Source organism: Nitriliruptor sp. (assembly GCF_040882075.1).
Lineage (GTDB): Bacteria > Actinomycetota > Nitriliruptoria > Nitriliruptorales > Nitriliruptoraceae > Nitriliruptor.
This window is the reverse complement of sequence record NZ_JBBEBZ010000164.1, coordinates 1-57,364: the sequence shown is the minus strand read 5'-3', so window position 1 is coordinate 57,364 and position 57,364 is coordinate 1. Positions and strand designations below refer to the sequence as shown.

Annotated in this window: 52 protein-coding genes, 2 tRNA genes, 4 pseudogenes and 3 riboswitches (1 of these 61 cut by a window edge); of the genes and pseudogenes, 42 read left to right on the top strand and 16 right to left on the bottom strand. The window is 70.9% G+C overall.

Going from position 1 to position 57,364, the window contains the following annotated elements; all coding sequences use genetic code 11:
- From WEB03_RS10515 to WEB03_RS10485, 7 genes are all read left to right on the top strand, one after another.
- On the top strand, positions 1–509 hold the 3' portion of the coding sequence (locus tag WEB03_RS10515) for a hypothetical protein (RefSeq protein ID WP_368070898.1). Its footprint begins 25 nt before the window's first position; 509 of the gene's 534 nt are visible here — the last part of the coding sequence; its start codon lies off the left edge, out of view; the stop codon is at positions 507–509.
- A 1-nt stretch (position 510) separates the two neighbouring features.
- On the top strand, positions 511–1,221 hold the full coding sequence (locus tag WEB03_RS10510; protein ID WP_368070897.1) for a haloacid dehalogenase: 711 nt from the start codon (positions 511–513) through the stop codon (positions 1,219–1,221).
- 238 nt (positions 1,222–1,459) lie between these two features.
- A complete protein-coding gene (locus WEB03_RS10505; protein ID WP_368070896.1) occupies positions 1,460–2,713 on the top strand; it encodes an LCP family protein in 1,254 nt (417 codons plus the stop codon).
- A gap of 106 nt (positions 2,714–2,819) precedes the next feature.
- Positions 2,820–2,893, top strand: a tRNA-Ala gene (locus WEB03_RS10500).
- Between the two features lie 174 nt (positions 2,894–3,067).
- A complete protein-coding gene (locus tag WEB03_RS10495) occupies positions 3,068–3,562 on the top strand; it encodes a helix-turn-helix transcriptional regulator (protein WP_368070895.1) in 495 nt (164 codons plus the stop codon).
- Positions 3,563–3,997: 435 nt separating this feature from the next.
- Positions 3,998–4,216, top strand: a complete 219-nt coding sequence (locus tag WEB03_RS10490; protein ID WP_368070894.1) for a type II toxin-antitoxin system VapB family antitoxin — start codon at positions 3,998–4,000, stop codon at positions 4,214–4,216.
- The gene (locus WEB03_RS10485; RefSeq protein ID WP_368070916.1) at positions 4,216–4,620 is read left to right on the top strand and encodes a PIN domain nuclease; all 405 of its coding nucleotides are present in this window, start codon (positions 4,216–4,218) and stop codon (positions 4,618–4,620) included. Before WEB03_RS10490 ends, WEB03_RS10485 begins: the two co-directional genes overlap by 1 nt.
- A 67-nt stretch (positions 4,621–4,687) precedes the next feature.
- Here the strand turns inward: WEB03_RS10485 and WEB03_RS10480 are convergent, their stop codons facing one another.
- Entirely contained in the window at positions 4,688–5,230 is a 543-nt protein-coding gene (locus WEB03_RS10480; RefSeq protein ID WP_368070893.1) for a dihydrofolate reductase family protein, read from the bottom strand.
- A gap of 100 nt (positions 5,231–5,330) precedes the next feature.
- Here WEB03_RS10480 and WEB03_RS10475 point away from each other — a divergent pair, with 100 nt between their 5' ends.
- Positions 5,331–6,608 carry an IS30 family transposase gene (locus tag WEB03_RS10475; RefSeq protein ID WP_368070892.1) on the top strand — a complete coding sequence of 426 codons (1,278 nt, stop codon included), beginning with the start codon at positions 5,331–5,333 and terminating at the stop codon, positions 6,606–6,608.
- Between the two features lie 4 nt (positions 6,609–6,612).
- On the opposite strand, the gene WEB03_RS10470 is transcribed toward WEB03_RS10475, so the two are convergent.
- Together WEB03_RS10470 and WEB03_RS10465 are read right to left on the bottom strand one after the other, a co-directional pair.
- Positions 6,613–7,251: a tetratricopeptide repeat protein gene (locus WEB03_RS10470; protein ID WP_368070891.1), complete on the bottom strand. Its 639-nt coding sequence runs from the start codon at positions 7,249–7,251 to the stop codon at positions 6,613–6,615.
- Positions 7,252–7,372: 121 nt separating this feature from the next.
- A complete protein-coding gene (locus WEB03_RS10465; RefSeq protein WP_368070890.1) occupies positions 7,373–7,924 on the bottom strand; it encodes a hypothetical protein in 552 nt (183 codons plus the stop codon).
- Between the two features lie 465 nt (positions 7,925–8,389).
- On the opposite strand from WEB03_RS10465, the gene WEB03_RS10460 reads away from it, so the two are divergent.
- Complete coding sequence (locus WEB03_RS10460) at positions 8,390–8,644, top strand: hypothetical protein (protein ID WP_368070889.1); 255 nt, start codon at positions 8,390–8,392, stop codon at positions 8,642–8,644.
- 320 nt (positions 8,645–8,964) lie between these two features.
- Here WEB03_RS10460 and WEB03_RS10455 read toward each other — a convergent pair.
- From WEB03_RS10455 to WEB03_RS10445, 3 genes and pseudogenes are all read right to left on the bottom strand, one after another.
- A pseudogene (locus WEB03_RS10455) lies at positions 8,965–9,180 on the bottom strand (IS630 family transposase); the annotation flags it as partial.
- Positions 9,181–9,216: 36 nt separating this feature from the next.
- Positions 9,217–10,200, bottom strand: a complete 984-nt coding sequence (locus tag WEB03_RS10450) for a nucleotidyl transferase AbiEii/AbiGii toxin family protein (RefSeq protein WP_368070888.1) — start codon at positions 10,198–10,200, stop codon at positions 9,217–9,219.
- 1 nt (position 10,201) lies between these two features.
- The gene (locus WEB03_RS10445) at positions 10,202–10,804 is read right to left on the bottom strand and encodes a hypothetical protein (protein WP_368070887.1); all 603 of its coding nucleotides are present in this window, start codon (positions 10,802–10,804) and stop codon (positions 10,202–10,204) included.
- A 320-nt stretch (positions 10,805–11,124) separates the two neighbouring features.
- Here WEB03_RS10445 and WEB03_RS10440 point away from each other — a divergent pair.
- The 23 genes and pseudogenes from WEB03_RS10440 (at position 11,125) to WEB03_RS10330 (ending at position 37,879) form a co-directional block, all read left to right on the top strand.
- A tRNA-Ala gene (locus tag WEB03_RS10440) sits at positions 11,125–11,206 on the top strand.
- A gap of 260 nt (positions 11,207–11,466) precedes the next feature.
- Positions 11,467–12,963: a uroporphyrinogen-III C-methyltransferase gene (gene cobA, locus WEB03_RS10435; RefSeq protein ID WP_368070886.1), complete on the top strand. Its 1,497-nt coding sequence runs from the start codon at positions 11,467–11,469 to the stop codon at positions 12,961–12,963.
- Between the two features lie 44 nt (positions 12,964–13,007).
- A riboswitch (cobalamin riboswitch) is annotated at positions 13,008–13,226 on the top strand.
- Positions 13,227–13,254: 28 nt separating this feature from the next.
- Positions 13,255–13,449: a CbtB-domain containing protein gene (locus WEB03_RS10430; protein WP_368070885.1), complete on the top strand. Its 195-nt coding sequence runs from the start codon at positions 13,255–13,257 to the stop codon at positions 13,447–13,449.
- Between the two features lie 3 nt (positions 13,450–13,452).
- Complete coding sequence (locus WEB03_RS10425) at positions 13,453–14,214, top strand: CbtA family protein (RefSeq protein ID WP_368070884.1); 762 nt, start codon at positions 13,453–13,455, stop codon at positions 14,212–14,214.
- Positions 14,211–14,828, top strand: a complete 618-nt coding sequence (locus tag WEB03_RS10420; RefSeq protein WP_368070883.1) for a histidine phosphatase family protein — start codon at positions 14,211–14,213, stop codon at positions 14,826–14,828. The genes WEB03_RS10425 and WEB03_RS10420 overlap by 4 nt, the downstream gene beginning before the upstream one ends.
- On the top strand, positions 14,825–15,820 hold the full coding sequence (locus WEB03_RS10415) for a cobalamin biosynthesis protein (protein ID WP_368070882.1): 996 nt from the start codon (positions 14,825–14,827) through the stop codon (positions 15,818–15,820). The genes WEB03_RS10420 and WEB03_RS10415 overlap by 4 nt, the downstream gene beginning before the upstream one ends.
- Positions 15,817–17,424 (top strand): cobyric acid synthase, encoded by a 1,608-nt coding sequence (locus tag WEB03_RS10410; RefSeq protein ID WP_368070881.1) that lies wholly within the window; start codon positions 15,817–15,819, stop codon positions 17,422–17,424. The genes WEB03_RS10415 and WEB03_RS10410 overlap by 4 nt, the downstream gene beginning before the upstream one ends.
- Complete coding sequence (gene cobN, locus WEB03_RS10405; protein ID WP_368070880.1) at positions 17,421–21,242, top strand: cobaltochelatase subunit CobN; 3,822 nt, start codon at positions 17,421–17,423, stop codon at positions 21,240–21,242. The genes WEB03_RS10410 and cobN overlap by 4 nt, the downstream gene beginning before the upstream one ends.
- A complete protein-coding gene (locus WEB03_RS10400; RefSeq protein WP_368070879.1) occupies positions 21,239–23,380 on the top strand; it encodes a putative cobaltochelatase in 2,142 nt (713 codons plus the stop codon). Before cobN ends, WEB03_RS10400 begins: the two co-directional genes overlap by 4 nt.
- 18 nt (positions 23,381–23,398) lie before the next feature.
- Entirely contained in the window at positions 23,399–24,085 is a 687-nt protein-coding gene (gene cobO, locus WEB03_RS10395) for a cob(I)yrinic acid a,c-diamide adenosyltransferase (RefSeq protein WP_368070878.1), read from the top strand.
- A 134-nt stretch (positions 24,086–24,219) separates the two neighbouring features.
- Positions 24,220–25,095, top strand: coding sequence for a hypothetical protein (locus WEB03_RS10390; RefSeq protein WP_368070877.1), 876 nt, complete (start codon positions 24,220–24,222; stop codon positions 25,093–25,095).
- Positions 25,092–26,543, top strand: coding sequence for a cobyrinate a,c-diamide synthase (locus WEB03_RS10385; protein ID WP_368070876.1), 1,452 nt, complete (start codon positions 25,092–25,094; stop codon positions 26,541–26,543). The genes WEB03_RS10390 and WEB03_RS10385 overlap by 4 nt, the downstream gene beginning before the upstream one ends.
- Positions 26,540–27,253, top strand: a complete 714-nt coding sequence (gene cobI, locus WEB03_RS10380; RefSeq protein WP_368070875.1) for a precorrin-2 C(20)-methyltransferase — start codon at positions 26,540–26,542, stop codon at positions 27,251–27,253. Before WEB03_RS10385 ends, cobI begins: the two co-directional genes overlap by 4 nt.
- Positions 27,250–28,125 carry a precorrin-4 C(11)-methyltransferase gene (gene cobM, locus WEB03_RS10375; protein ID WP_368070874.1) on the top strand — a complete coding sequence of 292 codons (876 nt, stop codon included), beginning with the start codon at positions 27,250–27,252 and terminating at the stop codon, positions 28,123–28,125. The genes cobI and cobM overlap by 4 nt, the downstream gene beginning before the upstream one ends.
- Before the next feature lie 131 nt (positions 28,126–28,256).
- A pseudogene (locus tag WEB03_RS10370) lies at positions 28,257–29,351 on the top strand (cobalt-precorrin-5B (C(1))-methyltransferase); the annotation flags it as partial.
- Positions 29,352–29,508: 157 nt separating this feature from the next.
- The gene (gene cbiE / locus WEB03_RS10365) at positions 29,509–30,717 is read left to right on the top strand and encodes a precorrin-6y C5,15-methyltransferase (decarboxylating) subunit CbiE (RefSeq protein ID WP_368070873.1); all 1,209 of its coding nucleotides are present in this window, start codon (positions 29,509–29,511) and stop codon (positions 30,715–30,717) included.
- The gene (cobJ, locus tag WEB03_RS10360; protein WP_368070872.1) at positions 30,714–32,555 is read left to right on the top strand and encodes a precorrin-3B C(17)-methyltransferase; all 1,842 of its coding nucleotides are present in this window, start codon (positions 30,714–30,716) and stop codon (positions 32,553–32,555) included. Before cbiE ends, cobJ begins: the two co-directional genes overlap by 4 nt.
- Entirely contained in the window at positions 32,555–32,758 is a 204-nt protein-coding gene (locus WEB03_RS10355; RefSeq protein WP_368070915.1) for a 4Fe-4S binding protein, read from the top strand. Before cobJ ends, WEB03_RS10355 begins: the two co-directional genes overlap by 1 nt.
- Before the next feature lie 23 nt (positions 32,759–32,781).
- Positions 32,782–33,450 (top strand): precorrin-8X methylmutase, encoded by a 669-nt coding sequence (locus tag WEB03_RS10350; protein ID WP_368070914.1) that lies wholly within the window; start codon positions 32,782–32,784, stop codon positions 33,448–33,450.
- Between the two features lie 8 nt (positions 33,451–33,458).
- Positions 33,459–34,409 (top strand): sirohydrochlorin chelatase, encoded by a 951-nt coding sequence (locus tag WEB03_RS10345; RefSeq protein WP_368070913.1) that lies wholly within the window; start codon positions 33,459–33,461, stop codon positions 34,407–34,409.
- Entirely contained in the window at positions 34,406–36,091 is a 1,686-nt protein-coding gene (gene cobC, locus WEB03_RS10340) for an Rv2231c family pyridoxal phosphate-dependent protein CobC (protein ID WP_368070871.1), read from the top strand. Before WEB03_RS10345 ends, cobC begins: the two co-directional genes overlap by 4 nt.
- The gene (cobT, locus tag WEB03_RS10335; RefSeq protein WP_368070870.1) at positions 36,088–37,140 is read left to right on the top strand and encodes a nicotinate-nucleotide--dimethylbenzimidazole phosphoribosyltransferase; all 1,053 of its coding nucleotides are present in this window, start codon (positions 36,088–36,090) and stop codon (positions 37,138–37,140) included. The genes cobC and cobT overlap by 4 nt, the downstream gene beginning before the upstream one ends.
- A gap of 1 nt (position 37,141) precedes the next feature.
- Positions 37,142–37,879 carry an adenosylcobinamide-GDP ribazoletransferase gene (locus tag WEB03_RS10330; protein WP_368070869.1) on the top strand — a complete coding sequence of 246 codons (738 nt, stop codon included), beginning with the start codon at positions 37,142–37,144 and terminating at the stop codon, positions 37,877–37,879.
- Between the two features lie 94 nt (positions 37,880–37,973).
- Here the strand turns inward: WEB03_RS10330 and bluB are convergent.
- From bluB to WEB03_RS10315, 3 genes and pseudogenes are all read right to left on the bottom strand, one after another.
- Positions 37,974–38,585: pseudogene (gene bluB, locus WEB03_RS10325) on the bottom strand (5,6-dimethylbenzimidazole synthase); the annotation flags it as partial.
- A gap of 3 nt (positions 38,586–38,588) precedes the next feature.
- Positions 38,589–38,727, bottom strand: a riboswitch (cobalamin riboswitch).
- Between the two features lie 168 nt (positions 38,728–38,895).
- A complete protein-coding gene (gene thiC, locus WEB03_RS10320; RefSeq protein ID WP_368070868.1) occupies positions 38,896–40,653 on the bottom strand; it encodes a phosphomethylpyrimidine synthase ThiC in 1,758 nt (585 codons plus the stop codon).
- Positions 40,644–40,756: riboswitch (TPP riboswitch) on the bottom strand. Its footprint overlaps the gene before it by 10 nt.
- 1,331 nt (positions 40,757–42,087) lie before the next feature.
- Positions 42,088–42,567, bottom strand: coding sequence for a hypothetical protein (locus tag WEB03_RS10315; protein ID WP_368070867.1), 480 nt, complete (start codon positions 42,565–42,567; stop codon positions 42,088–42,090).
- Here WEB03_RS10315 and WEB03_RS10310 point away from each other — a divergent pair.
- A complete protein-coding gene (locus tag WEB03_RS10310; RefSeq protein ID WP_368070866.1) occupies positions 42,554–42,889 on the top strand; it encodes an antitoxin Xre/MbcA/ParS toxin-binding domain-containing protein in 336 nt (111 codons plus the stop codon). The genes WEB03_RS10315 and WEB03_RS10310 overlap by 14 nt on opposite strands.
- On the top strand, positions 42,889–43,416 hold the full coding sequence (locus WEB03_RS10305) for an RES domain-containing protein (RefSeq protein ID WP_368070865.1): 528 nt from the start codon (positions 42,889–42,891) through the stop codon (positions 43,414–43,416). Before WEB03_RS10310 ends, WEB03_RS10305 begins: the two co-directional genes overlap by 1 nt.
- Before the next feature lie 239 nt (positions 43,417–43,655).
- Here the strand turns inward: WEB03_RS10305 and WEB03_RS10300 are convergent, their stop codons facing one another.
- The 3 genes from WEB03_RS10300 to WEB03_RS10290 form a co-directional block, all read right to left on the bottom strand.
- Entirely contained in the window at positions 43,656–43,949 is a 294-nt protein-coding gene (locus WEB03_RS10300) for a hypothetical protein (RefSeq protein WP_368070864.1), read from the bottom strand.
- Positions 43,950–44,277: 328 nt separating this feature from the next.
- Entirely contained in the window at positions 44,278–44,550 is a 273-nt protein-coding gene (locus WEB03_RS10295; protein WP_368070863.1) for a DUF5615 family PIN-like protein, read from the bottom strand.
- Positions 44,547–44,777 carry a DUF433 domain-containing protein gene (locus WEB03_RS10290; protein ID WP_368070862.1) on the bottom strand — a complete coding sequence of 77 codons (231 nt, stop codon included), beginning with the start codon at positions 44,775–44,777 and terminating at the stop codon, positions 44,547–44,549. Before WEB03_RS10290 ends, WEB03_RS10295 begins: the two co-directional genes overlap by 4 nt.
- A gap of 289 nt (positions 44,778–45,066) precedes the next feature.
- Between WEB03_RS10290 and WEB03_RS10285 the strand changes: the two genes are divergently transcribed.
- Positions 45,067–48,483, top strand: coding sequence for an SEC-C metal-binding domain-containing protein (locus WEB03_RS10285; protein ID WP_368070861.1), 3,417 nt, complete (start codon positions 45,067–45,069; stop codon positions 48,481–48,483).
- A gap of 26 nt (positions 48,484–48,509) precedes the next feature.
- On the opposite strand, the gene WEB03_RS10280 is transcribed toward WEB03_RS10285, so the two are convergent.
- Positions 48,510–48,932, bottom strand: coding sequence for a PIN domain nuclease (locus WEB03_RS10280; RefSeq protein WP_368070912.1), 423 nt, complete (start codon positions 48,930–48,932; stop codon positions 48,510–48,512).
- The gene (locus WEB03_RS10275) at positions 48,929–49,132 is read right to left on the bottom strand and encodes a type II toxin-antitoxin system VapB family antitoxin (RefSeq protein ID WP_368070860.1); all 204 of its coding nucleotides are present in this window, start codon (positions 49,130–49,132) and stop codon (positions 48,929–48,931) included. Before WEB03_RS10275 ends, WEB03_RS10280 begins: the two co-directional genes overlap by 4 nt.
- A 307-nt stretch (positions 49,133–49,439) precedes the next feature.
- Between WEB03_RS10275 and WEB03_RS10270 the strand changes: the two genes are divergently transcribed.
- The 6 genes and pseudogenes from WEB03_RS10270 to WEB03_RS10245 all read left to right on the top strand — a co-directional run bounded on the left by WEB03_RS10270 (position 49,440) and on the right by WEB03_RS10245 (position 54,564).
- Entirely contained in the window at positions 49,440–49,748 is a 309-nt protein-coding gene (locus WEB03_RS10270; RefSeq protein ID WP_368070859.1) for a hypothetical protein, read from the top strand.
- 1,292 nt (positions 49,749–51,040) lie between these two features.
- Positions 51,041–51,622 carry a hypothetical protein gene (locus WEB03_RS10265; protein WP_368070858.1) on the top strand — a complete coding sequence of 194 codons (582 nt, stop codon included), beginning with the start codon at positions 51,041–51,043 and terminating at the stop codon, positions 51,620–51,622.
- Between the two features lie 53 nt (positions 51,623–51,675).
- Entirely contained in the window at positions 51,676–51,891 is a 216-nt protein-coding gene (locus tag WEB03_RS10260) for an SNF2 helicase-associated domain-containing protein (protein WP_368070857.1), read from the top strand.
- A pseudogene (locus WEB03_RS10255) lies at positions 51,828–51,986 on the top strand (SNF2 helicase-associated domain-containing protein); the annotation flags it as partial. The gene WEB03_RS10260 and the pseudogene WEB03_RS10255, both read left to right, overlap by 64 nt.
- 36 nt (positions 51,987–52,022) lie before the next feature.
- Positions 52,023–53,657, top strand: a complete 1,635-nt coding sequence (locus tag WEB03_RS10250) for a DEAD/DEAH box helicase (RefSeq protein ID WP_368070856.1) — start codon at positions 52,023–52,025, stop codon at positions 53,655–53,657.
- Positions 53,641–54,564, top strand: a complete 924-nt coding sequence (locus WEB03_RS10245) for an SWIM zinc finger family protein (RefSeq protein WP_368070855.1) — start codon at positions 53,641–53,643, stop codon at positions 54,562–54,564. The genes WEB03_RS10250 and WEB03_RS10245 overlap by 17 nt, the downstream gene beginning before the upstream one ends.
- Before the next feature lie 113 nt (positions 54,565–54,677).
- On the opposite strand, the gene WEB03_RS10240 is transcribed toward WEB03_RS10245, so the two are convergent.
- Both WEB03_RS10240 and WEB03_RS10235 read right to left on the bottom strand, forming a co-directional pair.
- On the bottom strand, positions 54,678–55,829 hold the full coding sequence (locus tag WEB03_RS10240) for an acyl-CoA dehydrogenase family protein (RefSeq protein WP_368070854.1): 1,152 nt from the start codon (positions 55,827–55,829) through the stop codon (positions 54,678–54,680).
- Between the two features lie 26 nt (positions 55,830–55,855).
- Positions 55,856–56,620 (bottom strand): 3-hydroxyacyl-CoA dehydrogenase, encoded by a 765-nt coding sequence (locus tag WEB03_RS10235; protein ID WP_368070853.1) that lies wholly within the window; start codon positions 56,618–56,620, stop codon positions 55,856–55,858.
- A gap of 137 nt (positions 56,621–56,757) precedes the next feature.
- Between WEB03_RS10235 and WEB03_RS10230 the strand changes: the two genes are divergently transcribed.
- The coding region (locus tag WEB03_RS10230; protein ID WP_368070852.1) for an SDR family oxidoreductase at positions 56,758–57,364 on the top strand (607 nt) is incomplete at its 3' end.

Here is a 57,364-nt window from a genome sequence, read left to right as displayed (position 1 = left end):
TCCTGCTCTGGGCCGCTCTGCTGGTCCCCTCGGCGCTCCGGTCCCGGACCGGTTCACCGCACGCCACCGTCGGAGGGTTCGAGCGCGCCATGGACGTCCTGAAGACCTCGCCGCAGCGCAGCAACGGGCGCCAGCTCATGGTCCCCGGTGACGCTGGTCGGATCGTCGACCACCACGGCATCGTGGCCGCCGAGCAGCCCAAGCCCTACCGCCGCGAGGACCCCCGGGTCGAGGCGCGCCGGGTGTGGTTCCTGCGGCTCGTCGCAGGCACCGTGGTCTCGCTGGTGCTCGCCGTCATCTTCGGTGGTGTGCTCTGGGGCGTCGCGCTGCTGGCGGTCGCCGCCACCGGTGCGTACGTCGCGCTGCTGCGCCGCTGGAAGCTGCAGGCGGATCAGGTGCGGTCGGTGGTCCGCGAGCTCGAGGCTGACGTCGACCAGCAGAAGGTGCTCGTCGGTGCGGCCGTCGGCGAGAACGCCGGCACGGTGCGTCTGCGGCGCTGGGACGGCTGAGGTGCCGACGGCCGACCCCGGGGATCCGGACGGCTCGGACGGCTCGGGCGATCCGCGGGAGGGCGATCTGCTCGCACTGAGCGAGCCGGTGCGTGTCCGTTTCGTCGCGCGCCACGAGGCTCGGGAGACCGGCCTGGCCGCGTCTCGTGACGCCATCCGCGCCGCTGCCAACGCCATCCGAGCGGTCCACCGAGGTGAGCACGACCGGGCCGACGCGCTCATCGCCGACGCCCGATCCGCGCTCGCCGACGCGGTGTCGGCCAGCGCGCCGTTCCCCGAGGTGCTGCACGCGGGGTTCGTGCCCGACGCGGCCAAGGAGGTCGCGGAGGCGGTCCTCACGAGGGCGGCCTGCACCGGCGCCGGGCTGCCCGGACCGGATGAGGTCGGCGTCGACGATGCGTCGTGGCTCCACGGTCTCGCCGAGACCGTCGGTGAGCTGCGACGGTCCTGTCTCGACCGGGTCCGTGACGGGGATCTCATCGGGGCCGAGCAGCGGCTCGACACGATGCAGGAGATCCTGTCCGCGCTCGTCACCATCGACGCGCCGGACGGTCTGACCCGCGGGTTGCGTCGGGCGACCGACGCTGCTCGGGCCATCACCGAACGCACCCGCGGGGACCTGACGACCGCGGTCGGCCAGCGCGATCTGCGGGCCGCGCTCGATGCGCACCGGTCCGCGGTGGAGCGGCTCCTCGACGACGACCGGGGCTGACCGACGCCGCGGACGTCGCGGACGTCGCGAGATGGGGAGGCCGGGTGGGGCCGACGTTCCGGCGGCCGGTCGGACGCGCAGGTGCGCTCACGGGACCGACGTCCACCGCTCTCCGGCCGGTTCGACCCTCCCGAACGGGCTACCGGCGGCGGATCGGACCGACATCCCGCCCCATCGCCGCTGGTGCGACGGGCCGCGACCCGTCACGCTCTGCGTCCGACCTCGGAGCACGCGGTTCTTGAGGCGACACGATGGGGCACCCGAGGTGGCAGAAGAGGCTGGCGCGCGACGGACGTGGACCAGCGGCGCGCGCGCCGGCTGGGGCCGCCGCGTCGCGACCATCGTCGGGGTGCTGGTGGTCGCCGTCGCGCTCGTGGTCGGTGCCTCGGTGTGGTCGATCGACCGGAGCATCGACCGGGTGGACGTCCAGGGTCTCGGTCAGGACGACGCCGATGGTGACGGAGGGGGTGCGGGGGATGGCGCTGCCGCCGAGGAGCTCGATGCCCGCGCCTTGACCGTCCTCGTCCTCGGTTCGGATTCACGGGAGGACCTGACACCCCGCGAGCGGCGGGAGCTGCGGACCGGGTACGTGCCGGGCGCACGCGCCGAGGTGGTCGCGCTGACCCGGCTCGATCCCGACGCCGACGAGGTCCGGGTCCTGAGCGTCCCCCGGGACTCCCGGGTCGAGCTCTGCGACGGCTCCACCGGACGCGTCAACGAGTCCTTCCAGATCGGTGAGGACCTCGGCATCGGCGGCGAGAGCTGCACGGTGCAGACCCTCACGCGGCTGACGGGCCTGCGCATCGACCACGTCGTGGGCGTCGACTTCGGCGGGTTCGTCGAGGTCGTGGACGCGCTCGGTGGCGTCACCATGAGGCTCGACGAGCCGCTGAAGGATCGCGACGCCAACCTCGACCTCCCCGCTGGCTGCGTCGACCTCGACGGCACGGACGCCCTGGCGTTCGCGCGGGCTCGCCACCTCGACGACGACTTCGGCCGCATCGCCCGCCAGCAGCGGCTCGTGGCCGAGATGCTCGACGGCATCGGCGAGCTCGGGATCCTCGACGACCTGCCGAGGCTGCTGCGCGTGGCGGAACGCGTCGCCGCTGCGGTGGAGCTCGACAGCACCCTCGACCTGCGCCGGATCCAGCAGCTGGTCCGCGAGCACCGGGCCACGGTGGCGGGCGACCTCGAGGGTCGCTTCGTGCCCGGGGTCATCACGATGATCGGCGCGGCCAGCATGGTCGAGCTCGACGAGGAAGCCCTCGAGGAGCTGGTCCGCTGGCTCATCTCGGGGCAGGACGAGCGGGACGGCACCGTCCGCGACACGGGGCGGGACGACGCCAGCGGCGAGGGCCGTTCCGAGGTGCTCGAGCGCCGTGGCGGCGGCGAGGAGCAGGACGGGGGCGACGAGGTCCTCGGGGGGCCGACGACGTTGGACGGCAGCCGCCCCGTCGGCCTCGCCGACGAGGACGAGATCGGTCGGTGCTGACCCACCCGGTGCGGGGCCGCGTGGCACGCCCGTGCGTTCGACCGAAGGTGAGGGCGCGGCTACCATCCCGCCTCGCTCCGGCCTGCGCCGGGGCGCCCGCAGTCCCGGGGGTGTAGCTCAGTTCGGCAGAGCACTTCGTTCGCAACGAAGGGGCCGTCGGTTCAAATCCGATCACCTCCACCCGATATCCCGGCGGAAACGCCGGGATATCGCCGTTTCGCGCAGCTTCTCGATCATGAGGTGCGCACGGTGCACCACCGTGGCACCACAGAACGCGGTGCCGGAGACGCCGAATGGCGGTAGCGTATTCGAACAGATACGGGGCCGGGAGGTCGATCCTTCAGCGGTGAGCTGTTGACGCAGGCCCGGCAGCGCGCCGGGCTGTCGAAGGCTGAGCTTGCGCGCCGATCGGCCACGTCTCGGCCGACCGTGTCGGCCTATGAGCATGGGGCGAAGTCGCCGACCTTGGATACGGCACAGCGTCTGCTCGATGCGGCCGGGTTCGAGCTGACCATCGCTGCGCGCCCGAGCTTCACCGAGGCCGGTACCTACCGAGGGGCCCCGGTGGTCGTGCCGGACCAGCTGCCGAGCCTCGCGCCGCACCTGGCGCTTGCGCTGATCGAGCTGCCCCGCCATCTGGCGTGGTACGTGATCCGTAGCGTCAGGGATCTGTCGGTGCGTGCGGACCGCATCCGGGTTTACGAACTGGTATTGCGGGAGGGCACCCCCGACGACATCCGGCGCTACATCGACCCGATCCTGCTCGTCGAGGTGTTCGACGAGCTCAACCTCCCAAGAGCGGTCCGCGAGGCATGGGAACCTGCGGTCGCCCGCTGGCATGGCCGGTGATCACCCGATGCCCACCGCGCGGCTGACAGCCGACAGAAGACCTCAACCGCTTCGCATGCCGCAGGCGCACGCAAGTGCGGCCGATCGACCCCGGCCGCGGCCACGGCTTGTGGCTGGGAGGTCGCGTGGATCCGGCAGCCGACAACGACGCATGCAAGATGATCGCCCCCGATTACCGCTCGCCTGACGGCCGGCCTCGCGCGAACGGCTTCACTTCGTTCACGCAGACGACATCGTGTACGACATGCCGCGTGACAGCCTGCGCAACCCGAGCGAGGGCGTGGCGGTCACCCATCCCCGTGATGAGGGTCGGCACACCGATGCGGGGACCACGCACGAGACCAGAGGATCTGCACGTTCTGGGGACACGTTGACGTCGCCTACCTCTACGTACACCTCAGAATGTACGATGGTGTCGCGGCTGAGGAGGGCGGCATGTCAAGGACGCGAACGAACATCGAACTCGATGACGACATCATCGAGGCAGCGATGCGCCTGTATGGAACCCGGAGCAAGAAGGAAGCGGTCGATCTTGCGTTGCGCCGGCTCGTAGGATCACGGCTGGGCGCGGAGGAGGCCCTCGCCATGGAGGGTTCTGGTTGGGAGGGTGACCTCGACCGGATGAGGGATGACGCGCCTGCGGACACCGCGTGATGGTGCTGATCGACACCTCTGCCTGGATCGAGTACCTCCGCGGGACGGGCAGCCCATACAACACCTGGATCCGCGACGCCATCGTCGCCGACCAGCCGCTGGGATGGACCGAACCCATCCTCTACGAGCTCACCGCCGGTGCCCGCAGCCCACGACGGGCCGCCGACCTGCGCGCCCTGCTCCTGCGCGGGCCGATCCTCTCCGTCGAAGGTCTGCAGGACTGGGAGGACGCCGCGCAGCTGTACCGCGCGGCGCGATCGAAGGGACTCACGGTTCGTTCCAGCATCGACTGCCTCATCGCTGCAGTGGCGCTTCGGACGAGCAGCCCCGTGCTCGCGCTGGACCGAGACTTCGACGCTCTCGCCAAGGTGTCCGACCTCGTTCTCGAGCACCCGCAGCCGTGATTCTGGACGCCGGGTTGATCGTCCGGGGGCGCGCACAACGATGACCGCTCATTTGGTATCGCGCCGGCTACGGGCGGGGGACGTACCGGGACGCCACGACGCCGGGTGTCACCGTGAACCGGTCTACGAGCTCGAGTTCGAGCGGCCGGGTGAGGCCGGCGAGGAGTGTGGGTCCGCGTCCGGCGACGTGGGTGTGGACGACGAACTGGTACTCGTCGATGAGTCCGAGCTCGGCCAGCGCCGTCGGGAGCGTCACGCCGCCGGTGGCCAGAGCTTCACCGGGCTCGTTTTTGAGGCGGCGGACCGCGCTGGCGAGGTCGCCGCGAACCAGTTCCGCGTTCCAGTCCACGTCCGGCAGCGAGCTCGACACCACGTACTTGCGCGCGGCGTCCATGGTCGCAGCGAACGGCGTCATCCAGGGTGGCAGGCCAGCGGCCGCTTCCGGGCCGCGCCAGCCAGCCTCCATCAGCTCGTACGTGGCGCGGCCGAACAGCAGAGCGTCAGCACGGGCGATGTACTCCATCGCGTGGCGGTGGACGGCCTCGTCGGGCTCGAATGCGGCGTGGTCGACGCAGCCGTCGAGGGTCACGTTGATGCTGGGCGAGTTCAAGGGGTGACGGCTGCAGTTGAGGTCTGAGGTTCCGCCGGTCGGAGCGTGATGCCGGGCAGGATGCCTGGTGTCTACACAACCCGACCGGTGGGGAGCCATCATGCCAGCACAGCCGTTGACGTTGCACGAACGCGAGGAGATCCGCGCGGGGATCGAGCGGGCCGAGCCGCTGACCACGATCGCCGAACGGTTGGGGCGGCACCGGTGCACGATCTCGACCGAGGTCAACCGCAACGGTGGCCGCACCGGCTATGCGGCGGTCGCAGCGCAGGACCGGGCCGACCGGCAGCGGTCCCGCCCGAAGGTCCCGAAGCTGGCCGCGGATCCGGGTCTGGCCGCTCACGTGACCGCACGGCTGGAGGCCCGCGACTCGCCGATGACGATCTCGATCGAGCTCGCACGCGGGGTCCACGGGATCACCGGCACGGTCTCGCACGAGTGCATCTACCAGGCGGTGTACGCCCACGGCCGCCGGGGCCTGCGGCGTGGGCTCCACCAGGGGCTGCACCGCCGTCACCGGTGCCGCAGACGCCGCCACCCGGGCGGCCAGCCCGCCAAGCGCAGCCCGTTGGGCAGCTTCAACCTGATCGGCGCCCGGCCGGCGGTGGCCGACGACCGTGTCGAGGTCGGCCATCTGGAAGGCGACCTGATCGTCGGGGCCTACAACCGTTTGGCGATCGCGACCGTGTTCGACCGGGCCAGCCGGCACCTGTGGCTGGCCGACTTCCCCGCCGACCACGGTGCCGAGGCCACCCTGGGTGCGCTGGTCGAGATCCTCGAACGCATCCCCGAGGCGCTGCGTCGCACGCTGACCTGGGACCAGGGCCGCGAGATGGCCCGCCACTGCCAGCTGGCCGACCTGTGCGGCATCGACATCTACTTCGCCGAGCCGCACTCGCCCTGGCAGCGGCTCGCGGACGACGGTCACGTGCTGCTGGTCGCCACCGACCGCTACATCGGCGAAGGCTTCGACTGTCCACGTCTCGACACGCTGTTCCTCACCTTCCCCATCTCAGCACCGCAGCGGATCGTCCAGTACGTCGGCCGCATCCTGCGTGCACACCCGGACAAGCACGACGTCGAGGTCCACGACTACCTCGATGCCCACGTCCCGATGTTCGCCGCCATGCACCGACGGCGCTTGCCCGGCTACAAGCAGCTCGGTTTCTCAGCGGATCGGCCGACCACTCCCGGTGCGCCGAAGCTGCCCCTGCAACGGGCTGGGACCCACACGAGATCGTCGTCGCCCTCGTCGAAGACCACGGAGCCGACGACCGCCGCCGTACGCGCTTGGGCACGTGCGACTGGTCTGGACGTCGCGGACCGCGGTCGCCTCGGTGCAGAGGTGTGGCAGCGCTACCGTGAGGCGCACGGCTGAGTGCTCAGCCCGCGTCAGCTTCTCGGGAGGAACCTCGGCGGGTCTCACGGCAGAACCGTAGGTTCTCGGTGGCCAGCGCATCCTCGGGGTCCATGGCGACCGCCAGCTCGAGGTGGACCAGTGCCTCGTCGAGCCTGCCAGCCTCGAACAGGGACCAGCCCAGATCGTTGACGAGTTCCTGGTCGTCCGGTGCGAGTTCCAGCGCTCGTTCGGATGCGGCGATCGCGAGCTCGTGGTGACCCTCGTGACCGGCGCAACAGGACATCCCCTGGTGCAACGCGGGGATGTCCGGGTAGCGGGCAGTCGCTCGTTGGTAGAGCTCGAGCCCGTCCTCGTAGCGTCCGAGGCTGATGAGGAAGTCGCCGGCCTTGTCCACGATCTCGGCGAGGTCGCCATCGTCGTCGGGCAGGTCCAGCAAAGACATGAACCGACGCCAGCCCGTGACCTCGTCATCCACCTGGTAGTCGATCGAGCCGAGCGTCGCGATCGCCGGGGCGTAGGTGGGCAGAGCCTCCAGCGCTTCCTCGAGGCACGCGATGGACGCTTCGACGTCGCCGATCGCGGAGCGAACGATGCTGTCCGCGTACGCTGCCTCGGCAGCGAACCGCGCCCAGCCAGCATCGATGTCCGTGTCGGTGGTCATGTCCGGTCAGCCTCCCTCTGCGGTCGCGACCGACCCTACGCCCTCGCGGACATCGCGCGTCGCACCTGCGGTAACGGCCTCCCCGACGTGCGGATGGTCGTGCGGTGTGTGGCGTCGCCCGTCAGTCGATGAGCGCTCCCCCGTCCGGCCACGCCGCCTCCAGCTCGTGCGGTGTCAGATCCAGCCCTGCCTCCCTGGCCTTCGACACGACCCAGTCGGCGAGCTCAGCGGGAGTGTCGGGGCCGGCGTAGGCCAACACCGAACCGTCCACAGCGTCCTGGCACCGGTCCAGCCCAGCCAGGACGCCGAGGGCGATCCGGCTGGCAGCCCCGCGCATCCCGAGACCGGCCCGACGGCGTAGGTCGTCGACGAACGGCTCGACCGCTTCCTCCACGAGCCATGTGGCGGCTTCGGTCTCGTGGACGTAGCCGTAGCCCGGTTGCCGACCGGCCCGAGCCGCGAGATCCTCGAGCGGTATGCCCTGGAGCGCATCGGCGACCTCATCGGCGACCGTCTCCGCGGAGGCGTCCTCCAGGAGCGTTCGTGCGTGGCGTTCAGCTTCGGGGAGCAACGCCGCCTGCTCCTCGATCAGTGCCATCAGTACCTCGGCCCGCTCGACGGGATCCAGGTGGTCGTAGGCGGACGGTGTGTGCATGGCATCGTGACGCGACATCTCCGTGTTCCCTCCTCGGTCGGTGGTCGGTGGTCGGATCCCGCCGGATGGCTGCCCGACTGGCCCGCGATCACGCTACGGGCGAGGTGCGACAGCCGTGCACGGTGACGGACCTCTGTGTCTATTGCAGCGCAGGTCCGTGGCGCGGTCGCCGGTGTTGAGCGCCGGTCGTTTCTGCGTGCCCGCGCTCTGCGCGGCTCTCGTGCGGCAGTCGAGTCCGAGCTGTCGCGTCTGGCCGGGCAGGGCGAGCTCGTTCGTGTCCGCAAGAGTTCGTACTACCGGCCGCCCGCACGAGGTCGTCGCAGCCCGCCACCGCTCGAGGCTGGTCTCGCGATCGCTGGTCGTGGGGCCGGCCCGGCCGGGGTCAGCGCCGCCCGCCTGTTCGGACTGACCACCCAGGTTCCTGGGGTGGAGACGGTCGCCGTGCCCGGGCGTGCACCGGCGGGTCGGGATGCGGTTCGGTTCGTGGCGCGGTCCTACACCCGTCGCGAACTGGGTCTCACCCCGTACGAGGTCGGGTTGCTGGAGGTGCTACGGGACTTCGACCGCGTGTCGGAGAAACCATTCGAGCGGCTCGTCGAGGTGGTGCGGCAGGCCGTGGTTACCGATCGGATCCGCCTGGAGCGAGTCGAGGAGGTGGCTGAACAGGAGTGGGATCTCACCACTCGTCACCGGTGGCGCCGGCTGCGTGATCGTCTCGGCGTGCCGATGGCGGTGTGAGCATCCGTCTGCGCGACGATACCGACACGCTCGCGGAGCATCTCGAGCAGCTCGAGGTAGTGACGGGTCTGCCCTACGAGCAGCTCGAGAAGGACTTCTGGCTCACCGAGGCGCTGCGTGGTGTCGCTGCTGCCGCCGAGGAGGCCTGTTGTGCCTGCAGGTCTACTTCAAGGGCGGGACAGCCTGTCCAAGGTGTACCGGCTCATCGAGCGGTTCTCCGAGGACGTGGACGTCCTGGTGGCGCTGCCCAAGACCGACGAGCTGATGAGCGCCAACCAGCGTGGCCGGGCGCTCGAACGCTGGGCGAGGGAGCGCAACTGGTGGTCCGCTTCTGAAGCGGCTTTCCGATTGGTGCTGGTGAGGATGTCGTCGGCGGTCTTGGTCCAGACGAAAGGGACGCAGCGGTCGTTCCAGGCGTTGATGAAGTGTCGTATGGCGTCGGCGTCGGCGACGTCGCGGACGGAGGTGAACGAGGCGCGGCGGATAGCTCATCCGGTGATGATCGCGAAGAAGGAGTCGACCAGGTTCAGCCACGATGAATGGGTCGAGAGTGGACGAGCAGCGACTGTCGGCTATAGGAGCGCGGCGTGCTCCTTGACGGATGCGATGCATTCATCGAGTGGTGGCTTGGCGCCCCAGACCCAGTCCAGTGCGAGGTGGTAGCTGGTCTCGATGATGCCCATGAGTGCGTCGTTGTTGAAGGCTGGACTGGACGCGAACCCGTTCGCGGGCCGGGGCGTGAACGGGAACCCGCCTTGTGCCGACCATGCATCGGCATCCTCAGCGATCCCGGCGACCCAGCCCGCGTTGATCCTGCTGCGGAGGTCGTCGTTGTTGAGGAGCATGTCGATGTCGTAGTAGTGACGTCCGGCCTTGATGAGCCGGCCGGGCTTCTCGGGGGTGGCTGTCGACGCGGCGTCGTGGAGCATGGCGAGTTTCTCGACGAGGGTCCGTTCCGGCGCGAGCGTCTCGATCGCAACGGGTGAGAGGTCGTCGTACTGCGGGAAGTCTGGGATGGTCTCAGCGTGCTCGGTGACCATGGCCTTGACCGACGCGGCCGTGTTCGGGTGCGTGCCGCCCATCACGGTGAGCTCGATGCGGATGTCTGCGGTGGCGTCGAAGGCGGCCGGTCCACCGGTGACGGGTTCGTATGGGTACCGCCAATGCAGGTCGACGCCTCTGCGGCCGCCTTGTCGCTCGCCGTCGAGACCGAGCGCGTCGGTCACGGCTTCCGTGGCCGCCTTCATGACCTTTGAACGTTCGGCTTGCGAGTACTCCTTCGGGTTGTGCGCGGGGACGGGGACGAGAAGGTCGACATCTTCGGAGAACCGCTCGATGAGTCCGAACGCCTTCGACAGGCTCGTGCCACCTTTGAAGATCGGCCGGATCTGCACGAGTTGGCCGCCGACCTCGACCTCGAAGCCTGCGTGGACTGCTCGTAGCGCCTCGACGGCCCAGTAGTCCTTCTCGACCAGTGACGGGTCGAGGTTGCGTTCCTCGGCGGTGGCGCCGATCAGGGCAGCGAAGCGGTCTGGGTCGTGTCGTACGAGCGTCACGTCAGGCCGCCAAGTCGGCGAGCAGCCGCTGGAGGTTCTCACGCAGCGCCGGCTTGCGGCGCTCGGCGGCGACCGCGTTGCTGATCCGTTCCAGGCGGATCTTGCGGCGGGCGCGAAGCTCCGCGATGCGGGCGACGACCTCGTCCCACTCGGCCTCGACCCCGTAGGGGTACAGCGACAGCAGTTCGATGACTGCAATCTCCGCGAAGCTCAGCTGGGCACGGACTGGGTTGTTGCGAACCTGCCAGGCGACGCCGTCCACCCCTGTCGGCGGTGAGCCCACGACGGTCAGGGTCGGACGAGGCGCTACCTGGGTGGTCAGGCGGAGGTAGGCGGCCGCTGACGCTCCCGCCGGACCCACACCCCGCCCCTTTGCAACCTCGCAGGCGGTCTGCAATGGCGAGGGGCGACGCTTGCCGAGGAACGGGTCCGCCGGGCCGGACTTGAAGTACAACCCCTTGGCGGCACGCACCAGCGGACCGTCAGGTTCACGGGCGAGCCGTGACAACACCTGCTCCACGGCGTTGCCCCCACCAAGCTCCGACGGCCGGAACCAAGCGCCGACCGGCGCCTGATCTATCCGCTCCCGCACGATGCTACGCATGACAGCACCTCCAACTCCGCACAGGGACATCGTACCTCAAACCTGACAGTGGAGCGCCCGGCAGGTTCGAGCCCCTGCCCCCGCATAGTCGGGGCCGACCCGCGTGGCGCCATCACCCGCGCTCATCCGTTGAGAAGCGATCGGTGCGGCATGAGGCTGCTTTCGGGGCCGATCGGTGCTCCACAGTGGCTCCACAATCGGGTGAGGGAAGATGAGGGAACCTGCCGTAGATGGCCGCATTCTGCTGTGGAGCATCTGTGGAACACGCCTGGACGTCGAAACGCTGATTCGCTGTTAACGACGTCGGACAGCCGATCTACGGGCATGTGCTGGGCCGGCGATCCCGCGCGAGGAACTTCGTTCGCAACGAAGGGGCCGTCGGTTCAAATCCGATCACCTCCACGAAAACGGCCCGGAAACGCTGTTTCCGGGCCGTTTTGCGTCCTGGTGAGGCCTTCGTCTGCGTGTGTACTTCGCGTGTACTTCTTGCGGAGCGTGTCCGCCGTGGTGGAAGTCGAGCTTGAATGTCGACGGAGAGTGACTGCCGCGTTCGAGGTGAGGCCTTCGTTTCCGGGGAAGTAGTCGGCCTGCGGTGTCACGGGTCTGAAGGGACGGTGCTCACGAACTAGCGTGAACGCTCGTCCGGCGCCGGAGTGTGATGCGTGTTGAGTCCCGAACCCCCGTTCCATGGTCTGGGGGGCCCTCCCGCCACGGGCGGCACGATCCACATTCTGGGTGGGGGTCCGGGTGATCCTGGTTACCTGACGTTGCGCGCAGCCACGATCCTGTCGACCTGTGACGTTGTCGCCTACGACCATCTTTCACCTGCCGAGGCACTGAATCTGGTCCCGGCTCGAGCGGATCGGATCCTGGTGGGTCGGCGGTCCGGCTCTCCCGGCTACAGCCGGGAAGAAGTGGATGAGCTTCTCTTCGCCCGAGCGGCGGCGGGACATGCGGTCGTTCGCCTGAAAGGGGGAGATCCGTTCGTCTTCGGCCGAGGGGGCGAGGAGGGCAGCGCATGCCGCGAGGCGGGCATCCCCTTCGAGATCGTCCCGGGTGTCAGCTCGCCGATCGCGGTGCCTGGAGCAGCCGGGATCCCCGTGACCCACCGGACGGTGTCGCCCGGTTTCGCGGTGGTGACCGGGCACGAAGCAACGGATGACGCGAGCCTCGTCGACCATGCGGCCTTGGCCGCCTTTCCCGGCACCGTGGTGCTGCTGATGGGGTTGGCCCGGGTGCGGGCCCTCGCTGACGAGTTGATGGCCCATGGACGGGATCCGGAGACCGCCGCAGCGGTGGTCTCGGCCGGGACGCTTCCGACGCAGCGGTCGGTCGTGGGCACGCTCGCCACCATCGCCGACGTGGTCGAGGGGGCCGACCTGCCGGCACCGGCGATCATCGTGGTGGGTGACGTGGTCGCGATGCGTGAACAGCTGTCGTGGCGCGAGCGCCGGCCGTTGCACGGCACACGGGTCCTCCTTCCGCGGCTCTCGCAGCGGACCAGCACCGTCGCCGGTGAGCTTCGGCACGCGGGCGCGGCGGTGATCGAGCTGCACGTCGCGCGGGAGGAGGCCGGCGATCCCGCTGCGCTGGCGCGTCTGGCGGTCGAGGTCCGTGACGGCAAGGTGGGCACGCTGGTCGCGCTGGGCGCCGACGGCATGCAGCACCTCGTGTCATCGCTGACACAGGTGGAGGCCGATGTCCGAGCATTGGCCGGGACCGACGTGTGGGCGGTCGGGGGGCGGACCACCGCCCGCATCCGGGACGGGTTCGGCTTGCAGGCCGACCGCACGTTCGCCTCGCCGACGACGCTGTTGGCGGCGGCACCGGAGGCCCGAGGACCGGTGGTCGTGCTGGCTCCCGACGGCGCGGATCATGGTGTCGCCGCCTTGCTGTCCGCGCGGGTCGTGGTCAGTGCCCGAACGGTGTTCGCCGGATGTCCCGACGTACCGGCATTCGACGCCGTCGTGGTGCCGACGGCCCGATTGGCCGGACCGGTCCTCGCCGCCGTCGGCGACCGGCTGGCTCCGATCGTCTCGATGGGGCCCACCACCTCCGCCGCGCTGCTCGACGCGGGTGGCCGCGTCGATGTCGAGGCGACGCGGCCGACGGGGGAGGCGCTCGTAACCGCTTTGGTCACGGCGCTCGCGAGGCCTTGACGGACACCGGTGGTCAGCGGTCGAACGCACCGCTCGCGATCCTGCTCACTGCGGCTAGGGTGAGTACGGCATACCCGACGGGTTGGATCCAGGAACGCGGTGTGATTCCGCGGCGGTCCCGCCACTGTGAACGGGGAGCACGACACCCCGGACGTCTTGACGTCCGGCTACCGAGGCGGTCACGGGTCGAATGGGACCTGGAAGGCCGGGTGTGGTGTGACGATCCGTGAGCCAGGACACTGACCTCCGTCACGAGCCGCAGGGGACGTGGTATCCCCGAAGGACCGAGACATGAGCAATCTGTTCGCATCCACCGCCGCACGGCCCACCATGCAAGAGGGGTTCGCTGCCCTGGGCTGGGCCCTGACGCTGTCCAGCGTCATCTTCCTCGCCTCGTTCGAGCAGGGGATGCTGACCGCTGGCGCCCCGGTCGCCCACGAACTCTTCCACGACGCCCGGCACCTGCTCGGGTTCCCCTGCCACTGATCGGTGCTGGCACCAAGTATCCGTCGCGGCCTCGCGGCGGGGCTGCTCGCGGGTGTACTCGCCGGTCTGTTCGCGTTCGTCATCGGGGAGATCCCGGTGCGCGAAGCGATCCGGATCGAAGAGGCGCTCGAGGGAGCTTCCGCTGACGACCCTGCGGCGAGTGGACACGACGACCCCGCGGACTTCTCCGTCTCGCGTACGACCCAACAGGCGCTGCTGCCGGTCGCGACCGCGGTCGTCGGTGCGGCATTCGGCGGCCTGTTCGGCGTGCTGTTCGCCTTCGTTCGTGGCTTCATCCGGGACCCTGACGACTGGCGCGCCTCACTGAAACTGGGCGCGGTCGCCTGGGTGGCGATGGCACTCGTGCCGCTGCTTGCCGCACCACCCAACCCGCCGGGGGTGGGCGATCCCGGCGCGGTCGGGACCCGTTCGGCCTGGTACCTCGCAGCGATCGGCCTGTCGATCGCGCTGGCTGCGGCGCTCTGGACGTTCGCGCACCGCTTGCACGCCACCGGGTTCCGCGATGCGCCGCGTCAGGTCGTTGTCGCAGCGGTCGCTCTGGTCGCTTTCGGGGGGCTGGTGCTAGCGCTGCCGAGCAGCACGGAGGCGGGGGGACCGGGGTTCCCCGGCGAGCTGCTGTGGCAGTTCCGGTTGGCGTCGCTTGCCACCCAGACGTTGCTGTGGGCGGGGATCGCGGCCGTGTTCGGGCTGCTGTGGGATCGCGACACCGCCAAGAACGGGGCGCGACCGCGGTGGCCGGCGTGAGTCGGCGTCCAAGCCTGCTGCTGATCCGTCACGCGCCGTCCACCGCGACGCGGCAGTTCCTGTTCCCGTCCGACGAACCGCTCGACGACGCCGGGCGTCGCGCGGCCAAGACCCTGGCCGGCCACCTCCACTCCGATGCCGCATCCACGAGTCCCGCGCTTCGCTGCCGTCAGACCGCAACCCTGGCCGGGTTCCCCGACGCCGAGGTGGACCCAGACCTCGCCGAACTCGACTTCGGCAGGTGGGCCGGACGCGACCCCCACGAGATCGGCCGCGAATTCCCCGCCGAGCTGGAGGGCTGGTACGCCGACCCCAACACGGCGCCTCACGGGGGCGAGACCCTGGACGCGCTCGGCGAACGACTGGCGCGAGCACTCGAACGACTGCGCGATCGGGAGGGGACCACGGCGGTGTTCACCCACGGCGGCCCGATCAAGCTGGCCATCCTGCAGGCACTCCAGGCGCCGATGTCGTCGATGTGGCGCGTCGACGTCGCCCCGTGCAGCCTCACCGAGCTGCACGCCAGGCCCCACGGCGGGTGGACGCTCGTCCGGACCAACGTCCGGCTGCCCACGCACGCCGTGGTCAGCTCCACATCACGAGCAGCGCCATGAGCCGCACCATGGATGGCGTAACGGCGGGTGCGGTTGGGCTCCTGCTCGGGGTGTGGCTGGACCGGACCGTCGCCGATCCGCCACGTTTCCATCCCGTCGCCGGCTTCGGTCAGCTCGCCGAACGGTACGAGCGCCGCTGGTACGCCGATCACGAGGCGGCCGGAGCGCTTTACGCGCTGGTGCTCGTCGGTGGTGCCGCGGCGGTGACCCGTTCGGCCGAGCGCGCCCTGCCACCGGCGGGACGGTTGGCACTGAGGGCACTGGTGACCGCCGTGGCACTCGGCGGCACGAGCCTGCGTCGGGCGGCGCGCACGATGGCCGAGTTGCTCCGTGCCGGGGACCTCGACGCTGCCCGTGATCAGCTCGGATGGTTGTGCGGCCGTGACCCGTCGAGGTTGGACGCGGACGGGCTCGCCCGTGCGACCGTCGAGTCGGTTGCGGAGAACACCTCCGACGCCGTCGTCGGCACGCTCGCGTGGGGCGCGGTGTTCGGTGCGACCGGCGTGGTCGTGCACCGGACCGTGAACACGTTGGACGCGATGGTCGGGTACCGAACCTCACGTCATCTGCGGTTCGGTCGGGTGGCTGCGCGGACCGATGACCTGATCAACCTCGCCCCGGCCCGGCTGACCGCGTTGCTGACGGTCGTGCTGGCCCCGACCGTCGGTGGGCGCCCGACGGATGCGTGGCGGGTCTGGCGGCGTGACGCCGCCGGCCACCCGAGTCCGAACGCGGGCCCGGTCGAGGCCGCGGCAGCCGGCGCGCTCGGTCTCACCCTCGGGGGTGACGTCAACCACTACGGCGACCACCAGGACCGCCGGCCCGCCATGGGCGAGGGGCCGTCACCGCGCATCGATGACATCGACCGCGCGGCTGCGCTCTCGTCCGCGCTCGAACTCGCAGCAGTGACCGTCGCGTTCGCTGCCGCGATCGGCGTGGCGGTGGCGCGCGGGCGCCACGTCGAGGTCCGCGCGGAAGGGGCCCGGTCATGAGCGGGGCCCTGCTGGTCGCGGGCACCACCTCGGATGCGGGCAAGAGCGTGCTCGTCGCGGCGATCTGCCGGTGGTTGGCACGCGAAGGCGTGAAGGTGGCGCCGTTCAAGGCCCAGAACATGGCGTTGAACTCCGCGGTCACCGCCGACGGCGCCGAGATCGGCCGGGCCCAGGCCGCCCAGGCCGCCGCAGCGATGGTCCCCCCCGAAGCCGCCATGAACCCGATCCTCATCAAACCGACCGGGGACCGACACAGCCAGGTCGTGGTCATGGGACAGCCGGCATTCGAAGCCGGCGCCCGCGACTACCACAACCGCCGCCTCTACCTCAAGCCGATCGTGATGGACGCGCTCGCGGACCTACGCAGCCGGTTCGACGCCGTGATCTGCGAGGGCGCGGGCAGCCCGGCGGAGATCAACCTCCGTGCGCACGATCTGACCAACATGGGTCTCGCCCGCGCTGCCGACCTCCCCGTGATCGTGATCGGGGACATCGATCGCGGTGGGGTGTTCGCGGCGCTCTACGGCACCGTCGGGCTGCTCGAACCGGCGGACCAGGCCCTGATCGCCGGGACCGTCATCAACCGCTTCCGTGGCGATCCGGGGGTACTCGCACCGGGTCTCGTGCAGTTGGAGCAGCTCATCGGCCGTCCCAACCTGGGGGTGCTGCCCCACGTTGATGGTCTGTGGCTCGATGCCGAGGACTCGCTCGCCATGGATCGCGGGCTTCCCTCGACCCCGCCCATCGGGGCGGATGTGATCGACGTCGCGGTGGTCCGCCTACCCCGCAGCTCGAACGTCACCGACGCCGACGCGCTGGCCGCCGAGCCGGGTGTCCGGGTCCGCTACACGACCGATCCGACCGACGTGCTCCGAGCGGACCTGGTGGTCCTGCCCGGCACCAAGAACACGGTCCTCGACCTGGCGTGGCTCCACCGCCAGGGCCTGGCGGACGCCATCGCCGCCCGGGCAGCGCAGGGACGGCCGGTCCTGGGGATCTGCGGCGGCTACCAGATGCTCGGCACGACCCTGCACGACGACGTCGAGTCCCGCGCCGGGACCGTCGCCGGGCTCGACCTGCTGCCGGTCGTCACGACCTTCCGTCCCGACAAGCTGCTCGCCCAGCGGGTGGGGACGAGCCCGCGGTTCGCCACCGCGGCGTCCGGGTACGAGATCCGCCACGGCCGAGTCGTCCGCCACGGCGGCGACGCATGGCTGGTCGACGCGCTGGCCGATGCCGATGACGATGAAGGGTGTGTCGTCGGTGCGGTACTCGGCACCTCCTGGCACGGTGTCCTCGAGCACGACGCACTGCGACGGGCGATCCTGGCGGACGTCGCCGCCCGTACCAACCGGGACTGGCTCCCCGGCGCCGAACCGTTCGCGCAGGTGCGTGCCCGGCGGCTGGACGTGCTGGGTGATCTCGTCGCCGCCCACCTCGACACCTCGGCGCTGTACCGGCTGCTCGACGAGGGCGTTCCTCGTGGCCTCCCCGTCGTCGCACCCGGCGGTGCGCCCGCCGCGGGGCCGCTCCCGGAGCCCAGCCCGTCCGGCCTTGACCTGTCCGGCCCCGACCCGCTCGATCCGACCGCGGAGTCCACGTGACCACCATCTTGCTGTTGACCACGGCCGACACGGAGATCCTCGCCGCGGCGGGCGCCGTCGAGGCGCTCCCCGATGACGCCCCGCGCGTTCGAGCGCTGAATCCGGCCCGTGCGCCGCGTGACGACGCCGAGGCGCTGGCCGGCTGGCTCGACGAGGTCACCGCGGACGTCGAGGTCGTGGTCGTCCGGCTGCTCGGCGGGCGCGCTGCGTTCCCCGAACTGCTCGACGCGCTGCGCGAGCGCTGTGTCGCCGGCGGGATACCGCTGCTCGCACTGTCGGGGGAGGGCTCCCCGGATGCGGAGCTCACGGCGCTGTCGACCGCCCCGACCGCCGTGGTCGCGCAGGCCTTCGAGTACCTGCGCCTCGGCGGCACGGCCAACACCGAACAGCTGCTGCGGTTCGTGGCCGACACGCTGCTGGTGACCGGCCTCGGCTTCGAGCCCCCGCAGCAGCTGCCCGACCACGGTGCCTACCACCCGCGTCGGGCGGACGCGCTTGCCGGTCTGGATCCCGCCAAACCGCTGATCGGCGTCGTCTTCTACCGTTCGCACCTGGTGTCGGGCAACACCGGGTTCGTGGATGCGTTGCTCGACGCGATCGAGGCGAAGGGAGCGCAAGCCGTCGGGTTGCACTGCTATTCGCTGCGGCCGGAAGCGGACGGCGAGGTCCCGCTGCTCACGATGCTGAGCGACCACGACGTGCACCCCGACGCGCTGGTGGTCACGGTGCTGGCGATGGGCGGCGCCAACGCGGCCGACGCGGACGCCTGGCACGCGGATGCGCTGGAGCGGTTGGGTGTGCCCGTCATCCAGGCGTTGACCTCGACCGCCAGCCGCGAGCGGTGGCAGGAGGCCAACGTCGGCCTGTCACCGATGGACACCGCGATGCAGATCGCGCTGCCGGAGTTCGACGGACGCATCATCGGGGTGCCGTTCTCGTTCAAGGAGCTGACCGCCGCCGACGACCGCGTCGACGGTCCGCTGGTGCGCTACGTCGCCGACCCTGAGCGCACCGCCCGGGTCGCGGGGCTGGCGGTCAACCACGCCCGGCTGCGCCATGTACCCAATGCGGACAAGCGCGTCGGGCTGGTCCTCTCGAACTATCCGACCAAGCACAGCCGCATCGGCAATGGTGTCGGGCTCGACACCCCGGCATCCACGGTCGCGATCCTGCGCGACATGCGCGACGCCGGCTACTGGCTCGGCGACGACGTCGATGAGCACCTGCTCGAGGACTCGGATGCGCTGATCCACGCGCTGATCGCCCGGGGCGGGTTCGATGCGGAGGACCTCACCGAGGATCAGCTCGCACACGCCGATGCGCGGCTGGCTGTGGACGACTACGTCACCTGGTTCCGACAGCTGCCCACCGACCTGCAGGCGAGCGTGGAAGCGCAGTGGGGCCCGCCGCCGGGTGAGGTCCTGCTGCACCCCGACGGCCAGCATCTGGTGACCGCGACGATGACCTTCGGCAACGTCGTGCTCGCGATCCAGCCGCCGCGCGGGTTCGGCGACGACCCGATCGCGATCTACCACTCGCCGGACCTGGCGCCGACCCACCACTACCTCGCCGCCTACTGGTGGCTGACCCGCACCTTCGGGGCACACGCCATCGTGCACGTGGGCAAGCACGGCACGCTTGAGTGGCTGCCCGGCAAAGGGGTCGGGATGTCGGCCTCCTGCGCCACCGACGCGGCGCTGACCGACGTCCCGCTGTTCTACCCGTTCGTCGTCAACGACCCGGGTGAGGGCACCCAGGCCAAGCGCCGCGCCCATGCCACCGTGGTCGACCATCTGGTCCCGCCGATGATGCGCGCGGAGACCTACGACGACCTGACCCGGCTCGAGCACCTGCTCGACGAGTACGCCGAACTCGAACTGCTCGACCCCTCCAAGCTGCCGGCACTGCGCGATCAGGTGTGGGCGCTGCTGGTCGACTCCCACATCGCCCCGGCGGTCGGCGTGGACGAGATGCCCGACGACCCGGCCGATTTCGGGGAGCTGGTCACCCACGTCGACGGTTACCTGTGCGAGATCAAAGACCTGCAGGTCCGTGACGGCCTACACGTGTTGGGTGCCCCACCGCTGGACGAACAGCTGCGTGGGCTGGTCAAGGCCATCCTGCGGCTGCCGCAGGGCGAGGTCCCCGGTCTGCGGTCGGTGGTCGCGACGGCGTTCGGGCTCGACGAGTCGGTGCTGCTCGACGACGGCGGCACGCGGATCGGTGACGGTCGTGCGGTCGCGAGCTCGTGGCCGGAACCGGATCTCGACGGGCTGCGCACGCTCACACCCGGACCGATCGTGACCCGCGGAGATGTGCTTGACCGCATCGATGACCTCGCCGATCGGTTGATCGTCGAGGTGGCGGCCAAGGCGTGGTCCATGGACGATGTGGCCGCGGCGGTGATGGACGTGCTCGGTCAGCGCGAGCCGGACGTCGAGCACGTGCTCGCGTTCGCGTGCGACGAGGTCGTTCCGCGCATCCGGGCATGTGCCGGCGAGATCGACGCGCTGCTCGACGGCCTCGCCGGACGTTTCATCCCGTCCGGTCCGTCGGGCTCACCGACCCGCGGACGCATCGACGTGCTGCCGACCGGGCGCAACTTCCACTCCGTCGACCCGAAGGGACTGCCCAGCCGGCTGTCGTGGGGCGTCGGCCAGCAGCTCGCCGATGCCTTGTTGCAACGCTCGCTCGACGACACCGGCGAGCTGCCAGAGACGATCGGCATCGTGGTGTGGGGCACCGCCAACATGCGCACCCACGGTGATGACATCGCAGAGATCCTCGCGCTGCTGGGTGTCCGCCCGGTCTGGCACGAGGAGACCCGCCGCGTGGTCGATCTCCAGGTGATCGACCTCGATGAACTGAAACGGCCGCGGATCGACGTGACCGTGCGGATCAGTGGCTTCTTCCGCGACGCGTTCCCGCACCTGGTCGGGCTGATGGACCGGGCGGTCGAGACCGTGGCGGAGCTCGACGAGCCGGTGGAGCGCAACTTCGTGCGCAAGCACGCGCTGGCCGACCGCGGCCGGCTGCTGGCCGACGGTGTCGATGAGGCCGAGGCGACCCGCCGGTCGACGACCCGCATCTTCGGCGCGAAGCCCGGGGCCTACGGTGCCGGACTGCTGCCGTTGATCGACGCGCGCAACTGGCAGGACACCGCCGACATCGCCGAGGTCTACACCGTGTGGTCCGGACACGCCTACGGCCGCGGGCTCGACGGTGTCGAGGCCCGCGAGGACTTCCACACCAACCTGCGCCGCGTCCAGGTGGCGGTGAAGAACACCGACACCCGCGAGCACGACATCCTCGACTCGGATGATTACTTCCAGGAACACGGCGGGATGGTCGCCACCATCCGGGCGTTGACCGGCAACGACCCGCAGGCTGTGATCGGCGATTCCAGCGATCCGTCCCGACCGCGGGCGCGCACCCTGGCGCAGGAGACCGACCGGATCTTCCGTGCCCGGGTCGTCAACCCGAAGTGGATCGCCAGCATGCAGCGTCACGGCTACAAGGGCGCGTTCGAGCTCGCCGCGACCGTCGACTACCTGTTCGGCTACGACGCCACCACCGGGGTCGTGCAGGACTGGCAGTACGACACCTTGGTGGAGAAGTACGTGCTGGATCCGGAGGTGCGCGACTTCCTCGAGCGTTCGAATCCGTGGGCGTTGCGGGGGATCGCCGAACGGTTGCTGGAGGCGGCGCAACGCGGGTTGTGGGCCGAACCTGCGCCCGAGCGCCTGGAGCAGCTCCGTGCGGCGTATCTGGAGACCGAAGGGCTGGTCGAGGAGCGCGGCGAGGAGGTGTCGCCATGACCTATCCCTTCAGCGCCATCGTCGGCCAGGAACGGCTCGTCACGGCCCTGCTGGTCGATGCCGTCGATCCGCGCATCGGTGGGGTGCTCGTCCGCGGTCACAAGGGCACCGCGAAGTCGACCGCTGTCCGCGGACTCGCCTCGCTGCTGCCCGACATCGAGGTCGTCGCTGGCTGCGCGTTCGGGTGCCCGCCGGATGCTCCGGCCGAGCTCTGCGGCGTCTGTGACCAGCCCGACCGCACCGGCACCCGGGTCCGTACCCCGCTGGTGGAGCTGCCGATCGGCGCCAGCGAGGACCGACTGCTCGGCTCGATCGATCTGGAACGGGCGCTCGCGGACGGGGTCCGCAGCTTCGAGCCGGGACTGCTCGCCCGGGCGCACCGCGGGGTGCTGTACGTCGATGAGGTCAACCTGCTCGACGATCACCTCGTCGACGTGTTGCTCGACGCCGCGGCGATGGGCGTCAACCACGTCGAGCGGGAGGGCGTCTCCGTGCGTCACCCCGCCCGGTTCCAGCTGATCGGGACGATGAACCCGGAGGAAGGCGAGCTGCGCCCGCAGCTGCTCGACCGCTTCGGACTGACCGTCGAGGTGGTCGCCCCGCACGACCCGGCACAACGCGCCGAGGTGGTGCGTCGCCGGCTCGCCTACGAGTCCGACCAGGAGACGTTCGCGGCCCGGTTCGCGACCGACGAACGCGAACTCGCTGAGCGGATCGTCGCAGCGCGCGCTCAGCTGCCCTCGGTCGAACTCTCGGAAGAGTGGCTCATCCGCATCGTCGAGGTGTGCGCAGCGCTCGAGGTGGACGGCCTCCGCGCCGACATCGTCACGGCCCGAGCGTCAGTTGCCCTGGCCGCCTGGCGTGGGGCCACCCACGTTGCCCGTGAGGACGTGCGGACCGCTTGCCTGCTCGCGCTCCCGCACCGCCGTCGACGGGGACCTTTCGACGATCCGGGGATCGACGAGAACGAGCTCGACCGCCTGCTCGGTGACGACGACCCCCGACCCCCCGACGACGACCCCCCACCCCCCGACGACGACCCCGACGGTGCGGACGACGATGTGGCTCGGCGCGACCACGAGGACACCACCGGGGCCGACACGGACGGACCGCCCCCGACCGGCCCACGTGTACCGCAGCGCGCGGACGCGACGCCGAGCGGTGCATCCGACCCCGCCGAGGAGGGTTCTGCGGAACCGGCGGATGGCGTCCCCGACGCCGCCGCCGAGGACGCCGATGCGGATCAGCGGGACCGCGATGGCCGCGAGCCGCCAAACGATCAGGGCGCCGCGCCTGATGGCCGGGTGGCGGACGCCCAGGTCACGGGGCGGCCGGCGCTGCTGACCGTGCCCAACCCGGAGATGGGTGCCGACGGCCGTCGGAGCCCGGGACCGAGCCGGCGCGGCGCGAGCGCTGGTGCTCGTCCCCTGCGGGCGGGCGAACGGCCTCGTGGTCAGGAGATCGCCGTCGCGGCCACACTGCGGGCCGCTGCGCCTGAACAACATCATCGTCGGCGCGAGGGTGCCGGACTGGCGCTTCGGCGCCAGGACCTCCGCCAGCACGTACGTCGTGGCCGTCAGGGTTCGCTGATCGTGCTGTGCGTCGACGCATCCGGGTCGATGGGGGCCCGTCAGCGGATGTCGGCCGTCAAGGGGGCGGTGCGGGCGCTGCTGTTCGACGCCTACCAGCGGCGCGACCTGGTCGCGATGGTCACGTTCCGGGCCGGAGGGGCGCAGCTGGTGCTGCCGCCCACCGCCGGCGTCGAACTCGCCGACCGGCAGCTCGCCGCGCTGCCGACCGGCGGCCGCACCCCGTTGGCCGCCGGGTTGCTCCGTGCTGGCGAGGTGATCGCGACCCACGCCCGCCGCGACCCCGCCCGCCACCCGTTGCTGGTCGCCGTGACCGACGGGCGCGCCAACGGCGGTCCCGATGCGCTCGCCGATGCTCAACGGGCCGCGATGCGTCTGGCGAGCAGCGCAGTACCGGCTGTGGTCATCGACACCGAGCAGGGGTTCGTCCGACTCGGACTCGCCAGCGAGCTGGCCGCGATGCTGCGCGCACCCTGCCTGCAGCTGGACGAACTCGCGGCAGGATCGCTGACCCGAACCATCCGCGTTGCCACCGGCCGCGCCGCCTAGCCACCAGAGGAGACCACCATGTCGGAGCCCACCCAACCGGATACCGCCGCCGTCGAACAGGGCGAGCAGGACCGTGACCCGGCCGCGCAGGCGCAGCAGCAGGAGGTGGCGTCGGAGGGCAAGAGCGCCTACGAGGGCGCGACCCCGGAGGCGACCGCCGACACCCAGCCGCGCCGCCGCAAGCGTGAGGTCCCGCTGCTGATGGTCCACACCGGGACCGGCAAGGGGAAGTCGACCGCAGCGTTCGGGATGATGATGCGCGCGTGGCAGCAGCAGTGGCCCATCGCGGTGTTCCAGTTCGTGAAGTCGGGCAAGTGGAAGGTCGGGGAACAGGCCGCGGCCACCAAGCTGGGCGGGATCGACTGGTTCAAGATGGGCGATGGCTGGAGCTGGACGTCCCGCGACCTCGACGAGTCCGCCGACCTGGCGCGGGAGGGGTGGGAGGAGGTCAAGCGGTGCCTCGAGCAGGAGCGGTACCGCTTCTACCTCCTCGACGAGTTCACCTACCCGATGAAGTGGGGCTGGGTCGATACCGAGGAGGTCGTCGAGGTGTTCCGCTCGCGTCCCGGTTGGCAGTACGTGATGGTCACCGGCCGTGACGCTCCGGCACCGCTGATCGAAGCCGCGGACCTGGTCACGGAGATGACCAAGGTCAAGCACCCCTTCGATGCCGGGTGGCGCGGCCAGAAGGGCATCGAGTGGTGACCGGGACGGCTCCAAGACGCGCCGCCCGGCCGTTGGTGGTCCTGGTACCCGATGGTGCCAGCGAACCGGGCATCCAGACCACGCTCGCACGAGCGAACACGCCCCATCTCGATGCGTTGTGTGCGCGCCAGGGGGTGGGACGCCTGCGGACGATCCCCGTCGGGTCGAACCCCGGCACCGAGGTCGGCCTGGCCCGACTGGTCGGCATCACCGCCGACGCACCCGCCCGAGGATGGCTGGAGGCCGCCGCCGCGGGCCTCGACGTCGGGATCGGCCGAGCGGCCTGGCGGCTCGACCTGGTCGCCGGAACCGCCACGGCCACGCAGCTGACCGACGCGCTCGGGGCCCTGGGCGCATCTCGTCCCGACCCGGATCCGGAGGTTTATGCGCTGAACGGTGGGCGTCACGTGCTGATCGGGCCGGCCGGTTGGGGCGACGCTGCGCCCGGCCACGACCGACCGATACCGATCGCCTGGCAGCACCGCATCGCCTCGGTCGAGGACGCGCTTGGGGTGCGGCTGCGCGTCTGGGGCCGCGTAGCGCATCCGACGCTGCCGGTCCGAGCGGACCTGGCGGTGCTCCCCGACTCGCCGGCGGCCCTCGGTCTGACCCGCAGCGTCTGTGCCACCAGCCTCCCGGACCTCCGGGCTGCGCTTCGTGCCATCGAGGAGGCCCGGCACTCCACGGTGCTCATCCACGACGCCGGGCCGGACGAAGCTGCCCACCAACACGACCCGGAAGCCAAACGTGCCGCCATCGAACGCTTCGACGCGACCGTGGTCGGTCCGGTCGTGGCCGTCGCGAACGCGCACGGTGCCGCGGTGCTGGTCGCCCCCGATCACGGGTGCGATCCGGGGACGGGCAGCCACACCGCCGATCCGGTCCCCGCGACCTGGCCGGGCGCACCGGGCATCGGTCGCCTGACGGAATCGCAGACGACGGGCGCGCCGGTCGCCGATGCCGCCACCACCGTGCACGAGCTCGCCCCTGCATGTCAGGACGCCGCATGATCGCCCTTCCCCGGATCGTCGTGGCCGGTACCCGCTCGGGAGTCGGCAAGACCACCGTGGCCACCGGGCTGATGGCCGCGTTGAGCGCCCGGGGCCTGGCGGTCTCCGGCCACAAGGTCGGGCCCGACTTCATCGACCCCGGCTACCACGCGGTCGCGACCGGGCGGCCACCCCGTAACCTGGACGCCTTCCTCCACCGCCCGGAACGGATCGCACCGCTGCTCGCGCACGGTGCACGGGGCACCGATGTGTCGATCATCGAGGGCGTCATGGGCATGTACGACGGCCGTGGCGCCGACGACGAGGCCTCGACCGCCCACATTGCCCGGCTGCTGCGGGCGCCGGTCCTGTTGGTCGTCGACACGACCGCCGCATCCCGCTCCGTGGCCGCCGAGGTGCACGGGTTCGCGACGTTCGACCCGACCGTGCGGATCGCGGGGGTGGTGCTCAACGGGTTGGGTTCGGACGGTCACGAGGAGCTGGTCCGTGAGTCGCTGCGGCCGCTCGGGATCCCCGTGGTCGGCGCGTTGCACCGCGACGACAGACTCGTCACCCCGTCACGGCATCTCGGCCTGATCCCCGCAGCGGAGCGGTCCGACGATGCCCGGCGGACCGTCGCCGACCTCGGTGCTGCGGTGGCCGCCCGCGTCGACCTCGATGCGGTGCTCGAACTCGCCCGCAACGCCCCGCCGCTGGCCACGTCCGCATGGGCGCCGGCGTCGGAGGTCGGGACCGCCGTCGCCGGTCGCCCCCGGATCGCGATCGCGGGCGGGCGCGCCTTCACCTTCGTCTACGAGGAGCACCGGGAGCTGCTCGCCGCCGCGGGCGCGGAGGTCGTGACCTTCGATCCGTTGACCGACGAGGGGCTGCCGGAGGGAACCACCGGCGTCTACCTCGGAGGAGGGTTCCCCGAGGTCCACGCCTCCGAGTTGGCGGCCAACACCCGGCTCGCCGCGGACCTACGGTCGCTGGCTGCGGCGGGTGGACCGATCGTCGCGGAATGCGGTGGCCTGCTGTATCTCTGCCGCGAACTCGACGGCCAACCGATGGTCGGGCTGATCGACGCGACCGCCTCCTTCGGGGAGCGGTTGACGCTCGGCTATCGGCAGGCGCGCTCCTCGAGCGCGGGGGCGCTTGGCCCTGCGGGGACCGGTGTGCACGGTCACGAGTTCCATCGCACCGTCGTCGAACCCCGTGCCGGCCGCCGGCCCGCCTGGGAGCTGACCTCGCGCGGCGCCAGCGGCCCGGAGGGCTTCGTCACCGACAGCGTCCATGCCAGCTACCTGCACGCGGCATGGGTCGGTGCCCCTCACGTGGCCCGCTGCTTCGCCGCGACCGCGGCGCGCGTGGCCGCCGACACCGTCGGACGTGCTACCGCCGACCGCGCCGGAGCGGCCGACCGTCAGGCCGGAGCGGCCGACCGCCGACGCTCCGAGGTGTCGAGATGAGTGGTGTCCTGATCGGGATCGGGGTCGGCCCCGGCGACCCGCAGCTGATCACCGTCAAGGGTCGCGACGCGCTGTTGGGTGCCGATGCGGTCTTCGTCCCGGTGTCGGTGACCTCGACGCCCGACGAACCTGGGTACGCCGAGCGGGTCGTGCTCGCCCACGTCCCGCACGCGACCCCGATCACCCGGCTCGAGTTCGAACTGGACGAGGCGGCACGGGAGGCCAGTTGGCGGACCGCTGCGCTCGCCGTGGCCGAGGTGGTCGCCGCGGGGAGGACCGCAGCGTTCGCGACCATCGGCGACCCGAACGTCTACAGCACGTTCACCTACCTGGCTGCCGAGGTGCGGGCACTGGTCCCCGACGTCGAGGTACAGACCGTCCCTGGGATCACCGCGATGCAGGACCTCGCCTCCCGCAGCGGCACCGTGCTGGTCGAGCACGAGGAGGCCCTGACGCTGCTGCCGATGACCGCCGGTCTCGAGGTCGTCCGTGACGTGCTGCGTGGTGGCAACACCCTGGTGCTCTACAAGGGCGGCCGCCAGCTACCCGAGATCCACGCGGCACTCGCCGCGGCCGGCGCATCGGACCGCGCCGTGTTCGGCGCCCGCCTCGGGCTGGCGGACCAGGACGTGCGCGACCACCTGCCCTCCGAGCCCGCCCCCTACCTGTCCACCATCATCGTCACCCCCGAGCGGAAGCCGACATCGTGAGCGCCAAGATCCTGTTCGTCGGAGCCGGCCCCGGGGCCGCCGACCTGCTGACCATCCGCGCCGCCAACGCCATCGCGGTCGCCGACATCGTCATCTGGGCGTCGAGCCTGGTGCACGAGGACGTGCTCGACCACGCTCGCGATGACGCCGAGGTGCTGGACTCCAAGGTGCTCACTCTCGAGGACGTCCTGGGGGTCTACCGCCGTGCGCAGGCCGACGGACTGACGGTCGCGCGCATCCACTCCGGCGACCCTTCCGTCTACGGCGCGATGCAGGAGCAGCTGGACGCGATCGACGAACTGGGCGTCGACTGGGAGATCATCCCCGGTGTGACCTCCGTCGCCGCGGTCGCCGCCGCGGTCGGCCGGGAACTGACCATCCCGGAGATCGCCCAGTCCGTGGTGTTCACCCGGATGGCGACCCGTACGCCGATGCCGGCGGGGGAGGAGCTGCGGGATCTGGCCCGTCACGGGACCACCATGGCGCTGTTCCTCTCCGCCGCCCGGCCGAAGAAGCTGCAGGCCGAGCTGCTGGTGGGGGGCTACCCGCCCGAGACCCCGTGTGTGGTCGGCTACCGGGTGTCGTGGCCCGACGAGCGGATCGTGACCTGCCGCCTCGACGAGCTGGGGGCCACCATCCGCGACATGCAGGTCACGATGCACACCCTGGTGCTGGTGGGCCCGGCACTCCACGCGCGAGGCACCCGCAGCAACCTGTACTCGCCGACGTTCGCCCACACCTACCGGCCTGCGCGCGGCGACGGAGCGGACGCCTCGGATGCTGTGGAGGCCTGGTCCGGCAGCTCGGCCGCACCGACCACGGAACCGACGTCATCGGCCGTCGACCTCCACCCGGAGCCTGCCACCTCGTGACCGACGTACCGGATCCTTCGACGCACGGGCGCACCGAGCGACCAGCTCGCGCCCGCGCCGGGCCGGTGCATGCCGATCGCGCATCCGCCCCGCCGGCCTCGGTCGAGCCGCCCGGCCAGCCGGTACGCGAGCTGCACGAGCCGGACCTACCGCGCACGGCCAAGGTGCGTGACGGCAAGGAGCTCCGCACCGGATTCACCACCGGGGCGTGTGCCACGGCCGCAGCGAAGGCGGCCGTGCTGCTGCTGGTGACCGGCCGGGCCGTCGAACGTGTGGACGTGTGGTTACCGGTCGGCCGCCGTGTCGAGTTCGACGTCGAGCGCTGCGAACACGTTGGTGGCGGCGCCACCGAGGCATCGGTGATCAAGGACGCGGGCGACGACCCGGACGTGACCCACGGCGCCCACCTCACCGCGACCGTCGCCTGGACCGACGAGCCGGGCGTGCACCTCTACGGGGGTGACGGGGTCGGTGTGGTGACCCGCCCGGGTCTCGGGCTGGAGATCGGCGGTCCCGCCATCAACGGCACGCCGCGCCAGACCATCCGCATCGCCGTCGAGGAGGTCGTCGATCCGTACGCCGACCGCGGGATCGATGTGGTCATCTCCGTGCCCGGGGGCGAGGACATGGCCAAGCGCACCACCAACAAGCGGCTCGGCATCCTGGGCGGCATCTCCATCCTGGGCACGACCGGGATCGTCCGGCCGTTCTCGACCGCGTCGTGGCGGGCTTCGGTGCTCCAGGCGATCGACGTGATGGCGGCGCAGCATCTCTCCACCTGCGTGCTGTCGACCGGCGGTCGGACCGAACGCGCCGCGATCCGGTTGCTGCCCGACCTCGACGAGGTCTGCTTCGTCGAGGTCGGCGACTTCACCGGCGCCGCCATCGAGCGCTGCGTCGAGCAGGGTCTGTCGTCGCTGGTGTTCGTCGGCATGGCCGGCAAGCTCGCCAAACTGGGAGCCGGTGTGATGATGACCCACTACACCCGTTCACGGGTCGACACCGGCTACCTCGCCGAGGTGACCGAGCGCGCCGGCGGCAGCGGCGAACTGGTTGCGGCGGTCCGCACGGCCAACACGGGTCGGCACGCCTTCGAGTTGTGGACCGCGGCCGGCATCGCCGATCTCGCCGGTGACACTCTGTGCGAGGACGTCGCGACCAACCTCGCCGCCTGGGCACAAGGATGCGGCGGGCACCTCGACGTGGACGCCGTGCTGGTCGACTTCGACACGTTGGAGCCGGTCGGCTGGAACCGCCGCGCGCCGGAGCGGCTGGCCCGCGCGGGCGCATCCGCTGACGCCCTGACCCACGACGACGACCACGGGCATGTCCGTAGCGGTCAAGGCGGCGTCGACGATGCCGCAGCCAGGGAGAGGCGCGATCGTGGCTGATCGCATCGTGGTGCTGGGAGTCGGCCCGGACGGCGCGCTGGCGGGCGCCATCCCGGACGACGTCGCCCTGGTGGTCGCCGGTGGGAGGCACCTCGACGTCCACGCCCCTGCCGGGGCCCCGACCATGCGCATCCCCGGTGACCTCGATGCTGCCTTCGATGCGATCCGCACCACCGATGGCACCGTCTGCGTGATCGGATCGGGCGACCCGGGTTGGTTCGGGATCGTGCGGTTGCTCGCATCGAGGTTCGGTGACATCCCGCTGGAGGTGTACCCCGCAACCTCCGCGGTGGCCGGTGCGTTCGCGGCGATCGGACTGCCGTGGGACGACGCCGTGGTCGTCTCCGCCCACGGCCGCGATCCCCGGGCCGCGATCGCTGCGGCGCTCACCCACGCCAAGGTGGCGGTGATGACCGCGCCGTCCTCCACCCCCGCGACGATCGCCGGGGCACTTCTGGACGCGGGGTGCGGGCCGCGTCGGGTCGTGATGGCGGTACGGCTCGGCCACCCCGACGCGGCGATCCACGACACCGACCTGGCGGGCGCGGCCGACCTCGAGGTCGCCGAGCCCAACGTCTTGCTGCTCCTCGACCCCGAACGCGTCCGGACCGCACCACGCTCGGTCGTGGGTCACACCCGCGCCCCGATGCCGTGGGCACGCCCGATCGGCGCTTACGCGCACCGCGACGGTCAGATCAGCAAGCCGGCCGTGCGCGCGCTGGTGCTGGCCCACCTCGGCCCCGGACCAGGACGCCTGCTGTGGGACGTCGGCTGCGGCTCGGGCAGCGTGGCCGTCGAGGCCGCAGGACTCGGCGCCGGCGTGGTCGCGATCGACCGCGACGCCGAGCAGCTGGAGCGCGCTCGCGTCAACGCCGCCACCCATGGGGTCGGTCTGGGGCTCGTGCTGGGGGAGGCGCCAGCGGCCTTCGCGCCGTTACCCGACCCTGACGCCGTGTTCGTCGGGGGAGGCGGTACCTCGTTGCCGGCGATGCTGGAGCTGCTGACCGTGCGCTGCCGCGATCGGCTGGCCGTCGCGCTCGCCACGATCGAACGCGTCGCGCCGACGCTCGCGCAGCTGCGCGACGCCGGGTGGGAGGCGACCGCCCAGCTCGTCGAGGTCCACGACCTCGTGACGCTCGGTGACGGTCACCGACTCGCCCCGCAGAACCCCATCGTCCTCGTCCTGGCGGAGCGCCCATGACCCCCGGAACCCACGGCGTCGAGCCCCGCCACGCCGATCCTCACGGCACACCGAACACTTCCCGGCACGTCGCCGGAGACGCGCCGACGCCGCGTGCCGCTGCCCCCGGTCCGATCGTGGTCGTGGCGGCGAGCCCCACCGGCCGGCGTCTGGCGGCCGAGCTCGCCGAGCACCTGGGTGCGCGGCTCGCCGACCAGCGGCCCAGCGAGGCGATCGCCGCAGCCTGGGACCATGCAGACGCGCTGGTGCTGATCATGGCCACCGGCGCCGCGGTCCGACTGATCGCGCCGCACCTCGACGACAAGCGCACGGATCCGGGGGTGGTGTGCGTCGACGATCATGGCAGGTTCGCGGTGGCGCTCGCCGGCGGACACGAAGGGGGAGCCAACGCCCTCGCCGACCGGATCGCCGACCACCTCGGTGCCACGCCGGTGATCACGACCGCCTCCGAACTTACGGGCCTGCCCAGCCTGGGCACGCTCGGGGCCCGTTTCGGTATCCGCGCCGAGGGCGCGCTGGCGGCGGTCGGCGGCCACGTCCTGGACGGAGGCGCGGTTCGTCTCGAACGCGACGCCCCGTGGCCGCTCGGGCCGGTCCCTGCCACGCTGACCGACGACCCGGGCGCCCCGCTGCTCCGGGTCACCGACCGGGTCGTGCCGGCGGACGACACCACGGTGCTGTACCGACCGGCATCGCTGGTGATCGGCATCGGTTCCTCCCGCGGAGTATCGGCCGACGAGGTCGGGGACCTCGTGGACGCCGTGCTCGCCGACGCGGGCCTGTCGCCGCTGGCGGTCCACACGGTCGCGACCGTCGACGCCAAGGCGGACGAAGCGGGGATCCACGACGCCGCAGCCACACGCGGCTGGTCGGTCGTGTGCCTGTCCGCCGACCTGCTCAGCGGCGTCGAGGTACCCAACCCCTCGCAGATTGTTCGCGATGCGGTGGGGACACCGTCGGTCGCCGAGGCGGCTGCGCTGCATCTCGGCGGTGAGCTGCTGGTGGAGAAGCGCCGGTCCGCCATGGCGACGGTCGCGATCGCCCGTCGCCCGGCGCGGGGACGGCTCGCGCTGGTATCGCTCGGGCCCGGGGCCGATGATCTCACGACGCCACGGGCTCGTGACGAGCTGGCGGCTGCAGAGGTCGTCATCGGCTACGGACCCTACGTCGATCAGGCCGCCCGCTGGACCTCGCGCGGCGCCGAGCTGGAACGTTACGACCTCGGCGAGGAGATCGTCCGTGCCGACCGTGCCCTGCACCTCGCACAGGCCGGGCGGGCTGTCGCGCTGGTCGGATCCGGCGACGTCGGGATCTACGCGATGGCTTCTCCGACCCTCGAGCGCGCCGGCGACGATATCGATGTCGTGGTGGTGCCCGGCGTGACCGCGGCGCTGGCCGGCAGTGCGCTGCTGGGCGCGCCGTTCGGTCACGACCACGCCTACATCTCGCTGTCGGATCTGATGACCCCGTGGGAGCGGATCCGTACCCGCGTCGAGGCCGCGGCCAGCGCCGACCTCGCGATCGCCTTCTACAACCCCCGCAGCCGTGACCGGGACTGGCAACTGGCCGAGGCCCGCGAGATCCTGCTCGCCCACCGCCCCGCCGACACCCCGGTCGGGATCGTGCGCGATGCCGAACGCCCCGCGCAGCGCATCACGCTCACGACGCTCACGGAACTCGACGTCACGCAGGTGCAGATGACCACACTCGTGCTGATCGGTACCACCCGGACCCGGATCATCGGCGGACGCATGGTCACCCCACGCGGCTACGCAGCAGAGGAGGACCCGAACGGTGCGAGCCCGGTCGCAGCGGCCTCCGGGGAGGCACGCTCGTGATGGCCGACACCTTCACCGTGCTGCCGAACTGCACCGCCTGCGGTGCCTGCCTGGTGACCTGCCCGGAGCGCTGCATCCGGGTCGCCGATCGCGGCGTCGGCGTCCCCCTGGTCGTGCTCGACGAGCGCTGCACCGGCTGTGGCGAGTGCGCGGAGGTCTGCCCGGCCGAGGCCATCGTGCCGCTCGCGGAGCAGGGCTCGTGACGCGCCCGGGGGCTCCGCGGTCCATGGGGCGCGACCATGTTCACCCCATCGAGGTGCAGAGCATGCGCATCCTGGCCTCGCGCGCCGATCTGTCGCGTCTGCCCTGGCTGTCGCGCGCCGTGGCCCGGCGGGTGGTCCACAGCGCCGCCGATATGCGCTACCTCGACGACCTGGTGCTCGACGAGGCGGCGCTGGTGCGCGGCTGGGAAGCGCTCGCGGCCGGAGCGCCGATCGTCGCCGACAGTCACATGGTCGCCGCCGGTATCACCAGCACGGACGTCGAGGTGCCACTCACCGACCCCGATGTCGCGGACCATGCGGCCGCGTCGGGCACGACGCGCAGCGCGACGGCGATCACGATGGCCGCAGAGCGGGTGGGGCCGGGCGCGATCTGGGTCGTGGGCAACGCCCCCACCGCGTTGGTCGCGGTGATCGCCCACGCGCAGGAGCCGGCGCTCGTCATCGGGTTGCCGGTCGGATTCGTCGGCGCCGTCGAAGCCAAGGCCGAGCTGCGTGCGTCGGGCCTCCCGTCCGTCTCGAATCTCAGCGAACGGGGAGGCTCGGCCGTCGCGGCATCCGCCGTCAACGCCCTGCTCTACACCGCCACGGCGACGCCCCCCGGTTCGCCTTCGACGTCGCGCATCCCGTCGCCTGCCTCAACCCCGTCACCCAGCCAGGAGTCCTCCTCGTGAGTCATGCCATGTTGATCGTCGGCCACGGCACCCGTGACGATGCCGGTCAGGACGAGTGCTCGCGGCTGCTGGAGGTGGTCCGTGCCCAGCGACCCAAGCTGCGTGTCGAGCTCGGCTATCTCGAACTCTGTCCGCCGCCGATCGCTGACGTCGTCGCAGAGATGGTTGACGAGGGGGTGGACGACATCACCGTCGTGCCGCTGGTGCTGCTGGGTGCGGGACATGCGAAGGGTGATGTGCCTGCCGCGATCGCGCGTGAGCGGCTCCGCAACCCCGGCGTGACGTTCCGCTACGGCCGCCCGCTCGGTATCCGTCCTGAGTTGTTGGAGACGGCGGCGGAGCGGTTGGATTCGGCGGTGCCGGAGGCGCAGCGCGAGGACACGGCTGTCGTACTGGTCGGTCGTGGAGCCTCCGATCCCGATGCGAACGGGGACATCGCCAAGGTCGCTCGGATGTTGTGGGAGGGGCGGCCCTGGCCGCTCGTCGAGCCGGGGTTCATCAGCCTTGCGAAGCCCTCGGTCCCCGAGGCGCTGGAACGCTGTCGTCGTCTGGGGGCCGGTCGTATCGCGGTGATGCCCTACTTCCTGTTCACCGGTGTGCTCGAGCGGCGGATCCGGGACCAGACCCGCGCGTGGGCGGACGATCACCCCGACATCGAGGTGATCGATGTCGACTACCTCGGGCCCGACGTCCGGGTGGCCGAGCTCCTGCTCGCACGGGCGGATGAGTCCGATGCCGGAGGAGCGATCGCCAACTGTGACACGTGCCAGTACCGCGTCGCCCTGCCCGGTTTCGAAGAGCGCGTCGGTCAGCCGCAGACACTGCACGAGCATCCCGACGACCCTGGAACACACGGCCACAGCCACGGGCATGAGCACGACCACGACCACGGCCACGGGCATGGCGACCATGCCCACGCTCATCAGGACGGGGCGGCCGCTCCGGCCGAGCGCTCGTGACCACCCACCTCGTGCTCGGCGGTACCTCGTCTGGCAAGAGCAGCTACGCCGAAACGGTGGCGACCGCCGGTGGCGCTCCCGTGGTGTGCGTGGCGACGGGCCGAGCCTCTGACGAGGAGATGGCCGAGCGCATCGACGCGCACCGCCGGCGGCGTCCCGGACACTGGCGTGTCGACGAGACCACCGACATCGCCGAGGTGCTGCGCGATGTCGCAGCGACCGCCACGGTGGTCATCGACGACCTCGAAGGTTGGTTGGTGACCCAGATGAGCGCGGCCGGGCTGTGGAGCGAGGTGGACGTCGCGCCGCTCGGCGCCGAAGGGCAGGCGGCGGTCGACCGGATCGTTCACGAGGCCGAGACCTGGTGGCGTCTCGCCGCCGGCCGTGTGGGGGACACCATCCTCATCGCCGGACAGCCGGGCGTCGGCATCATCCCGATCGGTGCATCGGTGCGCCGGTACGTCGACGTCCACGGTCGGGTCACCCAGCGGCTGAGTGCGCTCGCGGACCGGGCGAGCCTCCTCGTGGCGGGACGGGCGCTCGGGCTTGCCGCGCCAGCCGGCTCCCCCATCGCGGGCGACCGCGGATGGCCTGACGCCGCGTCGCCCGGCGTCACGACGCTGCGCGACCACGGCGATCGTCAGGTGCCGCCAGGTGCGCTCGATCTCGCGGTCAACGTCCTCGATGGTCCCCCGACGTGGCTCCGCGAGCGGCTGGCCGGATGTCTCGACGACCTCGCCGGCTATCCCGACGACACCGCGGCGCGGACCGCGTTGGCGGGGCGCCACGGCCGCGATCCGGCGGAGATCGTCGTGCTAGCGGGTGCGGCCGACGGGTTCTGGCTCCTGCCGCGGGTGCTCGCCCCGCGTTCGGCCGCCTGTGTGCATCCCGGCTTCACGGAGGCCGAGGCCGCGCTCAGGGACGCTGGCGTCCCGGTCGTGAGGGTGCAACGCGATCCGGAAACGTGGCGCCTCGATGTGGCCGACGTGCCCGAGCAAGCCGACCTGGTCGTCGTCGGCCGACCTGACAACCCCACGGGGATCGTCGACGCCGAATCCACGATCGCCGAACTGTGTCGACCGGGTCGGACGGTGGTGGTGGACGAGGCGTTCGCCGAGTTCCTCCCCGACGCGACGGGTATCGCCGCCCGAGGTGATCTTCCGGGTCTCGTGGTGCTGCGCAGCTTCACCAAGCTGTGGGGTCTCGCCGGCCTCCGGGTCGGCTACCTCGTCGCTCATCCAGAACTCGCAGGCAGGTTGGGATCGGCTCGTCAACCGTGGGCGGTCGACACCCTTGCTCTGGACGCGATGATCGCCTTGTGCCAAGCAGAGGACGAGCGTCGTCTCCGGGCACAGGCGGTGGCGGACGTGCGCGCCCACCTGCTCGACGCGATGCGTGCCATCCCTCGCGTGACTGCGTGGGACGCGGCAGCCAACTTCGTGCTGCTGCACACCCCGCAGCCCGATCTGCGTGAACGGCTTCTCGAGGACGGCATCGCGGTCCGACGCGGTGACACCTTCCCGGGCCTGGACGCCCACTACGTGCGTGTGGCGGTCCGAACGCGCGAGATCAACGAGCGACTGGCCGCGGCCGTCGCCCGGCATCTCGGTGAGGGACCGATCCGAGACGCTCCCCAGCGCTCACCCGATCTGCACGACGAAGCCCAAGGACCGCACGCATGACGTTGCCCCAACCCCTGATCGATCTGCTCGAGGGCATCGTCCCCGCCGATGCCGCAGCGGCGGACGCCGCCCGACAGCGGCATGCGGCGCTCGCCACGCCGCCGGGCGCGCTCGGTCGCCTGGAGGACCTCGGCGCGCAGTTGGCGGCGATCGCGGGTCGCTGCCCACCCCCGGCGGTGAGCGATCCCGGTCTCGTGATCGCTGCCGGCGATCACGGTGTCCATGCGCAGGACGTCAGCCCGTGGCCGCAGACGGTCACCGCCATGATGGTGCAGACGTTCTGCGGTGGCCGAGCCACCGCCAATGCCTTCGCGGCAGCCGTCGGAGCACGGGTCAGCGTGCTGGACGTCGGGGTGGCGACCCGCTTGGAGGACCACCCCCGCCTCCGCCGCTCCAACGTGCGCGCAGGTACCCGGGACCTCAGCGTCGAACCGGCCATGACCGCAGACGAGTGCGTGACGGCCATACTCGCCGGCTCCGGCGTCGCCGAGGAACTGATCTCCACCGGTGTCGACGTCCTCGTCACCGGCGACATGGGGATCGCGAACACGACCGCTGCAGCAGCCCTCATCGCCGCCTTCACCGGTCGTTCGCCCATCGAGGTGACGGGGCGCGGCACCGGCATCGACGACCTCATGCTCGCTCGGAAGATCGAGGCTGTCGCAGCGGGGGTGGCGCGGCACGCGGGCGACGACCCGTTCGCGACCCTGGCCGGGCTCGGTGGACTGGAACACGCTGCGCTCGTCGGGGTGATCCTGGCGGGCGGCGCCGCGCGGGTTCCCGTCCTGCTCGATGGCGTCAATGCCGGTGCGGCTGCACTCGCTGCGGTCGCTCTCGCCCCTGCCTCCCGCGGCTACCTCGTCGCCGGGCACCGCTCCACCGAACCGGGTGCGACGGCAGCGCTCGATCACCTCGGCCTGAGTCCGTTGCTCGATCTCGCGCTACGTCTGGGAGAGGGCACGGGCGCTCTGCTCGCGGTTCCGACGATCCGAGCTGCTGCAGCCGCACTCCGGGATGTCGCGACGCTCGACGACGTCCTCGGGGCCTGATGTGCGGGCGGCGCTGGGCTTCCTCACCATCCTGCCGGTCGGGAGGCTCCATGCCGCTCCGGGCCGCGGAGCCCTGATCGCCTTCCCGATCGTCGGACTGGTCATCGGCGGTCTCTGGGCCGGTGTCGCGGTGGGCGCCCTCGCGTGGTGGGATCCTCTCGTGGCCGCCGTCATCGTGGTGACGGTGGATGCGATCGTCACCGGGGGATTGCACCTCGACGCGGTCGCCGACATCGGGGACGTCGTCGGCTCCCGCCGCCGAGGCCCGCAGGCGCTGGAGGTGGCTCGCGATCCGCACGTCGGCGCACTCGGCGCCCTGGCGTTGGTGATCGTGCTGCTGATGAGGGTGGCGTTCGTGGCTCTGATCTTGGCCGCCCCCGCGGACACCGGGGAGTTCGGATCGCATCCGGCGTGGGCGCTGATCGCCGTACCGGTGGTCGGCCGAGCCGCCATGGTCGCCGCGCTGGCCGGCTCGCCCCGCAGCAGCGGAAGCAGCGCGACCGCGCTCGCCGCCGCGGCCACCCCGCCGGTCCTGGCCTGGTCGCTGATGACGGCCGTGGCGGTGTTGCTGCTCGTCGGCGTAGGTCCGTGGCAGGTTGCCGCGGTCATCGCGGCCGCCACCGCGGTCGCGGCAGGCTCGACCGCCTGGTGGCGACGCCGCGTCGGTGCCGCGTCCGGCGACCTCGTCGGTGCGGTCGGCGTCGTCGCCGAGGTGGCGGTGCTCGCCATCATCGCCTGATCCGCTCCCAGAGCCGGGAGAGAATCTGGGTCTCCCGGCACCGGTTGGGTCGGCCGGGGCGTTGATCGGGGTGTGAGACGATTCCTCGCTGATCCCACCGGTCCATGCGGAGGGCTGCTTCCAGCGGTTGACGTTGGCGCCATCCGTGCCGTTCGAGGTCGGGGGCGGATTCGAGATGCGTCACGGGACCCATACACAGCCACGCGACGGGTCGGATCGTGGACGGGATGTCGAGCAGTTCCTGGAGGAATTCCTCTCGGTAGAACGAGACCCATCCGACGCCGAGGCCTTCGGCGGTCGCGGCCAGCCACAGATTCTGGATCGACAGGCACACCGAGTACAGGCCAGTATCGGCGATCGCATGCCGTCCCAGCACGGCCGGGGCGCCCCGGTTGGGGTCGTAGGTGACAACGATGCCGAGCGAGGCCTCGAGGACCCCGTCGATCTTGATGCGCTCGAAGCGCTGCGCGGCCTGAGGATCCAGTGTCGAGGCGAAGACAGCGCGTTCCTGCTCGACGTGCCGCCAGAATCGTGTGCGTGTGTCGGTGTGGTTCACGAGGATGTAGTCCCACGGCTGGGTGAGCCCGACGCTGGGTGCGGCATGGGCGGCTTCCAGCACCCGTCGCAGGGTCCGCTCAGGGATGGGTTCGCCCGTGAACTGTCCGCGCACGTCGCGGCGTGCATGGATTGCGTCGTAGAGGGGCATCGTTGGACTGTCCATGGACATGGCGGGGCTCCGCTTCAGGCCGCAGCAGCGGTACTCCTCGGTCACCGTGTCGGGCCACGTGCCGGATCCTCACCGGCTTCCCGATTCTCCTTCGTTCGACACCTCGCATGGTTGTTGCCGCGGCCGACATTACCGGGGGCTCGGCACGGCATGACGGCTCGGGAGACACTCGATCGCGAAGACCCGAGCCCACGTCCGTTGGACCGCATACCTGCCCATGGAGATCCTCACAGGTCCGCGGCATCACAGTCCCGGCACCGTGTGGCTGCTGGCCGCACGCGTGGCTCCATCAGGTCTCGACGTAGAGCCTGCCGCCGAGGCGGCGGAACTCCTCGGCCTTCTCCTCCATGCCGACGTGCAGCGCCTCGACCTCGTCGAGCCCGCGTTCGGCGGCGTACTCTCGTACGTCCTGGCTGATACGCATCGAGCAGAAGCCCGGCCCGCACATCGAGCAGAAGTGCGCGGTCTTGGCTGCGGGCGCCGGCAGCGATTCGTCGTGCATCGCCCGGGCGGTGTCGGGATCCAACGAGAGGTTGAACTGATCCTCCCACCGGAACTCGAACCGCGCTTTGGACAACGCGTCGTCGCGGCGCTGTGCGCCCGGATGTCCCTTGGCGACGTCGGCGGCGTGGGCGGCGATGCGGTAGGTGATCAGCCCCTGCTTGACGTCGTCGCGTCCGGGTAGGCCCAGATGTTCCTTGGGCGTGACGTAGCAGAGCATCGCGGTGCCGGCCATGCCGATCACCGCGGCGCCGATGCCCGAGGTGATGTGGTCGTAGCCCGGCGCGATGTCGGTGACCAGGGGCCCGAGCGTGTAGAAGGGTGCGCCGTCGCACACCTGCTGCTGCCGGGTGACGTTCTCGACGACCTTGTCGAGCGGGACGTGGCCCGGGCCCTCGACCATGACCTGCACGTCATGCTCCCAGGCCCGGCGCGTGAGCTCACCCAGGGTGTCGAGTTCGGCGAACTGCGCTTCGTCGTTGGCGTCGGCGACGCTGCCCGGCCGCATCCCGTCGCCCAGTGAGAACGCGACGTCGTAGGCGGCGAAGATCTCGCACAGCTCGTCGAAGCGCTCGTAGAGGAAGCTCTCCCGGTGGTGGGCCAGGCACCAGGCCGCCATGATCGATCCGCCGCGCGAGACGATGCCGGTGACGCGGTTCGCAGCCATCGGCACGTAGGGGAGTCGGACGCCGGCGTGGATGGTCATGTAGTCCACGCCCTGCTCGGCCTGCTCGACGACCGTGTCGCGGAACAGCTCGAAGGTCAGCTCCTCGGGCTGGTTGCCGACCTTCTCCAGCGCCTGGTAGATCGGCACGGTGCCGATGGGCACGGGGCTGTTGCGGATCAGCCACTCGCGGGTGGGATGGATGTGCGCGCCCGTGGACAGGTCCATGACGTTGTCGGCGCCCCAGCGGCAGGCCCACACGAGCTTGTCGACCTCCTCCTCGATCGAGGAGGTCACCGCAGAGGTGCCGATGTTGGCGTTGACCTTCGTGACGAAGTCGCGGCCGATGACCATCGGCTCGGACTCGAGGTGGTTGACGTTGTTGGGAAGGATCGCCCGTCCCGAGGCGATCGCCGCCCGGACCGTCTCCGGCTCGACGCCCTCGCGCGCGGCCACGTAGGCCATCTCCGGCGTGGTCTCACCGCGGCGCGCATAGTGCAACTGGGTGACGTTGCGACCCGGCGCCGCCCGCAGGATCGGCCGTCCCTCACCCGGCCCCGCGGTGGCGGGACCTGCAGGACTCTGGCGGGTGCCGGCTGCCGGGCCGGCCGCGTACGGGCGGGCTGAACCGACCTCCACCACATCGCCACGATCTCGGACCCAGGTCTCACGCACCGCAGCGATGCCGCGGGCGAGGTCGATCTCCACGTCGGGATCCCCGTGGGGACCGGAGGTCGTGTAGAGCTCGACCGGGTCGTTGGGCTCGTCCCCGAAGCGTCCGCTGGTCGCCGTCAACGCCACGCGGGTGATCGGGACACGGACGCCGTCCGGACCGTCGATGTGGGCACGCGAGATTCCTGGATGTACGTCATCGATAGACATCGATGCCTCCCTCCGCCGGCGTTACCCGGATCAGGTGCTGACGGTCGGTGGTGGCGGCCACCCTCTCAGCCCGTCGTTCCCACGGGCTCCCGCGATCGGTCGCCGGCGACCCTACTGAACGTCACCCGTCCTGCCCAGAACCTTCGATGGCCCGGCCCAAAACGAGCACTCGCACGCGCGAGGCGGCACGAGGCGGAGCCGACTATGGACGGATGACCGGCGTCGCGAGGCGTCCCGGAGCCGCACCGCACACAACGGGGACTCGGATCGGGTGTGTTGTCGGCTACGAGCTGTGGGTGAGGGCGGTGAGAGCGCGGTCGGGTGAGACGTGGGTCGTGTACACCGGACCGATCGGGGTACGGGCGAGGTCGAAGGCAAGCGTGACAGATCGATCTCCCCGGCTGTGTGGTGGAAGGGGGCGAGGTGTGCGAGCTCGTTCATGACACCGAGGGCGTGACGGTTGCGGTCCGGGGACGACGGGTTCTCGTGCGGCTGCGGCGGTCGCCCGGACGAAGGGCGCCGGTGCGTGGTGTGGTGGGCAGCGAGGAGTGTCTCGATCGCGTCGGGGAACCGTTGGAGGAGCGTGGCGTGGCTTGCCGGCGCGAGGGGCATCAGCAGCGGTAGGTAGGTGTGCTCGTCGACCAGCGGCGCGACCTGGGGCTTCCAGAACAGCACGGTGGCGTACCAGCTTCCGAGCGGTCCCGTCGGCTGGTCGATGTCGGAGGGCGGCGTGGGGACGCGGTCGAGGAACTTCCTGGTGGCGTGGATGACGACCATGCCCTCACGGCTCTCCGTCGCGGTGTTGACGGCAAGGACAGAGATAGCCTGGCGGAGCGCCACCGCGAACGTGTCGTCGCACTGTCGGTGTGGGCAGCAAGGTTGCCCGGGTGCGATGCTCGGTGGGCGTCTCGGCCAAGCGACAATCGGTGCAGGCAGGCTGACTGGGCACGGCTGGTGCACCACACTGGCACCACAATCGGGTGAGGGATGATGCGGGAACCTGCCGTAGATCCCCGAATCTTGCTGTGGTGCAGCTGCGGTGCAGGCCAACATCTCGAAACCCTCGATTACAGTTTACGGCCCTGATTCGCAGCTATTCAGGCCCTTTCTGATGTGTCGATCGCGCTTTAGGGCACTTCGTTCGCAACGAAGGGGCCGTCGGTTCAAATCCGATCACCTCCACCCGAAGAACGCCTCGTAGCGCCCGCTACGGGGCGTTCTTTCTGAGCGCCTTTCGTTCGCGGCGTTCCGGAAGTACGTAGAAGTACGAAAACTGGAGTGGTGCTCCAGTTTGAGAAGGCTAGAGCCGTTCTCGCTATTCGACACCATGAGATGCCGGGGTTCAGGCGCTTCGCTGCGAGTAGCGCGCTGTCGGAGAACGGCGAGTTGGTTATCGAGGTGCTCCGTTGGGAGTTCGCCGAAACCTGCCTCGCCTCACAGAGGGCGGTGTTGACGCTCGTGGCGGTGCGGCGCGCGGCTTGCCACTCCCGTTCGGCGTGATCCAGTCGCATCGAACTTGGAAACGACGAGACCTGCTGTGCTTCGGTCACCCGTGCGAGCGACGCTGAAGGCGCTGTCAGTCTGGAACCGCCAAGCGGAGGTGTCGATGAGGTAGCGCGTCCCCGCTGACCTCAGCATCGGGAGGATGTCGCGGTTGGTCGTGACCCACGAGCCGTCGAGGATGACCCAGGGGAGGGACACCGGTTCGGGGTCGAACAGCGACTGCAGACCGAGCGCCCGCTCTAGGGCTCGGTAGTTGCCCAGCTCCACCCGTGGAAGGTAACCGTGGCCGAAACCGAGACCGTCCGTCGCTGATAACCTGACTTTACGTCGACGTTCTAACGACGTAAGATACGCGTACGGGTGTTGAATCACAAGCATGTATCTCGGAGGGACGCGGATGAGCACAGTCACGACGCTGCTCGACGACATGCTCGAGTCCGCCATCGTGGACGCCCCCGACATCGCGCGGATCCTCGGCACAACACCTCGGTCGGTGGCTCGCTGGACGACCACCGGGGCGGAGCCACGCCGGCAGAACGAGGAGCGGCTGCTCGAGTTGAAGGCCGTCATCGACGTCCTCCGCGAGGTGATGCGCGACGAGCCAGCCCGGTTGTGGCTCCGCAGCCCGGTGCCCGCACTGGACTACGACAAGCCGATGGACCTGATCGAGCAGGGCGAGTACCGCCGAGTGATCGGGGCGATCCTGTCGATCGGTGAGGGCGTCACCGCCTGATGGTGCTCGACCGAAGCCGGATCGCCACCGCCCCACGCGTAGCGCACGTCGCTACTGCGTTCCGGAACCAGTCGCCGCGCTACGACCCGCGCAGTGGCGAGGGCGCAAGGATCAACGGCGGTCGGTTCAATCCGCCTGGCAGCTTCCCGGCCCTCTACCTGTGCGAGACCCGACCGTGCGTGGTCGCGGAGTTGACCCGGCAGGGCACCCGGCACGTCGTCGGGGTGGAAGGGCTGCTGCCTCGAGTGCTGTACCGCTACGAACTCGACCTACACCGGGTGCTCGACCTCACCGACGCGGCGACGCGCACCCATCTCTGCATCACCAAGGACGAGCTCGTTGCCGACGACTGGAGGGTGTGCCAGCAGCTCGGGACCGAGGCCCACGCGGTCGGCGACCAGGGTATCCGCACCTATTCCGCGACCGGTGTCGACACGGTCCTGGTGGTGTTCCCCGAGCTGCTCGGCGGCAGCCTCATCGAGGCCGAACTCGTCGAGCGGTGGGACGACCTCGCCGATCTCGCGTGATGGCCAGACGTCGAGTATCCACACCGGCGCGCACGTGCACTCGGCTGTCGGCGGTACCTCGCTACGGTCCTGAGTGACCGAGGAGGGATCGATGGTGAGCCGGCGAGAAGTCGTGCGCGGTCAGCCAGGCACACAGAAGTACGTAAACTGGAACCCTGCTACGAATCTTGTGCCGTTGATGCCGAGCTCGTGCTGACCCACCTGTCGGGGCGAGATCTCGGTTGCGGTGGTTCTTGGGCTCAGTCCGAACCGCCGGGGTAGCACCAGCTCGCGCGGGTGATGAGGTAGCCACCGGCCGGAGACTCGATCAGCTGGATCTCACCGACCACCTTGCCTCGGTGCGTGATCGTGGTGCCGGCGATGGTTGTGTCTCGCAGGATCGGGATCTGGTCGAGGAAGGCTTTGGGCGCGTCCTCTGGGGTCGAGCTACCTGCCGAGCCCTCGGCGATCGCGTTGTCGACGTCCTCGCACAGCCCGGCCAGCTCCGGGTCGGTGACGAGGCGACGCGACGGATGCCTCGCCCTCGTGCTCATCGATGAGGTAGGTGTAGCTCAGGTCCTCCCCTCGGTCTGCGGCCGTGACCTGCCAGCAGCCTGGCTCGTTGGGCTGCACGTACCAGGTGGCCTCCGGGATGCTGGGCGTGGGCGGGTAGGGGTCGGGCGGGGTCCGTCGCTGTAGACACGCGCGAGGACCCTGAAGCGTGTCACGGCGATCCTCGGACTGGGGCCATGCGGAACCCAGCAGGGAACTGGGGCGACCGGATCTACAGCAGCGGGAGTCGGCGAACCCGGGCCCCGGCGGGGGTGAGTGCGACCATCGCCCCTCCGGTGAGCTGGGCCTCGAGCTGCTCGATGCAAGCGGTCAGGAGGTCGGCGAGCTCCGGTGGGCGGCGATCGACCACCTCGCGGACGAGGATGACGGAAGGTGCTGTGTGGCGCCCGTCGAAGCCAGAAGCGCTCCGAAGTCGGTGTCAGCCGAGACGATGGTCCGCCCGTCGGCGAGCCCGAGGTCGATGATCTGCCGGTCGGACGATCCGGCTGCCTCGAGGTCGCGGACGTGCACGGCGGCGTGGCCAGCCTCGGTGAGCAGACCCGCGAGCCGCGGTGGCAGGTTCTCATCGATGAGTAGCTTCACGCGGGGGAGCGGAGCCGATGCACGTGCACGTCGGTCGCTGCGGCCGCGTACTCCAGCGCCTGCTGGATGTCAGCTTGTTCGAGGTCGGGGTACTCCTCGAGGATCTGATCGAACGACCAGCCGGCGGCGACCAGGCGGACCACGGTCTCCACGGTGATGCGCAGGCCACGGACGCAGGGCTTGCCCTCGAGCTTGTCGACCTTCCACAGGTTCCGGGCGGTTCGCACCGAACAGGAGCAGATGGGGCTGTGAGTGGCCGACCACGGGGCAAGCCCGACCCGCTCGAGCGCGAGATCGAGGCCGCGCTGGACCCCGGCGGGTTCGCTGGGGTGGATGAAGGTGAAGGTGCTTCGTAAGCTCGGCCGAGAGGACGAGGCTGTCGAGACGTCTGGGGCGCCTACCGCGAGCATCCCAGCCGCTTCACCTACGACGAGCTCCTGAAGATCGTGTCGGTGAGCGAGCGCGACCACTGGCGTCGCCGACGTACGGTGGTTTCCGGGATGGGTCGAGGTGGCGATGACAGGCGAGAGCGACGGCAACGATCGTGATGGGCGCGATGACGACCACGGCGTGTGGTGGGACGCGCTCGACGACGACGTGGAGTTCGAGGAGGAGCTCATGGAGGCGTGGGCCGAGGCTGAACGCCACGCCGCGGAGGTGGTCGCGCTGGGCCTCTCCGAGGTCGCTGTGCCGACGCCCTCCGACCAGCAGCTCTCGGCGGCCGCGGGTGGTCTGCGGCGCGCCCACGCACGAGGGGCGACTCCCGCGAGGTGGATGTTGCAGGCGGCGGGCATCGAGCGGCCGGATGACCTCGACGACGGGACGCTGCTCATCGCCGCGGTCGCCGCCACCATCTCGATGGTCGAGGATCCGGGCCTGCCTCCTGACGAGGCGGCGTCGATCATGACGCTCGAGCTGGTCGACTGGGTCGGCGCGATCTTGGGAGCCGTTCGCGCGGGCCCGGGCTCGGACGCCACGCCGTCGGCATTGGTCGACCACGGGTTCGCGGCCGATGAGGTCGATGAGGTCGAGGAACCTCCCTTGGAGGCTGACGAGCGAGAGATCATCGAGCACGGCTTCTTCCTGGTGCTCCTGGCCTGGGACGCCGCCGGCGTCGTGGTCGACGGTCCTGACGACGCTCGACTGACCACCGTGGGCGCCTGGGTGCTCCCGCGCGCCGCTGCGGCGGCATGGAGTCCTGCGCGTGACGCGCGTGACGCGCGTGACGACATCCCGGCGCTCCCGGCGCTCCCGGCGCTCCCGGCGCTCCCGGCGCTCCCGGCGCTCCGGGCGGTCGCGGACGACGACGCCGCCCTCGACGATGCTGACCTCGACGACCAGGTTGCGGACGTGACGTGGGTGGAGCGCTCCGGCGAGGATCTGGAGGACTGGGGTCTCAACGATGTCGAGACCGCGGTGGTGCTCGCGGTGCGCGAACTGTTGACGACCAGCAGCCCGCTGACCGAGCAGGAGGTGGCCGACCGGCTCGTTCGAGACGGCGTCGTCGACGCTGCCGAGCTGGAGGAGATGCGCGACCTGCTCTGGGACGTGCCGGGGATGCTGCGGCTGCGCGATCGTCGGCTGGTCTACCTGCCCAGCCTGGTCGAAGGCCGGACCTTCACCCACCGCGTGACGGGACTCGAGCTCGCGGAGCAGCGCCTCGAGGTCATGCCCGACCTTCCGCTGATGGTGACCTTCCTGCCCCCTCCGGCCCTCCACGATGGCCGCGCGGTGCGGATGCTCGATCCGGCGTACCCGTTCGACGAGCGGCGTGGCAGCTCGTTGTTCGGTCCGCCCGGCTGGCTACCCGCCGGGCTCGCAGCCGGCGACCTCGTCGCCTGCCGAGTGGAGGACGGTCGGCTGACCGTCACTCGGGTGTCGGACGACGGCCTCGACGACGAGGACGCCGAGCTCGCCGCGCAGCACCTGGCAGACACCTTCGCTGCGCTCGGCGCGACGAACGTGGTCGGGGGACCCCTCGACGCACCGGAGCTGGTGCTCGAGACCGTCACTCACTTCCCCGTCACCTTCTGCCGGGCGACCGCTCCGCTCGCCGAGCTGCTCGACCGCGCCGGACTCGCCCACGATGACGCCGAGGTGTTCGACCCCGACGGGCCGGACGAGTCGGCGCCGCAGGACGAGGTGCGCGCGCTGCTGCTCGCCGAGGTCTACGGGCTCGACGAGATGGAGGCCCAGGCGGTCGGCATCCTCGAGGCCGCCCTGGACCTGTGCGAGCGCGATGAGCTCGAGGAGCTGCCCGCCGACCTCGCCGACAACCTCACGCCCATGCTGCGCCTGGCACCGGAGGTGGCCGAGGCGCTGGTCGACCTCCAGCTCGGCACCGGCCCCCTCGACATCGGCGGGCTCGACGCCGGCGTCGGCGCCCTCGAGCGCTTCGAGCGGGTCTTGCGGCCCCATGCGCGCGGGGCCGCTGCTTCGGCGCTCGACCTCGTCGTCGCGCGCGTCGCAGAAGCTCGCGGGCAGACACTGGCCGCGGAGACCGCGCTGCGGCGCGCCGCCCGAGACCCGGCGTGCGCGCCCGCGCACGAGGATCTCGCGTGGTACCTCGAGGACCGCGGCGATGTCGCCGGCGCACTCAGCCACCTGCGACGGGCCGGCGTGCCAGGCGACGACCTCCGCGTGACGCGTCTGGAGGGCCGTCGTGTCGCGGCCCGCAGCGTCGGCCGCAACGACGCCTGCCCCTGTGCCTCGGGACGCAAGTTCAAGAAGTGCTGCGACCGGGTCGGCGGCGGCCCGCTGCCGGACCGTGTCGGATGGCTGCTCGACAAGGTCATGAGCCACCTCACCCGGCCGCTCCACCGGGGCCTGTTGCTGCCGCTGATCGAGGCACGCGCGGGCGACGCGACCGACGACCGACGTCTCGAACGCGCCGTCGACGATGGGGTCGTGGTCGACGCCGCGATGTTCGAGGCGGGCGGCCTCGAGCGGTTCCTCGTCCAGCGCGGCGTGCTGCTCCCCGACGACGAGCGCGAGTTGGCCACCAGCTGGGTCGGCACGCGCCGCTCGCTGTACGAGGTCGTCGAGGTGGACGCCGGTGTGGGTCTCGAGCTGCTCGACCTTCGCTCTGGAGACCGCGTGGGTGTGCGGGAGCGCGCCGGCAGCCATCAGTTCACCGCCGGCCAGGCGCTGTTCGCGCGGGTGTTGCCCGACCATCACAGCCACCAGCTGTCCGGCGGGGCGGTCCGGGTGCCGGTGCAACATCGGGACGCGGTCCTCGCCCTGCTCGACACCGACCCCGGCGCTGTGGCGATCTGTGCCTGGGTGGCGGCGCTCGAGGCGCCACCGACCCTTCTGACCATGGAGGGCGAACCGACCGTGATCTGCACCGCCGAGTACCGCGTCGGCGATCCCACCCGGGCGGCGGCCGCGCTCGCCGAGCGTTACGAGGCCCTGGACGACGGTGGGCGATTCGTCGAGTGGATCGAGGTCGACGGCCAGCGGTGGGGACGTGGTCAGCTCGTGCTCGACGGCGACCGTCTGCGGATCGAGACCAACGCCGAGGCACCCCTCGAGCGGCTCATGTCGGTGATCGAGGAGGTCGTCGAGGGCGTCGAGCTGCTCGACGAGAGCCGGCGACCGCTGACGGAGGTCGCGGCGAGCGCCGACCGCAGCGCCGACCGCAGCGCCGACCGCAGCGCCGACCGCAGCGCGGACGCGTCGGGTCTCGTCGACCCCGACGACCTTCCCGAGGAGTTGCGTGAGGTCCTCGACCAAGAGATCGCCCATCGTGAGGAGGCCTGGGTCGATGAGTCGATCCCGATGCTCGGTGGGCTCACGCCCCGTGAGGCGCTCGACGACCCGACCCGCCGCGAGCAGCTGCTGGCCTTCCTCGACGAGGTCGAGCGCGAGGCGCTGCACGGTGGGATGCGTGCCGACCGCATCCGCAGGCTGCTCGGCATCAGCCGAGGTTGAGTTCGCTGGCCGTGGTCGAAGGCGACTCACGTCTGCCCGTGCCCACTTCCCCGCGGGATGATCCAGGCCGTCGGCTGCCCGGTCACCTCGGCGATGAGGTCGAAGTCCCTGTCGTAGTGCAGCACCGTCGCATCGTGGACCAGGGCGGTGGCAGCGACCAACAGATCGGGGATCGGACATCGATGTTGGCCACGCTGCGCGAGGCGCCGCTGGACGTCGAGCGCTGCCCGGGTGACCGCGGCGTCGACCGGCAACCAGGTCAGAGCATCGAGATGAGTCCGAAGAGCCTCGTAGTCCGACGCGTTGCGGGTGGAGCAGAGCAACTCGAGCGCGATGATCTCACAGACGGCCAGGCGCCCCTCGGTCGCGATCGCGGTCAGGGTCGCCTCGGCCCGCTCATCGTGGCGTTGCTGCTCGTACGCCGACTTGTCCACGAGGTAGCGCGTCACTCCCAAGCCGTGTCCATGATCTCGTCGTCCCCCAGGTCGTCGTCGCTGGTGCGTAGGTGGTCGAGGAACGCGAGCCGTTCCCGGCGACTGGCGACCTCTGCCAGCGCGCGGTTGACCGTCTCGACCTTGGTCGTGGTTCCCAGTTCTCGGGCGGCACCAGCGAGCGCGTCATCATCGATGTTCACCACCGTGCGGGTCATCGCGCACCCTCCCTAGATATCCCGTGAAGGCGGTAAGGATATCACCGAGGACATCGGCCCGATGCGCCGATCCTTCGGTCTCCCACCGCTGCCGCGCTCGCGCTCGGACCGGTCTGGATGCCTGATCTCGGGACGGGCTCATCGGGCGGATCGCGTGGATCGCTGATCGACGGGCCTGAAGCGAGTGTCGGAGACGGCGAGGTTGCAGCCCAGCGCGACGGTAGCTTCGCCTCCCCGGGAAGAGCAGCCGTGACCGAGCAGGGAGGGTGGAGCGATCGGGTTCGAAGGGGCGTGGCGGATCGTCGAGTTGGACGCGTGGGACGTCGACGCCGCGGATCTGATGGGTCCGGCCTTCATCGAGTTCGGCTCGCGCGACGACGGTCGCTTCCGGTTCATCGCCGTGGCGGGCTGGATGGACTGCCGGTACGCCGAGCGTGACGGGCGGCCGTTGGTGGAGTTCACCTGGGATGGCAACGATGAGGACGATCCCGCCAGCGGCCGCGGCTGGGCGGTGCTGGAGCCCGAGGGCACGCTGCGCGGGCACCTCTACCTCCACCTCGCCGACGACTCGGGGTTCCGGGCGGTGCGCGCCGATCTGGAGCGGACAGGGCAGTGAAGCGGCCGGCCACGGAGCGAGCCCGACCCGCTCGAACACGAGATCGGGGCCGCTCTCGATCCGGGCTACTTCGTCTTCTACCGCGCGGGCCTCGGGTCCGTCGCCGACCTCGAGATGGTCGCGGCTGACGTCGCGGTGCTCGTCGGCAGTGCGACGGCGCGGGCGATCACGCTCTGCGAGTCGTTCCTCGCCGGTTGCTAGGAGTAGGAGAAGGCCCGGTGGCTGGGTCCGTGCCCGCCAGGCCGCCGGCGCGGACGCCGCGGAGACCAGCACCGGATCCGACCCGTCGTCCGATGTGGGCGCGGCGGAGCCGGCCGCGAGGATGGCGAGGAAACCGCCACGCTCGGCTGCCGGCAGAGCCTGCCAGTAGCGTTGACGTCGACCGGGATCCTCCGCGCTCGCGCTCGCGCTCGGACGGAGACGGTTGGCACGCGTCAAGCGGCCTGCCGCTGCGAGATCCACGCCATCGGCGACGGCGAGGAGCGCCTCTGCGCTCTCGCGCAAGGGCACTGTCGTGCCGGTGGCCGTCACAGCGGACACCGCAGCGACGAACCCTCGGCCGCTTCCCTGACCCGACCCTCCGCCGCAGCGCAACGAGGGTTCCTCGTGGGTGCTCGGAACGCCGGCGGTCGTCGTCTATGCTGCCCCATCCGACGTTCCGCGCTGTCCCTCGCGCCGTAGTGGCTTCCCCCGGGTGACCCGTGCGCAGCTGGAGCTGACCTGTGGATCTCGTGTCACGCCACCCGGCCCCACCTTCGTGACGGTCCTGCACGCCGTGTGGGCGGCCGACGATCGTCTGCACGTCTGGGGCGAACAGCCGTTGGTCGCCGGGCGGCTCCCGCGTCCCCGGGGCCGGGCACCCGCCGACGGTCGGCCGCAGCGTCACCCCTACGCGGCGCGGGCGTCGACGCTGCGGGCAGCGTTGGGCGAGCTCACCGGTCTCGACCTGGCCCGCACCTCGCCGTGGGTCGAGACGCAGCTCCTCCTGCCCACCGGGGCTGCCGTCCCCGGACCTGCCCGGCGCGAGCGACGTCAGCGAGCTCGCGCGTGGCACGCGGTCCTGGCGGGCCGACGCGCTCGAGCTCGACGCCGGCAACGCACTCGCGCTGCTGGCGAGCGTCCCCGCCGAGACGCCGCCGAACACGCGACCCGCGGCCTCGCTCCGTGCGGCTGCGACGCTCGCGACGCTCGCGACGCTCGCCCTGGAGCTCACGGCCCGTGGACGGGTCGTCCCCGGACTGGTCACGCGCGCCGGACGCTTCGAGGCACGCTGGTCGCCGGTCCTCGACGCCATGGACCGCCGCCGGCTCACCGCGCTCGTACCCGCGCTGCCGGCGGCGTTGCTGGCCGCGGCCGGCGAGGAACGACGGCCGGCCGGCGAGGTGCTGCGCGAGCTCGTCGAGCATCTCGTCGACGCCGCCTGCCGCAGCGCCCTCGGGGGGCGTCGTCTCACCTCTGGTCGTGGTCGACGAGCTGTCGAACGAGCGTGGCTGCTCGCCCTGACCGCCGACGACCCGGGCGTGGCCCACGTCGATATCGGCGAGCTGCAGCTGCTGGCCAAGGAACTCGAACGGTGGCACCGCTCGGGCCAGCAGGCGACGCCGTTGCGTGCGGCGTTCCGGCTCGAGCCTCCGCCACCGACCGTCCGGGCCGACAACGCGGACATCCCTCACGACGGAGACGTCGCGACCGAGCCGGGCTGGCGGCTCGAGTTCACCCTCCAGGCGACCGACGACCCCAGCCTGATCGTGCCCGCCGCGGAGATCTGGACCTCCGAGGAGACCCTGCGGTTCCTCGACCGCACGCTCGAAGCTCCCGAGGAGCGGTTGCTCGGTGACCTCGGTCGCGCTGCTCGTCTCTATACCCGGAGATAGGACGGGCGCTCGACGCCGCCCGCCCGGAGGCCCTCGACCTCGACCTCGATGAGGTGCTGGCGTTCCTCGGCGACACCGCGTCGCTGCTCGAGCAGGCCGGCTTCGGTGTGCTGCTCCCCGACGAGCCGCGTCGCCCGGCGCGACTCGGTGCGCGCTTGCAGACCTCCGCGCGACGTCGGGGTCCGAGCCGGGCGAGGACTCGGGCCTGCTCGGCTACGAGGGGATCGTCGACTACCGCTGGCAGGTCGCCATCGGCGACCAGAGCCTGACCGTCGAGGAGCTGACCGAGCTCGCGCGGCTCAAGGCACCGCTGGTCCGTCCCCGCGGTCGCTGGGTCGAGCTGCGTGAGGAGGATCTCGCCGCCGCGCTCCGGTTCCTGACCGACGGCGCCAGCGGCGAGATGACGGTCGCCGAGGCCGCGCGGATCGGGCTCGGCGTGACCGATCCGGGCACGGAGCTCGAGTTCGCAGGTATCGACGCCGATGGTCCGCTCGGGGTGCTCCTCGACGGGTCCGCCGATCGGCGGATCGAGGCGCTGACCACCCCGGCCGGTCTCGACGGCCAGCTCCGGCCCTACCAGGAACGCGGGCTCGCGTGGCTGGCGTTCCTCGACGCGGTCGGCCTCGGCGGCTGCCTGGCCGACGACATGGGGCTCGGCAAGTCCGTGCAGCTGCTCGCCCTCCTCGTCCACGAGCGCACCGCCATCACCCGCCGGTCGAAGCGGTGGCCGGCACCCACGCTGCTGGTCTGCCCGATGTCGATCGTCGGCAACTGGGAACGGGAAGCGGCCCGTTTCGCTCCGTCCCTGCGGGTCCTGGTCCACCACGGCACCGACCGGGTGAAGGGCGAGGAGTTCGCGGAGCAGGCACGCCGCGCGGACCTGGTCCTGACGACCTACGCCCTCGCCGCCCGGGACCACGAGGATCTCGCGGCGACCGGGTGGCGCCGGATCGTCCTCGACGAGGCCCAGAACATCAAGAACCCCGCGGCCCGGCAGACGCGGGCCATCCGGGCGCTCGACGCTCCGAGTCGGCTCGCGCTCACCGGCACGCCGGTGGAGAACCGGCTCTCGGGGCTGTGGTCGATCATGGACTTCTGCAACCCCGGCCTCCTCGGGTCACAGAAGGCGTTCCGCGAGCGGTTCGCGGTCCCGATCGAGAAGCTCCACGACGACGAGGCTGCCGCCCGCCTGCGCAGGATCACCCAGCCGTTCGTGCTACGCCGCAAGAAGAGCGACACGTCGATCATCACCGATCTGCCCGACAAGCTCGAGTTCGACGAGTCGTGCCGGCTCACCCGCGAGCAGGGCAGCCTCTACGCGGGCGTGGTCGAGGACATGCTCCAGCGCATCGAAGAGACCGACGGCATCGAACGTCGCGGGCTCGTGCTCCAGACGATGCTGCGCCTCAAGCAGGTGTGCAACCACCCGGCCCACCTGCTCGGCGACGGTTCCCGGCTGCCGGGCCGATCGGGCAAGCTCGACCGGTTGGACGAGGTGGTCGACGAGGTGCTCGCGTCGGGCGAGAAGGTCCTGGTGTTCACCCAGTTCGCACGGTGGGGCAGCCGGCTCCAGGCGCACCTGCGCGAACGGCTCGGCCGCGACGTGCTCTACCTCCACGGCGGCGTGAGCAAGCTCGAGCGCGACCGGATGGTCGCCACCTTCCAGGCTGACGGTGGTCCGCAGGTGTTCATCCTGTCCCTCAAGGCCGGTGGGGTCGGGCTCAACCTCACCGCGGCCAACCACGTCGTCCACTACGACCGGTGGTGGAACCCGGCGGTCGAGGACCAGGCCACGGATCGGGCGTTCCGCATCGGTCAGCAGCGTGACGTCGTGGTCAGGAAGCTGGTGTGCGCGGGGACGCTCGAGGAGCGGATCGCCACGCTCATCGAACGCAAGAAGGACCTCGCCGAGCGGGTCGTCGGGACCGGCGAAGGGTGGCTCACGGAGCTGTCCACCGACGAGCTCCGTCAGGTGATCGCCCTGAGCGCCGACGCGGTCGTCGAGGAGGAGGTGGACGGTGCCACGTCGCGGTGACCGCTGGGCGGACGGGTTCCCGCCGCCCGCCAAGCCCCGCCCGGTCGAGGGCGGGATCGTGGCGCGTAGCCGACGTGGGCAGATCGGGGAGAGCTGGTGGTCGCGCCGCTTCCTCGAGGTGCTGGAGTCGCTCGGCATCGGCGGGCGGCTCGACCGCGGGCGGACCTACGCTCGCAAGGGTCAGGTCATCGCGATGGACGTCGCGCCGGGGGCGGTCACCGCATCGGTGCAGGGGTCGCGGGCCCGGCCGTACCGGGTGCGGATCGCGCTGGCGCGGCTGTCGGAGGCGGACTGGCGCCGAGCCGAGGACGCGATGGTGGCGCGCGCGTCGTTCCTCGCCGCGCTGCTGGCGGGGGAGATGCCCGCCGACATCGAGACCGCGTTCGAAGCGTGCTCGGTCGAGCTGTTCCCCGCCCGTCACGTCGAGCTCGCCGGTGAATGCTCCTGCCCCGACTGGGCCAACCCGTGCAAGCACCTGGCCGCGGTGTACTACCTGCTCGCCGAGGCGTTCGACGACGATCCGTTCCTGATGCTGCGGTGGCGGGGGCGCGAGCGCGACGAGCTGCTGCGCAACCTCCGGGCGCTGCGTGGCACCGACGTCGCGCCCGCTGTCCCCGAACGCGACGACGATCCGTGGGCCTCGGTCGAACGCGTCGAGGTGCCGGCGCTGGACGAACGCCTGGACGACTGGTGGGTCGCCGGTCCGGCCCTCGGGGACCTCCGGTTCCCACCCGATCGTCCGAGGGTGCCGGCGGCCACGCTGCGGGGTCTCGAACCGCTCGACCGGACGGCCGCGGGTCAGCCGGTCGTCGAGGTGGTGGCCACGGCCTACGAGGTGATCACCGAAGCGGCTCGCACCCGCCTCGGCGGGGACACGCGCGAGTCCCGGTCGTCCGCCGGACGCTGACCACGTGCTCACGACGCGGCGCTGCGGCGCCTGGCGGCGGCGGGGTCGAGCTCCTTGGTTGCGGCGGTCCACCTGGTGCGTCCGCGGTCACGGTGAGGTTGCACCACCTGGTGTCAGCGCAGGCCGAGGTCCTTGGCGATGATGGTCTTCATGATCTCGGTCGTGCCGCCGTAGATCGTGGTGATCCGCGCGTCCGCGTAGAGGCGGGCGATCGGGTACTCGGTCACGTAGCCGTAGCCACCGAACAGCTGCAGGCAGCGGTCGGTGACCCGCTTCTGGAGCTCGGTCGCCCACCACTTGGCCTTGGCGGCATCGGTCGCGGTGAGCTCGCCGGCGTTGAGCGCCAGGATGCAGCGGTCGATGTAGTGCTGGGTGACCTCGACCTCGGTCTCGCACTCGGCGAGGACGAACTGGGTGTTCTGGAAGCGGGCGATCGGCTGGCCGAACGCGTCACGTTCCTTGACGTACGCGAGCGTGAGGTCGACCGCCGAACGTGCAGCGGCCACCCCGGCGATCGCGATCGACAGCCGCTCCTGGGCGAGGTTGGCGGTGAGGTAGCCGAAGCCCTCGCCCTCGGTGCCGAGGAGGTTGCTGACCGGTACCTCGGCGTCGGTGAAGTGCAGTTCCGCGGTGTCCTGGGCGTGCAGGCCGACCTTGTGGAGGTTGCGGCCACGTTCGAAGCCGGGCGTGTCGGCCTCGACGACGATCAGGGACATCCCGCGGTGGCGCTGGCTCGGGTCGGTCTTGACCGCGACCACCACGAGGTCGGCGTTGATGCCGTTGGTGATGAACGTCTTGGACCCGTTGAGGACGTAGACGTCACCGCGCCGTTCCGCGGTCGTGCGGATGCCGGCGAGGTCCGACCCGGCGCCCGGTTCGGTCATCGCCACGGCCGTGATCAGCTCGCCCGACACGATGCCCGGCAGCCACCGCTCCTGCTGCGCCTCGTCGGCCTGCTTCGTGAAGTACGGCAGCACGATGTCGGTGTGCAGCGACAACGACAGGCCGGCGCTGGACACCGCGGCGTACTGCGCCTCCTCGACCATGATCGCGTTGAACCGGAAGTCGTCGACCCCGGCGCCGCCGAACCGCTCGGGCGCCTGGAAGGCCAGCAACCCCTGCGCGCCGGCGGCGGTGAACAGCGACCGGTCGACGATGCCGGCTTCGTCCCAGCGTGCGTGGTGGGGGACGACCTCGCGCTCGTAGAAGGTCCGGACGCTCTGGCGGAACAGGTCGTGTTCCTCGGTGTACAGCTCGCGGCGCATCGACGGCTCCTCGTGGGGGGTCGGCTCTAGCGCGGCGCCATGCGGATGGCGCCGTCGAGGCGGATGGTCTCGCCGTTGAGCATCGGGTTCTCGACGATGGCCTGGACGAGCTGGGCGAACTCGGACGGGTCCCCGAGCCGGGACGGGTGTGGGACCTGTGCGCCGAGCGAGTCGAGTGCCTCCTGCGGCAGCCCCATCAGCAGCGGTGTGGCGAACAGGCCGGGCGCGATGGTCACCACGCGGATGTGCTTGTCGGCCAGGTCGCGAGCGATCGGGAGCGTCATCCCGACGATGCCGCCCTTCGAGGCCGAGTAGGCCGCCTGGCCGATCTGGCCGTCGAACGCCGCAGCCGATGCGGTGTTGACGATCACGCCGCGTTCCTCGCCGTCGAGGTCGTGGCGGACCATCTCGGCCGCGGCCAGACGCAGCACGTTGAAGGTGCCGACGAGGTTGACTTCCAGCACCTTGCGGAACCCGTCGAGCGGGGCCGGTGACCCGTCGCGGCCCACGACGCGAGCGGGCGGGCCGATGCCGGCGCAGTTGACGACCACGTTCAACCGTCCGAGCTCGGAGGCGACCCCGACCGCCTCGGCGACCGCGTCCTCGTCGGTGACGTCGGCCGGGACGAAGCGGACCCCGTCACCGAGCCCGTCCGAGACGGCACCACCCTCGGAGGAGGGCAGGTCGAGGACGACGACGCGGGCGCCCCCGTCGACGAGACGACGGACCGTCGCGAGGCCGAGCCCGGAGGCGCCACCGGTGACGAGCGCGACGGACGAGGCGAGTTCCACGGGGAGCTCCGAGGTGGGGAGAGGCGGGAGGGTGGTCATCCTACGAGCCGGGCCGAGGCCCCGGAGGTCGTCGATCGGGGCGGGCGGTGCCGGGTCGCGCACTAGCCTCGGCTCGGTCGCCGATCGAGGAGCCCACCGTGCTGTTGCAGGACCGGATCGCCATCGTCACGGGAGGTGCGCAGGGGCTCGGGTTGGCGATCGCCACCCGGTTCGTCGAGCAGGGCGCGACCGTCGTGCTGGCCGACCTCGACGCCGACGCGGCCGACGCGGCAGCCGCCGACCTCTCCGGTGACCGAGCGCACGGTGCGGCCTGCGACGTGACGTCGGAGTCGGACGTGCAGGACCTGTTCGACGCCACGATCGCCGCGCACGGCCGGGTCGACGTGCTGGTGAACAACGCGGGCATCACCCGTGACGCGGTCGCGCACAAGATGACGCTCGAGCAGTTCCGGCAGGTCATCGACGTGCACCTGCAGGGCACCTGGCTCGGCACCCGGGCGGCGCTGACGCACATGCGTGGGCGCGAGGGCGGGGGCGCGATCGTGAACCTCTCGTCGCTGAGCGGCAAGATCGGCAACCTGGGGCAGACCAACTACAGCGCTGCCAAGGCCGGCATCGTGGGGATGACCAAGGCGTCGGCCAAGGAGGGGGCCCGCTACGGCATCCGTGCCAACGCCATCCAGCCGGGTCTGATCCGCACGGCGATGACCGATGCGATGCCGCAGGACGTGGTGGCCGACCGCA

Bases quoted from the DNA above. Each gene is read 5' to 3' on its own strand.
- WEB03_RS10415 (WP_368070882.1), top strand. From the start codon at position 14,825: ATGAGCCGCACCATGGATGGCGTAACGGCGGGTGCGGTTGGGCTCCTG.
- WEB03_RS10490 (WP_368070894.1), top strand. From the start codon at position 3,998: ATGTCAAGGACGCGAACGAACATCGAACTCGATGACGACATCATCGAG.
- WEB03_RS10410 (WP_368070881.1), top strand. From the start codon at position 15,817: ATGAGCGGGGCCCTGCTGGTCGCGGGCACCACCTCGGATGCGGGCAAG.
- WEB03_RS10470 (WP_368070891.1), bottom strand. From the start codon at position 7,251: ATGACCACCGACACGGACATCGATGCTGGCTGGGCGCGGTTCGCTGCC.
- cobJ (WP_368070872.1), top strand. From the start codon at position 30,714: ATGACCCCCGGAACCCACGGCGTCGAGCCCCGCCACGCCGATCCTCAC.
- WEB03_RS10305 (WP_368070865.1), top strand. From the start codon at position 42,889: ATGGTGCTCGACCGAAGCCGGATCGCCACCGCCCCACGCGTAGCGCAC.
- cobT (WP_368070870.1), top strand. From the start codon at position 36,088: ATGACGTTGCCCCAACCCCTGATCGATCTGCTCGAGGGCATCGTCCCC.
- WEB03_RS10350 (WP_368070914.1), top strand. From the start codon at position 32,782: ATGGGGCGCGACCATGTTCACCCCATCGAGGTGCAGAGCATGCGCATC.
- WEB03_RS10275 (WP_368070860.1), bottom strand. From the start codon at position 49,132: ATGACCCGCACGGTGGTGAACATCGATGATGACGCGCTCGCTGGTGCC.
- WEB03_RS10485 (WP_368070916.1), top strand. From the start codon at position 4,216: ATGGTGCTGATCGACACCTCTGCCTGGATCGAGTACCTCCGCGGGACG.
- WEB03_RS10355 (WP_368070915.1), top strand. From the start codon at position 32,555: ATGGCCGACACCTTCACCGTGCTGCCGAACTGCACCGCCTGCGGTGCC.
- WEB03_RS10465 (WP_368070890.1), bottom strand. From the start codon at position 7,924: ATGTCGCGTCACGATGCCATGCACACACCGTCCGCCTACGACCACCTG.
- WEB03_RS10475 (WP_368070892.1), top strand. From the start codon at position 5,331: ATGCCAGCACAGCCGTTGACGTTGCACGAACGCGAGGAGATCCGCGCG.
- WEB03_RS10250 (WP_368070856.1), top strand. From the start codon at position 52,023: ATGACGGTCGCCGAGGCCGCGCGGATCGGGCTCGGCGTGACCGATCCG.
- WEB03_RS10430 (WP_368070885.1), top strand. From the start codon at position 13,255: ATGAGCAATCTGTTCGCATCCACCGCCGCACGGCCCACCATGCAAGAG.
- WEB03_RS10400 (WP_368070879.1), top strand. From the start codon at position 21,239: ATGACCTATCCCTTCAGCGCCATCGTCGGCCAGGAACGGCTCGTCACG.
- WEB03_RS10265 (WP_368070858.1), top strand. From the start codon at position 51,041: ATGGACCGCCGCCGGCTCACCGCGCTCGTACCCGCGCTGCCGGCGGCG.
- cobI (WP_368070875.1), top strand. From the start codon at position 26,540: ATGAGTGGTGTCCTGATCGGGATCGGGGTCGGCCCCGGCGACCCGCAG.
- cobO (WP_368070878.1), top strand. From the start codon at position 23,399: ATGTCGGAGCCCACCCAACCGGATACCGCCGCCGTCGAACAGGGCGAG.
- WEB03_RS10285 (WP_368070861.1), top strand. From the start codon at position 45,067: ATGACAGGCGAGAGCGACGGCAACGATCGTGATGGGCGCGATGACGAC.
- WEB03_RS10310 (WP_368070866.1), top strand. From the start codon at position 42,554: ATGAGCACAGTCACGACGCTGCTCGACGACATGCTCGAGTCCGCCATC.
- WEB03_RS10345 (WP_368070913.1), top strand. From the start codon at position 33,459: ATGTTGATCGTCGGCCACGGCACCCGTGACGATGCCGGTCAGGACGAG.
- WEB03_RS10385 (WP_368070876.1), top strand. From the start codon at position 25,092: ATGATCGCCCTTCCCCGGATCGTCGTGGCCGGTACCCGCTCGGGAGTC.
- WEB03_RS10445 (WP_368070887.1), bottom strand. From the start codon at position 10,804: ATGCGTAGCATCGTGCGGGAGCGGATAGATCAGGCGCCGGTCGGCGCT.
- WEB03_RS10240 (WP_368070854.1), bottom strand. From the start codon at position 55,829: ATGCGCCGCGAGCTGTACACCGAGGAACACGACCTGTTCCGCCAGAGC.
- WEB03_RS10300 (WP_368070864.1), bottom strand. From the start codon at position 43,949: ATGAGCACGAGGGCGAGGCATCCGTCGCGTCGCCTCGTCACCGACCCG.
- thiC (WP_368070868.1), bottom strand. From the start codon at position 40,653: ATGTCTATCGATGACGTACATCCAGGAATCTCGCGTGCCCACATCGAC.